Below are 48,350 nucleotides of genomic sequence, written 5' to 3' on the forward strand. Positions count from 1 at the left end.
GCTCGGCGTTTTGTGTTGGATATATAAAATGAGCTGCCGCACGTTAGTGCGACAGCCCCTTTTTTTCGTTCTGTCCTATAATTACAATGATCTTTAGTGGCAGCTGTGCTCACCGCAGCTGTGTTCGCCGCAGGCATGTCCTTCACCTTCATGGTCATGATGGCTGCAATGTACGTTCGGGTTATAGCCGAGGGTTCCGGTTAACAGTGCATTTACGGCTTCGTCTGCGTTTCCGCTTACGCCGCCGTACAGCTGGATGCCGGCCTGGGCGAGTGCGTTCTGGGCACCGCCGCCGATGCCTCCGCAGATCAGAGTGTCGACGTTATGTTCCAGCAGAAAACCGGCAAGAGCTCCATGTCCGCTTCCGTTAGTATCAACAACTTCGACAGCAGTTATGGTTCCGTTCTCTACCGTGTAGAGCTTAAACTGCTCTGTGTGTCCAAAATGCTGAAAAATTTCTCCGTTCTCATAAGTAACTGCAATTTTCATAATACCTTCTCCTTTGTTGTGTTGTAGATGGAAAACAGGAAAACTGTGTTCTGCCGTGGCCATGTGGCACATGCATTGCCCGCAGCGGGGATATTCCCGCCCTTCGCAGATTCGGTAATTTCCGCCGGAAATGATGAGCCGTTTCCCGTTTACGATGCACTGTGCAAGCTTATAACGGGCACTTTCATAAATTTCCGTGACCGTTGTGCGAGAAACATCCATCTGCGCGGAGCATTGTTCATGGGTTTTCTTTTCCAGGTCAACCAGACGGATCACTTCATATTCATCCAGTGTAAGTGTGATCGTGTCATCGGTCTGGCTGTTTTCCGGATAAAATGAATCGTACTGCGGTATAAAGCAGATCCTCCTGCATTTTTGGGGTCTCGGCATCTGAAATCCTCCTTGTTTTCGACATATGTCGATTATAACTCATAAATAACAAAAGTCAATACGAAAACCACTATTAACCTGGGAACTTCGGGATATAAAGATTGACAGATCTGCCTGATTAGGGTACCATCCAATAGGAACGATACACTGTGTTCCGCCGGTTGCGGAAAATGCGGAACATAGCGGACATACTATAGAAGAGGTGAGAATCACATGTTAAAGGTAGACAACCTCACGTTTGAGGTGAATGAAGAGGGCAGAAAACGCTGTCTGGTCAATCATGTCAGTTTTCAGGTTGCGGATGGTGAAATGTTAGTGATTACCGGGCCGAATGGCGGCGGTAAGTCTACGCTGGCCAAGGTGCTGGCAGGCATTGAAAAAGCGGATGAGGGTCGGATTTTCCTGGATGAAGAGGATATTTCCGGTTACGATATCGATCATCGTGCCAATGCAGGAATCGGCTATGCATTCCAGCAGCCGCCGCGCTTTAAGGGCATGACTGTAGCTAGAATGCTGTCTCTTGCGGCTGGAAAGGATCTGACGGAGGCAGAAAGCTGTAAGCTGCTTTCTGCAGTAGGACTTTGTTCTGCCGACTATCTGAACCGACAGATGGACGGCACACTTTCCGGAGGCGAGATGAAGCGTCTGGAGATTGCAACGGTACTGGCGAAACCGCACAAGGTCAGCATTTTTGATGAGCCGGAGGCCGGTATTGATCTTTGGAGCTTTTCTATGCTGATCAAACGGTTTGAGGAGATCCACAAAGAGAAAAAGGAAAGCCTGATCCTGATTTCCCATCAGGAGCGGATCATCCGTATGGCAGACAAGATCATGGTGATCGAAGATGGTGAAGTGAAACAATACGGCAGCCGTGAGGAAGTCCTGCCAACTCTGTTTACACAGGAGGGCTGCGGCAAGTGTGCGAATGGACTGGAAGGAGGTGTCTGCTGATGGCACAGATCAATGAGACCACCCAGGGGGTTCTGGATCAGATCAGCGAAGGATTTGCGCAGAAAGGTGCTTATAATCTTCGCCAGAATGGCGTATCGATCTGTCATGGAGACAGCGAGCACATCAAGATCCGTAAGAAAGAAGATAAGCCGGGGATCGATATCCTGATTGACGGTGATACAAAGGGTGAAAAAGTCTTCATCCCGGTTGTAGTCAGTGTTTCCGGCATGACGGATCTGGTTTATAATGATTTCTATATCGCGGATGGTGCGGATGTGACTATCGTGGCAGGCTGCGGTATCCACAACAGCGGCTGCAATGAGAGCCGTCATGATGGTATTCATACCTTCCATGTAGGAAAGAATGCCAATGTCCGTTATGAAGAAAAGCATTACGGAGAGGGCAACGGAACCGGAAGCCGTATCTTAAATCCGGTGACGAACATTGAGGTAGGCGAGAATTCTGTTTTTACCCTGGATACCGTTCAGATCAAAGGTGTGGATTCCACAGTGCGCAGAACCAATGTTTCCATGGAGGCAGGCTCCAGGCTTTATGTGGTGGAGCGTATCATGACAGACGGAACACAGCATGCGGAGTCAGATATGGAGGTCTGCATGAATGGAAGCGGCTCCTCAGCTCAGATCGTTTCCCGTTCTGTAGGCAAGGGGGAGTCTTCCCAGGTATTCCATCCGAAGGCAGTCGGAAACACCAAATGTCATGCTCATATCCAGTGTGATTCTATCATCATGGATCATGCAAAAGTTGGTTCAATTCCGGAGATTCAGGCCAATCATGTGGATGCTGCGATCGTTCACGAGGCAGCCATCGGACGAATCAATGATGAGCAGCTGTTGAAGCTCAGAACCCTTGGCATGACCGAGGCAGAAGCTGAGAATGTGATCATTGAAAACTTTTTAAGTTAATATTCTGTGATAGGAACAGGAATGAAGGATCTGCAGCAGCGGATTTTTCATTCCTGTTTTGCTTGCCTGAAAAATAACATATTCCTTTCGTAGAAAATCCCGGAATCTTATGTTATACTTAAAGGCAAATCGTGTAAGGAGGTGTCTCTTTTTATGATGCAGCGAATCTGTCCGGTCTGTGACCAGGTTATGAAGCATGCCCACTACTGCAGCGCATGTCACTCCTGGGTGAAGGACCCGTTGTATATGAATGTCACGTATTATCTGAATGAGCGCCACCCGAAAAACGAGGCGCACTGCAGTTACCATAATGCAGAAGAGGAGCATACGAATGCCGGAGCCGAAAGGCGGAAGGCAGTGCGATCATCTTCCGGCAGAGAGCGAAGCGTGAAAACAGAGCGGGCGGTCCGAACCACAGAAAAAGGCGCGTCAGGGCAGTCGAAGACGGTTATCGAAAAGAAAAATCCGGTTCGAAAACTGATTCTTTTGTATATTTTCCTGATGGTTGTGATATGGCTGTTCAGGCTGCTGAGCGGTATGGCTGGTTCATTCTCTGATATTACCGGAAGCATATTTGACAGTATCAGCGGGTCTGATTTCCGGGAACTGACGGATGAAGAAGCAAGAGCTTACGGCGGTCCCTGCACGGATGAACTGCATTTTGAAGTCACGATCGAAGCTCTGCAGAGTCCGATCCGGGAACTGTTTGATACCTGTCAGATTCCGCTGGCCGGAACAGATACCTATTCCCACAACACGGTATATTCCGATGAGACTACCTGGTTTTCTTCCACAGAAACCTATTATATGGAAGCAGAGGACACGTATGCCTATGTGGATTTTGACTACGACACAGCTACAGGTCAGCTCCATCAGATTTATCTGTCTGTCCCGGAACGAGATTCCATCACGGTTCTGACGAAGCAGTTTCTGCTGATGTTAAACGATGCGGATGCATGGGATATGGAACAGAAACATCGTTCTGATGCGGCAGACCTGGATGAGCTGTATGCCCGGATGATGGAACCCGGTGTGAACCAAACAGAGGGGGTCTGGTGCGGAGCCGGTATCAATGCTGAATTTCCGGATGCGGAAGATGAAAACTGCAGTGTGTGGATCTATCCTGACAGAAGCAGCGACAGCTACAGTTATGGAGAGCATACCGATAGTCTGTAAATGCCAAAATGTATGATGTGCCTGAGGTACAAAACAGCTATGAAATCATAAATATGAGAGGAACAGTACGTATGAAAATCAGAGATATTCTTGCAAAAAACGAACCAACACTTTCCTTTGAGGTATTCCCGCCAAAGACAGAGGATAAATACGAGTCTGTAGAAATGGCTGCTTCCGAGATCGCGAAGCTGAATCCGGCATTCATGAGCGTGACCTACGGCGCAGGCGGCGGTACCAGCCAGTATACGGTTGATATCGCAGCATCCTTAAAGGCAAAGGGGGTTACTCCGTTAGCGCATCTGACCTGCGTTTCATCCACCAGAGAAAAGGTACATTCGGTTCTGGAGCAGTTAAAGGCAGAGGGGATTGAGAATGTACTGGCTCTGCGCGGTGACATTCCAAAGGACGGAAAAGTTGAGAACGACTATCGCTATGCATCGGAACTCATTGCAGAGATCAAGGCATCCGGCGATTTCTGCATCGGTGCAGCCTGCTATCCGGAGGGGCATGTGGAGTCTGTCAATAAGACGGAGGATATCCAGCATCTGAAAGAAAAAGTAGAGGCCGGCTGTGACTTCGTGACTACCCAGATGTTCTTTGACAACAACATCCTATACAATTATCTGTACCGCGTGCGTGAAAAGGGCATTACGGTTCCGGTGATCGCAGGCATCATGCCGGTGACCAATGTAGCCCAGATCAAGCGCATCTGCTCTATGTCCGGAACCTATCTTCCGGCGCGCTTTAAAGCCATTGTTGACCGTTTTGGTGATAATCCTGCGGCTATGAAGCAGGCCGGCATTGCCTATGCAACGGAACAGATCATTGACCTGATCGCGAATCATGTGAACGGAATTCATGTATATTCCATGAATAAGCCGGATGTGGCAGCACAGATTAAGGGCAGCCTTTCCGAAATCATCCGGTAGCAGAAAAGGCCCGGCGTACAAAGCCGGAAGGCCGGGGCAGAAAAACGGAGAGAACAGGATTCATGAAAGAGATATTTCACTGGAACGACAGGGAACTGCTGCGCTATCTGGGCTGCAAAAATGGAACGGTCCCGGATCAGAATCTTACGGATCTGATCGCACAGTGCAAACAGGAGCTGGAGCAGGCGGCTTCTCCCAGAGTGATATGGCGGGAGTATCCGCTCTGCATTCAGGATCACAGCATTGATATGACATGTCTGCAGACGCAGAGCAAAAGCCTGGAACGCAATTTGAAGGATTGCGAACGGGTACTTTTGTTTGCGGCAACACTCGGAAGCCGGGTAGATGTGCTGCTTCACCGCTACAACATGATCCAGATGAGTAAGGCCGTGGTGATGCAGGCTGCCTCGGTGGCTATGCTGGAGACCTTCTGCGATGAACAGAATCAGAAGCTGAAAGAGGAATACGAAGAAAAGGGCTGGTATCTGCGCCCTCGCTTCAGTCCCGGATACGGAGATTTCTCCCTGGAGTGCCAGCGGCAGATAGCTCCGGCGCTGGAGTTGAATAAAAGGATCGGTGTAACACTGACAGACAGCCTTCTCATGGCACCGTCCAAGTCGGTGACGGCAGTGATCGGTGTGAGCCGTCTGCCCAGAAACTGTACGGTGCAGGGCTGTGAGGCCTGCGCGAAGCGGGACTGTGCATACCGCAGATAAGGAAAAGGAAGAACGAAAAGCAGACAGAAACTGTGATGGACGCAGAAAAGCTGCGAGGAAAAATGCGAAGGAGATATTGGTTAAACATGGATATATTACAGGAATTACAGAACCGGATCTTATTCTGTGATGGAGGAATGGGAAGTCTTTTGCAGGAGGCAGGATTAAAGCCGGGCGAACTTCCGGGAACCTGGAACATCACACATCCGGAGGAACTTGTGAAGATCCACAGAGCATATCTGGAAGCCGGTGCAGATATTGTGACCACAAACACCTTCGGGGTAGACCGGTTAAAGTACAATGATAGCACGGAATTTCAGTTAGAGCCGGTTATCCGTGCAGCAGTGGCAAACGCGAAGGAAGCAATCCGCCAGAGCGGAAAGCAGGCCTGGATCGGCCTGGATATGGGACCGACCGGAAAGCTGTTAAAGCCAATGGGGGATCTGGCCTTTGAGGACTGCTGTGCCATCTACCGGGAGGTGGTGGAGATCGGCGCGGATGCCGGCGCGGATTTCATCCTCATCGAGACCATGAGTGACAGCTATGAGACTAAGGCGGCTGTCCTGGCGGCCAAAGAGGGCTGCAGTCTTCCGGTCTTTGTTACGGTTACCTTTGATGAGCGGGGCAAGCTTTTAACCGGCGGCAGTCCGGCCTCCATTGTAGCAATGTTAGAGGGTCTGGGCGTAGATGTACTGGGTATGAACTGCGGACTCGGTCCGGTACAGATGAAAGAGATCTTGAAAGATATCCTGGAGGTTTCCTCCATTCCGGTCATGATCAATCCAAATGCAGGTCTGCCGAGAAGTGAGAACGGAAAAACGGTTTATGATATTGATGCGGCTTATTTTGCAAAGACCGAGGAAGAAATCGTGGATATGGGCGCCCGGATCGTGGGCGGCTGCTGCGGCACCACGCCGGAGCACATCCGCATGGTGGCAGAGCTCTGCAGGGATAAAAAGCCGGTGCCGGTGACTAGGAAAAACCGCACCGTGGTTTCCTCCTTTGCGCAGGCAGTTGAGATCGGAAGGGACCCGGTTATCATCGGTGAGCGCATCAACCCGACAGGTAAATCAAAGTTTAAGCAGGCTCTGCGGGATCACAATCTGGAATACATTTTAAGAGAGGGCGTGACCCAGCAGGATCACGGTGCCCATGTTCTGGATGTAAACGTAGGACTTCCGGAGATCGATGAGCCGGCCATGCTGGAGGAGGTAGTTCGGGAGCTGCAGAGCATCATCGACCTGCCGCTTCAGCTGGACACCACGGATCCGGTGGCTATGGAGCGGGCAATGCGTGTATACAACGGCAAGCCTCTCATCAACTCCGTAAACGGAAAGGAAGAGTCCATGCGCACGGTATTTCCGCTGGTACAGAAGTACGGAGGCGTTGTAGTGGCGCTGGCGCTGGATGAGGGCGGTATCCCGGAGACAGCTGAGGGCCGTATCCGGGTGGCGGAGAAGATTTATAAGACCGCGGCAGAGTACGGCATTGGGCCGGAAGACATCATCATCGATGCCCTGTGCCTGACGGTAAGCTCCGACAGCCGGGGCGCCATCACCACACTGGAAACTCTGCGGAGAGTAAGGGATGAGCTTCACGGAAAGACCATTCTTGGTGTGTCCAACATTTCCTTCGGACTGCCGCAGCGTGAAATCATTAATGCTGCGTTCTTTACCATGGCAATGCAGAACGGGTTAAGTGCAGCCATCATTAATCCGAATTCCGAAGCCATGATGCGTGCATACTACAGTTTCCGCGCACTGATGAATTTAGATCCGCAGTGCAGCGAGTATATTTCTGTTTACAGTGGTCAGGTGGCCAGCCTTGGACAGAGCGCAGTGACCGGAAATGGCGGTGCGTCTGCCGGCAGTGTATCGGGAGCAACGGACGGACAGGGAACGTCAGACCTGCATGCCAGTATTGTAAAAGGACTGAAGGATCAGGCTGTGCATGCGGCAAAGGAATTGCTGACGGTTCAGGACGCACTGGATGTGATCAACAGCCAGATCATCCCGGCACTGGATGTGGTCGGAAAGGGCTTTGAGAAGGGAACCATGTTCCTGCCGCAGCTTCTGATGAGCGCAGAGGCAGCAAAGGGCGCCTTTGAGGTAATCAAAGAGAAGATGGATGCCAGCGGACAGAAGCAGGAGAAGAAGGGGACCATCATCCTGGCAACGGTAAAGGGAGATATTCATGATATCGGAAAGAATATCGTCAAGGTTCTTCTGGAAAATTACAGCTATGATGTGCTGGATCTTGGCAAGGATGTTCCGCCTGAGACCATCGTGGAGACGGCAGTGGAGAAACACATTCAGCTGGTAGGACTGTCTGCGCTGATGACCACCACCGTGCCGAGCATGGAAGAAACCATTGTGCAGCTTCGCAAGGCAGCGCCGTGGGCCAGGGTCATGGTAGGCGGCGCCGTGCTGACCCAGGAATATGCCGATACCATGGGGGCAGACCAGTACTGCCGTGATGCCATGGCCTCTGTAAATTACGCGGAGCAGGTGTTCGGCCTTACAAAATAGTAAGAAATTTTTAAAGGAATAGAAATTGAATCTCCCCTCTGTCTGAATTACACTAAGATACATGGACTGAAGCAATCAGATAGAAGGGAGATTTTTTTTGATGTTATTTCATAAGAACAATACAGGAAAACGTCTGGCGGCGCTCACACTCTGCGGGCTTTTTGTTCTGCAGACTCCGGCGGTACCGGCCATGGCGGCAGAAACGCTGACGGTGCAGGAACAGGGCTTTTACCGCAGTGACGGAACGAAGCTTGAGGGAGCTGTGGCCAAGGGCGTAACCATTTCCAAATATCAGAATCAGGCGGGAGCCATTGACTGGGATGCCGTGAAGGCAGACGGAGTAACCTTTGCCATGATCCGGATTGGATATCTGAATGATCCGGATCCTTATTTCCGGGAGAATATGGAAGGAGCCATCAGTCACGGAATCCGTGTGGGTGTCTTTCTTTACTCCATGGCACTGGATGAGGAAACAGCCCGGCAGGAGGCACAGTTTGTGCTGGAGCAGATCCGTGGATACAAGATTTCCTACCCGGTGGCCTATGATGTGGAATCCAAATATCTGCTGGATAACGGAAAGACTCCGCAGGAGCTGGCAAACCAGACCAATGTCTTCTGCAAGGCCATTGCAGATGCCGGATACCGGCCGATGCTCTATGGCAACAACCAGTGGCTGACGAATTACGTGGATGTTTCCCAGGTGCCGTATGATATCTGGTATGCACGCTACGGAACAAACGGCGAGTTCCAGAACCGCAAGATCTGGCAGTTTACGGAGACCGGTTCTGTAGCCGGTATAACCGGAAATGTCTGCATTGAGGCTTCCTACTATGATTATCCGGAGCTGGCAGCAGGCAATACCGGAAACGCAACCTATACGGTTGGTTCTTATGTGAATGCAGGTCCGGGTGTAGGTGTTCCGGCTTCGTCAGCAACCCGGGAAACACCGGAAGCAGGAGCGTCGACCGATACCAGGCCAGGTCCGTCTGCACAGGAAGAACAGCAGCAAAAGAGCAGTGAATCTCCGGTTCAGACAGCCGGACAGGATGAAAGCCAGCTGACGAAATCTCCATCAGAGCAGTAAAAATGGTAAGATCCATAAAAGAAAAACGGCAGAACAGCGCAACAGCTCTCTGCCGTTTTTCTTGAAATACCGCTTGTATTTACGTAAGCCTTTCGGTAGAATAGAGCTAGGCTGAATCTGGGATTCTCTTTGGAAACGGAGAGATGAACATGAAGAATAAACAATCTGTAATTTTTAAATGGCTGATGCTGCTGTTTGGTCTGCTGGTAGCAGGAGCCTTTTACAGCTGCAGCAGTCGGGATACAGGGCAGAAAGCCGTTGCTGCACAGGAAAACAGGGCATTTCAGGCGGAGAGCGCGCCGGATATGGCCGGAGACCGGACAGAAACATCAGCGTGCGCGGCAATGGCCGGAGAAGGTGAATCGGAACAAAGCGCAGAGTCTGGGAATGATATGGAAACAGCTGCTTTGTCTGAGCCGGAAGTCTGCTATGTATATGTCTGCGGAGAGGTCTTTTCTCCGGGGGTATACATAGTCTCAGAGGGCGCGCGGATCTATGAGGCGGTCGATCTTGCAGGCGGTTTTACGCAGCAGGCCGCAGAATCATGGCTGAATCTGGCAGAGCCTGTCATAGATGGCATGAAGCTGGAGATCCCATCCAGAGCTCAGGTGAAGGACCCTTCCTGGCTGGCGCAGCATCCATATGGCAGCACTGCCGGGAGCGGGACAGTAAACGGAGCGGGAACCAGATCCGCTGCATCGCCGGAGGCGGCCCTGGTCAACATCAATACGGCATCTCTGGAAGAGCTGATGACGTTAAAGGGAATTGGATCATCCAGGGCAGAGGACATCATCCGGTACCGGGAGGAGGCCGGCGGTTTTACGAAAATTGAAGATATCATGAAAGTGCCGGGAATCAAGAACACGGCCTTTCAGAAAATAAAAGAAAACATTACAGTATAGGGAATAGGTGAGAACATGGCAAAGATTCTGGTGGTTGATGATGAAAAACTGATCGTGAAAGGCATCCGTTTCAGTCTGGAACAGGACGGAATGGAAGTAGACTGCGCGTTTGACGGCGAAGAGGCGATCAATCTTGCAAAGCAGACGGAGTACGACGTAGTCCTTCTGGATGTCATGCTTCCAAAGCATGACGGATTTGAGGTCTGTCAGGCAATCCGGGAGTTTTCAGAGATGCCAATCATCATGCTGACTGCCAAGGGCGGAGACATGGACAAAATCCTGGGGCTGGAATACGGCGCGGACGATTATGTGACTAAGCCGTTTAATATTCTGGAGGTAAAGGCACGCATCAAGGCCATCATGCGCAGAAACTCGAAGAAATCTGCCAGGGCTAAAGAGGCAGAAAACAAGATGGTAACGGCCGGAGACTTAAAGCTTGACCGGGAGGGCCGCCGGGTCTTTATCGGAGAGAAGGAGATCAACCTGACGGCAAAAGAGTTCGACCTTCTTGAACTGCTGGTATGCAATCCGAATAAGGTCTACTCCAGAGAGAGCCTGCTGACCTTTGTTTGGGGCAATAAGGCATCGGAGTCCGGTGATGTCCGGACCGTGGACGTCCACGTAAGACGCCTTCGTGAAAAGATCGAGCCGAGCCCGAGCGATCCAAAATATGTACACACAAAATGGGGGGTCGGCTATTACTTCCGGGCATAAGACAGAAACGCTGTGGTTTTAAGAAAGTAAACTGCGGTATGAGAGGTGGAGCATCATGGGACAGAGCAGATGGAAGAACCGGTGGAGAAGGCTGGACAATACAGCCAAGATATTCCCGGTGATCGCAAATGAAAATGTAAGTCAGGTATTTCGGATTTCCGCAACTTTGAAAGAACCGGTAAATCCGGAACTCCTTAGTAGGGCGCTGGAGGAAATCCTGCCGGAGATCCGCAATTTCCGGGTGAAGCTGCGCAGGGGACTTTTCTGGTATTATTTTGAGGAAAATGACCGGATCCCGCAGGTAAAGCGTGAGAATACGTATCCATGCCGTTTTATCGATCCGCATGGAAATCAGCGCTTTTTGTTCCGGGTCACGTATTATGAGAAACGGATCAATCTGGAGGTATTCCATGCGCTGACAGACGGTCTCGGCGCGGTGAATTTTTTAAAGTGCCTGATCAGGCAGTACCTGCGGCTGGCAGCCGGTGTATCGGAAGGAATGACGCAGGACGATGAAAAAGCCAGAAACCAGGAGGTCTTCCATGTTCAGGACAGTTATCTGGAGCATGGTGAGGATGGAAAGCCGCGCAGCTACAGCTCGAAACCGGCATACCAGCTGGAGGGACATTATCTTCCGCTGGGAAGTGGTCAGGTCCTGCATGGTTATGTGCCGGTGAGCCGGCTGAAGACTGTTTGCAAACAGCATGGAGTCAGTATTACCAAGTATCTGGCAGCAGCACTGATCTGGGCAATCTGGCAGGAGTATCTGGGCGGAAGAAGCAGCAGGCGGGCCGTAGTCCTGAATCTGCCGATCAATCTGCGCGCCTTCTTCGGCTCTGATACGATGGCGAATTTCTTTGCGGTTACCATGATCGGCTGGCTGTTTCGTAATCCGGACATTCCGTTTGAGGTGCTGCTTAAGAAGGTGAGCAGTCAGATGGACAGCAAGATTGACAAGGATAAGCTGGCAGAAAGCATTGCCTACAATGTTTCCAATGAGAAAAAATGGTATCTGCGGGCAATCCCGCTGTTCCTGAAAGTACCGGCGCTTTCTCTGGTGTTCCGCTTAAAGGACCGTGCCTATACCATGACACTATCCAATATTGGGCCGGTTCAGATGGAGCCGGAGTATGCGGACCTCATCGAGAGGTTCCACTTAATGATCGGTGTATCCAGGCGCCAGCCGGTGAAGTGTGCGGTTTGTGCGTACAAAGATGAGATGGTCATTACCTTTACTTCTGTCTTTGCGGACAGCCGTCTGCAAAAGCAGTTTTTCCGAAAATTAAAGGCGGACGGTGTGCCGGTGCGCTTCGAGGGAAATGAGCTTTCTGCTGCGGCAAAGCGGGATATCTATCCGCGTGTCCGTAAGGTACTGATCCGGCGCGGAGGCGCAGAGGAGAAGGCAACCCGCATGGCAAAGCAGGTAGGAAATACCGGTATGGGAGCCGCAAAGGGAATCCGCGATTATGTAAGCGGACGCAGAAGCTGGAGGGAAGAATTAAGACGGCGGCTGCATATCTGAAAAAATGAACAAACCGTTCATGCAAAGCATGAGCTGCAACAGACAGGACTTAAGACGGAGGATGATTACTTGAAGAACAGAGAAGTGAGTCTGCGGGGAAAACTGGTGCGGGATATGATGAAGAACATGATGGATTCTGCCATGGGTCACAAGATCCAGACCGGGGAATACCGGATGGACCCGAAGGAACCTGCATGGATCTGTCCGCCGGATTATGAATATGAGATCGTGGGGATGGAGCATTTTAAAATGGAATATCTGCGTCCGGCCGGAGTCTGTACAGGCCGTGTGATTCTCCAGCTTCACGGTGGCGGCTACATCGGCCCTATGAAAAATATTTACCGGGATTTTGCGATTCAGTACTGTCGCAGGAGCTTTGGTGGTGATGTGCTGACCGTCGATTATCGTGTAGCTCCGGAGCATCCGTATCCGGCAGCCCTGGAGGATGCAGTGGCAGCTTATCAGTGGCTGATCGGGGAAAAGCACTATGAAGCAGACAAGATCGTGATCGCAGGGGATTCCGCCGGCGGCGGCCTGGCTCTTGCCCTGGTCATGTATCTGCGGGATCATGGTATGGATCTGCCGGCAGGGGTACTGGTGATGTCTCCCTGGACGGATCTGACCAACAGCGGGAAATCTTATCAGACCAATTTTAACCGCGATCCGCAGTTTGGAGGTACTACAGACAATATGCTGTTTCACAGTACCTACATTGGAGATGCAGACCCGGAGAATCCGTATATTTCTCCTCTGTTTGGAAGCTTTGAACAGTTTCCGCCCATTTTATTTCAGGTAGGAAGCGAGGAAGTGCTGTTAGATGATACCTTAAGGGTGGCCGAGAAGGTCCGCAAAACTCACGGAAAGCTGCGGGTCACCGTATACGAGGGCATGTTCCATGTTTTTCAGATGGCGCTGCGTCTGATCCCGGAGAGCAGAGAGGCATGGGATGAGGTCAGCCATTTTCTGGAGATCATCTACTGCATTGAGCGAAAGAAAGAGGGAAAAACCGTAAAACGGGTAAAGTCCGGAAGGGAAAGAAGCAGGAGAGAGTCATGAAAATTACACTGGTGACGGTAGGAAAAATAAAAGAAAAGTTTTACACAGATGCCATTGCGGAATACGCGAAGCGTCTGAGCCGGTACTGCAAGCTGGAGATCATCCAGGTGGCAGATGAGAAAACACCGGATAAGGCCAGCGAAGCAGAAGAACTGCAGATCAAAGATAAGGAAGGAAAGCGGATCCTGGAGCAGATCAAGGACGGCGCGTTTGTGATTGCCCTGGCAATCAACGGAAATATGCTGGATTCAGTGGAACTGGCAGAACGGATTGACAAGCTTGGCATAGGCGGAGTCAGCCAGCTGGTCTTTGTGATCGGAGGCTCTCTGGGGCTTTCCGAGGACGTGCTGAGCCGTGCTGATTACAAACTGAGTTTTTCCAGAATGACATTTCCGCATCAGCTGATGCGAGTAATCCTGTTAGAACAGATTTATCGCAGCTACCGGATCATTCATAAAGAGCCGTATCACAAATAAAATAAATTCAGATAGGAGGGTGTTTTATTTTGAAGAACTGGAAAACGAAAATTGCACTGATTTTGACAGCTGGTCTTTTGTCTGCAGCAGGGGCGGTAACAGCTCTGGCAGCATCCAGGACCAGACTGGACACGGTATCCGATGTTTACTGGGGAGATGACGGTACCACTGCAAACTGGGATGCAGTAGATGACGCCTACCAGTATGAAATCCGGCTTTTCTGCAATGACAGCCAGATGGATACGGTGAAAACCAAAAAGGATTATTACGACATGGAAAAGAAAATGACAAAAGAGGGTGATTACACATTCAAGGTGCGCGCTCTTGCAAAGTCTGGTTCCAAGGAGTTCAGTGATGGCTACTGGTCGGAAGAGTCAGAGACAACCTATATTTCTGAGAGCTTTGCAGAGATGATCAAAAACGGCGGAAGTACTTCCGGGCTGAAAAACGGAGGTCCGGGAGCCGGAAACGGTTCTGCGGCAGAAACGGAGAAAGAAGCCTCTGTCGTGATCCAGGCGAAATGGATCCGGGAAGAAAGCACGGGCCGCTGGTGGTACCGGAATTCAGATGGCAGCTATCCGAAGGGCGGCTGGTGGCAGGATCCGGCAAGCGGAATCTGGTATTTCTTTGATGAGCAGGGCTACATGCAGACTGGCTGGATCGACTGGAACGAAAAGCGCTACTACTGCACGGAGAGTGGTGCCATGGCGATAGGTGAGTACACTATTGAAGGCATGCAGTACCGGTTTGATGCTTCCGGCGCGTTGCAGCAGTGACGAAATGCAATTTTCTCTAAAATGAATAAAAAACACCCCTTCCCTCATATATATTATGCAGGGGAGGGGTGTTTTTTGGATAAGCGGGAAGAACTGATCAAGATTTTTTCCAAAGATATCCGTGAGATCTTAAAGCAGGTCACGGTAGATTTCGAACAGGTACAGGAGATACGGCTGCGGGTCCATGCCCCGCTTCTGATGATCTGCAGCAACCGTGAGTATTATATCACACGGGAAGGAAATCTGAGCATGCGCGCGGAAGAAGCATATCTGGTGACAAGGGATGCGTTAAAGGAAACGCTGGATTACATGAGCAGCTATTCCCTCTATGCCTTCGAGGAAGAAATCAGGCAGGGGTTTATTACGATCCAGGGTGGACACCGCATCGGTATCGCCGGAAAGATCATCACAGACGGTCACGGGATTCGCAGCATGAAGTTCATTTCCTTCATCAATGTTCGTCTGTCCCACCAGGTGAAAGGGTGTGCAGGGACGGTGCTTCCATATCTGTATGACCGGGACATGATCTTTCATACGCTCATCGTATCGCCGCCGCGATGTGGAAAAACCACACTTTTGCGGGATATTATCCGGCAGGTGTCAAATGGCAGCAGGGAGCATGCGGGGCTGACCATCGGGGTGATCGATGAGCGTTCGGAGATTGGAGCCTGTTACCAGGGGATTCCGCAGAATGAGCTAGGGATCCGGACGGATATTCTGGACTGCTGCCCCAAGGCTCAGGGAATGATGATGCTGATCCGGACTATGTCACCTCAGGTGATCGCGGTGGACGAGATTGGAAGCCGGGAAGATCTGGAGGCGATCGAGTATGTGATGAACTGCGGCTGCAAGCTGGTAGCCACGGTGCATGGAAATTCAATGGAGGACATCAGACAGAAACCGGTGCTGAGAAAGATGGTGCTGGAAAAGTGGTTTGAGCGGTATGTAATTTTAAATAACAGGGGAAAAGTGGGCAATATCGGGGAAATCTACGATTCCAGGGGATGCAGGCTTTACCCGGTGGGAGGTGAGTGCTTTTGAACATGCAGGGATGGATGAAGCTGTCTGGTGCAGTCTGTATTCTGTGTGGAGCGGCCGGAACCGGCATCTGGTTTGCCGGGCGGTACCGTCAGCGGATTCTGGAGCTGGAGCAGTTAAAGCAGATGGTATTTCTTTTAAAAGGACAGATTCTGTATGCCGGCGCACCTCTTCCGGAAGCTTTCGGGACGGTGGGCAAACGGGTGGCCGGAACTCTGGGAAACCTGTTTCAGGAAACGGCAGCTCTGCTGGAGGCACAGCCCGGAGAGCCATTTCCGACAGTATGGAGGAATGTGGTTTCCGGGATGGAGGGGAAGACGGCACTTTCAAAGTCGGACAGGCAGATGCTGGAGTCTCTGGGCGAGCATCTTGGCTTTTTAGATCGGGAGACCCAGGAGAGGACATTGCTCCTGTATCTGGAACAGGTGGATACAGAGCTTCTGGTTTTGCGGGAACACAAACAGGAACGCTGCAGGCTGTATACCAGTCTCGGTGTCATGGGCGGTCTGTTTCTTGCGGTGATCCTGGTCTGATGGAGGGTACATATGGGCGTGAATCTGATTTTTCGCATTGCCGCGGTGGGAATCCTGGTATCTGTGATCTGTCAGGTACTGCGGCATAGCGGACGGGAGGAACAGGCATTTCTGACCAGTCTGGCGGGGCTGGTGCTTGTTCTGTTCTGGCTTGTGCCATATATTTATGAGCTGTTTGAAACTATGAAAAATCTGTTTGCATTGTAGGGGACGGTATGACAGTAGTAACAGTGGGAATCATTGGGATCATGACAGTGCTGATGGCAGTCCAGCTAAAAAGCCTGAAAGGAGAGTATGGCCTGTATCTGGTGCTGGCAGCAGCCTGTGTCATTTTTTTTTATGGGACGCTGCGGCTGAAAGGAATTCTGGATGGTCTGCAGAAAATCCAGGATATGATCCGTATCAATCCGGTTTATCTGAATACGCTGCTGAAAATGACAGGCATCACTTATATCGTGGAATTTGCTTCCGGAATTTGCAGGGATGCCGGGTACGCGGCATTGGGCACCCAGATTGAAATTTTTGGAAAGCTTTCTATTCTGGCAGTCAGTATTCCGGTTATTCTGGCACTGCTGGATACGCTGCAGGGATTTCTGGCATGAGGCGGGGGAGAAGATGGCTGGTCTCGTTTGCTGCCGGCTTTTTTTTATTCTGTATATTCTGCCGGTTCTGGCCCGAAGACAGAGTATGGGCCATGGATACAGCTGCGGTGGAGTCTGTACTTTCAGGGGACGGGCTTTCCGGCATTGGAGATATTGAGGATTATCTGAAACAGGAGCTGGGCAGCTCCGGCCATCGTATTTGTTTCGCGGATCTGATGCGGGCATTGGCGTCCGGAAATCTGAAGGAAGCGTCATCGCTGTGTCTGGAGGGACTTCGTCAGGCGGCTTTGGGAGAACTGCAGGGAAAAAACCGCATGGCGGGACGTCTTCTGGCGCTTGGTCTGTTTGGAGCTCTGTTTGCCGGATTTTCTGAAGTCTTTTCCGTGGGCCCTGTGGCGGAAACCGGATTTTTCCTGACCTATCTGATGATGTTCGCGATTTTGGCGGCTGTTTTCGGGGAAAGTGCGAGAGCCGCGGCACAGGTGCTGGAACGTCAGATCCAGTTTATGAAGGTACTGCTTCCTTCGTATTTTACCGCGGTGGTCTGGTCCGGCGCAGGATTTTCTTCCGCGGCGTGGTATGAAGCAGCCCTGTTTCTGATCGCAGGGGTACAGAAGCTTTATGCCGGGCTTCTGCTTTCACTCGTACGGATCTATTTTCTGGCAGTACTGGCAGGATCCATGGTGAAAGAGGATATGTTTTCACGGATGACGGAACTTTTAAGATCCGGGATCAGCTGGGGAAGCCGATCACTGATCGGGATCGTGCTGGGATTTCAGCTGATCCAGGGCATGGTGCTTCCATATGCAGATTCTGTGAAGAATGCCGGAATGCAGCGGCTTTTACAGGCAATTCCCGGAATCGGAGACGGGGCGGGAGCGGTGACAAAGCTGATGATGGGATCCGGCGTGCTCATTAAAAATACCATGGGCGCAGCGGCTGTTCTGCTGCTGTTTGTGCTTTCTATCCTGCCACTGGCAAGGATTCTGGTTCTGTATCTGCTTTACCGAGGGGTGGCAGCTGTGCTGCAGCCGGTAGCAGATAATCGTCTGACAGCCTGTCTGAGCGGTGCGGCCCAGGCTCAGGCAATGCTGCTGAGAGTGGCAGCGTCAGGATTTTTGCTGTTTGCAGTTACCATTGCACTGATCTGTCAGGGAACGAATGCGGCTTACCTGTCATCGTAGAGAAGAAGGCCTGGTATGCGGGAACGTGTGCCTGAACCAAAGTGTTGTGGAAAAGGGAGGTGGCTGTGTGACGGCGGTATACGAATGGATCCGAAACCTGGTGGCATTCTTCCTGTTTTTGTCGGTGATGGAAAATCTGCTTCCGGGGCAGAAATACGGAAAGTATATCCGGCTGTTTGCAGGTATGGTACTGATCCTTCTGGTGGCGGAGCCATTTACCTCCGGATTTGACCTGGAAGAAGTGCTGGCACGCAGTTACGAGAATCTGGTGCTCCGCTGGGAGGCCGGAGAACTGCAGGATGATCTGGGAGCGGAAGAGCAGGAATATCTGGGCCGGGTACTTTCCGAGTATGAGGAAGCGGTCAGCCAGGATATACAGGAACTGGCCAGGTCCTGCGGCCTGGATTTGTCAGAATGCAGCGTTCACATTGAGAACAATGAAAACAGTCCGCAATTTGGGACGGTGCAGAGCATTTTTGCGGTTTTGCCGCAACAGTCTGGAGAAACGGAAAAAGAGAAGCTGTCAAATAAGATTCAGGAATATTATGGTCTGGAGGAGCGGTATGTGGAAATTGAAATTGCCGGAGGGGAAGGACCGGTGGATTTTTCTTCTGACGGTGGGGGTGATCCTGTGTATTCTGGCATTCCCGGTGGGAAGTAAGAGCAGCAGAGGAACTCTGCCGCTATCCCGGATGGAAGCTGAAAACGTAACGGCTTCTGCGCCAGGCAGCCAGGATGCGGCGGCCTATGAGCAGAAGCTGGAAAAGCGGGTGCGGGAAATCCTGCGGGGTGTTTCCGGCGTGGGGGAAGTGGATGTGATGATCGTACTAAAATCCTCTGTGGAAAAGGTGATCCAGGTGGACAACAGCAGCTCGAAGTCAGTGACCACAGAAAAGGGGAGCGGAACAGACCGTTCTGTGGAAACGATGGATCAGGAGCACAATACGGTGCTGACAGGGAGCGGAAGCGGTCAGGAACCTGTGGTGGCAAAGGAGGTTTATCCGGAGATTGCCGGAATTATCATCAGCGCCTCAGGGGGAGGAAATGCATCGGTCCAGGCAGAGATTTCCGGGGCTATGGAGGCATTATTCGGACTTCCGGCGAATAAAATAAAAGTGTTAAAGCGGGTGGAGTGAAAGAAGGAGCGTCGGTATGAAGCTGAAACGGGAAGGAACACCAAAACAGGACATCAATATGAAAAAACTGTTTCGAAGGAACCAGATCATCATTACAACTCTGGCCATCATGATCGCGGCTGCCGGATATCTGAATTATGCCGGAAAAAGGGATCTGGCAGCCAGTACCGGAGAAGACATCTATCAGGCCGGAACCTTTGATATTTCGGAAGAGGATCTGCTAGCGGAAAACCAGAAAAAGGGACAGGAGGATACCGCCATGATCGAGGAAGCACAGCCACAGGCGGAAGGAACAAAGCTTCAGGCGGAAGCATCGCAGGATGGAAGTTTTCTGGCAGAGGCAGATGCGGGAACGGACCAGGCTGTGATTGACAGCTGGGACGGCGGTGAGGAAGCCGGCATGGAAAATCCGGGCGAAGCGGTACTGACCAGCGGGCTTACTGTATCAGATTACATAGCCGGCGTGCAGTTAAACCGGGAGCAGATCCGCGCAAGAAATAAGGAAACTTTAAATTCCATCATTAACAGCACGAACATTGATGAGGCTGCCAAGCAGGAGGCAATCCAGAACATGATCGCCATGACGGCGGTGGCAGAAAAGGAGAATGCTGCGGAGACGCTTTTGCAGGCCCGGGGCTTTGCAGATCCGGTGGTGAGCCTGACGGACGGCAAGGTAGACGTTGTGATCCATGCACCTTCCATCACGGACCAGCAGCGCGCACAGATCGAGGATATTGTAAAGCGGAAAACAGAAGTCGGGGCTGAAAACATCATTATCACACTCCTGAATCTTGAGGACTAAACGGAAAATGCCCCTTTGCAAATCATGGCAGATTTGTTATACTATAGAAAACATGGATTTCTGGTGAAAGCTATGGAATCTGTCTGATCTGAGGAGGGAATACTGTGGCAGAGTTAGAAGGAAGAAATACACATAAATTATATGAAAAAGAGATGATGGGCGAGGTGCGTATTGCGGATGAAGTGGTAGCTATCATTGCGGGCCTGGCAGCAACAGAGGTAGATGGTGTGGATTCCATGGCCGGCAACATTACCAATGAACTGGTAGGAAAGCTTGGTATGAAGAATCTGTCTAAGGGTGTAAAAGTGGACGTAACCGAGGAGCATGTGTCTGTAGATCTGTCTTTAAACATCAAGTATGGCTACAATATCCCTGATGTGAGCGAACGTGTTCAGGACCGTGTGAAGTCCGCTATTGAGAACATGACCGGCCTTACTGTGCTGGATGTCAATATCCGCATTGCAGGCGTCAACATCAACGAGCAGTAAAACAGAATACAAAGCAGGAAAGCCGGACGGGGAAAAGGGCCGGCTTTTTTGTATGATAGGAAATTGCGTTCTGTGAAGCTTCAATCTGCGGATGCCTTGCGAAAAACATGACAATAAAATATCGATGGTTACATTTTGGTGAGAATGGTGTTATAATCATGCATGATTTTCAAAAAGAACAATTTGGATTGCTGTCTGGGATTGGGAGAACAAAGGAGGAAATAGTGATGAATCTTGCATTTTGCATTCCATTTGCAGGACTGCTGCTTTGCATCGCGGTGCTTCCGCTCATCAAAGCAGAGTGGTGGGAGACACATCAGCCGCATGCGGTCATATTCTGGTCTCTGCTGTTTGTGCTGCCTTTTGCATTTGTGTACGGACCGGGACAGGCGTTTGAGAAGGTGCTTGAGTGTATCGTGGATGATTATCTGACCTTTATCATTCTGCTGTTTGGTTTGTTCTGCGTGTCTGGTAATATTACCCTGGAGGGGGATCTGGCCGGATCCCCGCGCATTAACGTGGGACTTCTTCTGATCGGCACCATGCTATCCAGCTGGATCGGTACGACGGGGGCCAGTATGCTGATGGTGCGCCCGGTCATCAAGATGAATGCCTGGAGAAAACGGAGAAGCCACATCATGGTGTTCTTCATTTTTCTGATCTCCAATATTGGCGGCTGCCTGACTCCGATCGGAGATCCGCCGCTGCTGATGGGATTTATGCGCGGCATTCCTTTTTTCTGGAGCCTGCATCTCTTGCCGGTTCTGCTGTTTAATGCAGTCATTCTGCTGACCATTTTTTATTTTCTGGACCGCAGGGCTTACCGCAGGGATATCGCGGATGGTTTAAAGCCAGATATCAGTAAACCGGGTACGGAGGTCCACATTCTGGGACTCCATAACCTGATCTTTCTGGTCATGATCGTGGCGGCTGTCATCTTAAGCGGAACTCTTCCTGGGATGGAAGCATTCCGGGATGCAGAGGGTGCAGTGCGCGGAATCCGGCTGTTTGGTGAAGTGACCTTAACCTATCCGGCTCTGATCGAGATTGTGATGATTCTTGTGGCGGCCTTTCTGTCTTTTAAAACGACAAATGTGGAAATCCGCCGGAAGAACCACTTTACCTGGGGGGCTATCCACGAGGTTGCAGTACTTTTTATCGGCATCTTTATTACCATGCAGCCGGCACTCATGATCTTAAAGGCAAATGGCGCAAGCCTTGGTTTAAGCAAACCTTTTGAGATGTTCTGGGCTACGGGATGTCTGTCCAGCTTCCTCGATAACACGCCGACCTATCTGGTATTTCTGACCACAGCCGGGGCCCTTGGCTTTACCGAAGGTATGACGACCATTTTGGGAACGGTTCCGATCGCTATGCTTGAGGCTATTTCCTGCGGTGCTGTATTTATGGGAGCAAATACCTATATCGGCAATGCTCCGAACTTTATGGTCAAATCTATTTCTGACGAGAATGGTATCCGGATGCCTTCGTTTTTTGGCTATCTGCTCTGGTCTGTTACATTTTTGATTCCGGTATTTTTGCTGGACACGCTGGTATTCTTTTTATAAGGAGGAGAACAGACTATGGAATATACACAGGAAAGTCTCCGCGAGCTTGCGGAGCGGATCTACGACCTGGATGCAGAAGTTTATACCCGTCTTGGTTCTTCCCTGGGTCGTGTGTTCAACCGGGACCGGGAACGCTGCGTGACGGAGATCGTCCAGCTGATGATGCAGCGTGACAGCGGTCATCAGCTTCGAAGTGAGCTGGCCCTGATCAGCAATATGGCCCGCACCATCCCGGATAAGGAAAGCCGCTCTATGATCATGCGGGAATACACGGGTATTCTGCATGAGGTGATGGCATTGCCTACCAGTTTTGGAGATGGAGATGTACTGGATCAGAGAATGGCCAGCTTAAATGCACTGAATCTGGAAAACCGTTTCACCGGCAAGGACCATCTGATCATCTGCATCAGCCGTACCTATGCCTGTGGCGGCAATGAGATCGGATTTACCCTGGCAGACCGCCTGCGGATCAATTACTATGATGCGGAAATTTTCTCTGCGGTGTTAAAACGCCTGGAGGCAGAAAAAGACCATGTAAAGGATCTGAGCAGTTATCCGGGAAAAACTCTGGACATGGCAAATCAGGAAACTGCTTTCGCGAAGCCGCAGAAGATGACGCTGAAAACCTGGGCTGCCGAATTCAGCCGGTATCACGGTTTAAGTAAACGGGATGCAATCTTTTTTAACCAGAGTGACCTGATCTGCGAGATGGCGCGACATGAAGATTTTATTGTGATGGGCCGCTGTGCCGATGTGATCCTGACCAACAATCATATTCCGCACATCAGTATTTTTATTACGGCACCATTTGAGCAGCGTCTGCGTCGTGCTATGAAAATCCACCCGGATTTCAGTGAGAAGAAGACAAAGCACCTGCTCAGGAAGCTGGACCGGGATCATCAGAATTATTACCATTTCTTTACCGGAAGAAAATGGGGCAATGCTTCTAACTATGATCTGTGTTTAAATAGTGCTGCTTATGGAATTGATGGTTCTGTGGATTTTATTCTGCGTATGCTGGACCGGGAGGGAAGGCTGAATTTCCCACAGTAATTCAGCAGTGGAACAGAATGATCCCACCGATAGCGACCAGTGCCCCGATTACTTTTTGCCATTCAAATGATGCTTTTTCCACGCCGAAGCATCCGAACAGCTCGATCAGATAAGCCACAATGATCTGGGTCACTACAATAAAGAGCGTGGCTTTTGCGGGCCCGAGTCTATCCATACTGCGTATGACGGTCCAGGTGATGAAGGCACCCAGAACCCCGCCGATGGCCATGTACCGGGGCCGTACAGAGAGCAGGGAGGAAATAGGGGTCCGCTCGGAAAACAGCCAGAGAACCACACAGGTGAAAAAGGCGCTGATCTGGACCCAGCCTGCAGAAAGCCAGATGCCGGTCTGCCGGGTCAGTCCGGTGTTTAAGACACCCTGAATGCTCATGAGGGCACCAGATATCAGGGCAATCAGAAATCCAAACATAAAAATATCTCCTTTCATAAGAAAATAAAACTTTGCCGCATAAGATGTTTTTTAGTGTGTCTTCTGCGGCAGTTTTTATACCAGGTGAAGGCGGCTGGACTTGTGAAACAGAAAAAAGTATGCTATGATAATGCGTAAGATTGAATAACTGTGCGGAAGACACTGAACAGTTACATCAGGAGGAAGAAAGACAGATGACCAGAAGAGAGATGCGTGAGCATTGTTTTAAGATCCTGTTTGGAGTGGAATTCTACCCGACAGAGGAAATAAAGACCCAGGTGGAGCAGTATTTTGACGCTCCGGAAGAGGATGACGTTGCAGAAAACGGAACAGAAGAGATTGTCCACAATGTGGAGATGAAAGAGGTTGACCGCACATTCCTGACTGACCGTGTGGAGGGAATTGTCGGAAAGATCCCGGAACTGGATGCCCGCATCGACGAAGTAGCTCAGGGCTGGAAGACCAGCCGCATGGGAAAGGTAGAGCTTACCATCCTGCGCCAGGCTGTTTATGAGATGCAGTATGACAGCGAGGTGCCTTCCAAGGTGGCCATCAATGAGGCGGTAAATCTTGCGAAGAAATTTGGCGGAAAGGATTCACCGGCATTTATCAACGGTGTTCTGGCGAAGTTAGTGACCGAGGAATAATATGGCAAGTGTGTATTCTGTTTCCCAGGTGAATTCCTATATTAAGAATATGTTTGCCCAGGACTTTGCCCTCAGCCGTATTACGGTGCGGGGCGAGGTATCAAACTGCAAGTACCATACATCAGGACATATATATTTTACGCTGAAGGACGGGACCGGAACTCTGGCGGCAGTCATGTTTGCCGGCCAGAGGAAAGGTCTCTCTTTTCAGTTACAGGAAGGACAGCAGGTGGTAGTGACCGGTTCGATCGATATCTACGAACGGGATGGAAAGTACCAGTTGTATGCCAGAAAGATCGAGCAGGAGGGCCGCGGCGATTTATACCAGCGTTTTATAAAGCTTCGGGATGAGCTGGAGGAGATGGGCATGTTTGCCCAGGAGTACAAACAGCCCATTCCACGGTACGCAAAGGCGGTGGGTGTTGTGACGGCTTCTACCGGCGCGGCCATCCGCGATATTATGAACATCACGAACCGGAGAAATCCCTATGTTCAGCTGATCCTGTATCCGGCTCTGGTACAGGGGAACGGGGCAGTTGCTTCTATTGCAGCCGGAATCCGTACCCTGGACAAAATGGGACTGGATGTGCTGATCGTGGGGAGGGGCGGCGGTTCCATTGAAGATCTGTGGGCGTTCAATGAGGAAATTGTGGCGCGTGCGATCTTTGACTGCATTACCCCGGTGATTTCTGCTGTAGGGCATGAGACTGATGTGACTATTGCCGATTATGTGGCAGATCTTCGGGCACCGACTCCGTCTGCGGCGGCAGAGCTTGCTGTATTTGATTACCGTCAGTTTGAGGCGGCGCGTCTTTCTTATCAGGCGTTATTTAACCAGGCAATGGAGCGAAAAATAGAGACAGCCCGTTCCCGTGCGGAGCAGTACCGGCTGCGGTTAAAGCTGCATGACCCACAGAGAAATCTGCGAGAACAGAGACAGCACCTTGCAGACATGGAAGAAAATTTAAAGCGTGCCATGGAGCAGAGGCTGACCGGAGCACGTCACAGGCTGGCACTTCTTGGCGGACAGCTGCATGGGGCCTCACCGCTGTCAAAAATCAGCAACGGTTATGGCTTTGTGACGGATGCAGAAGGAAAACGTCTGTCCAGTATTTCTCAGGCAGTACCGGGAGAAAAAATCAGCCTGCGTATTTCCGATGGAAGAATCCGGGCGCAGGTTATTGAAACGATACCGTATCAGAAAACGCTGGACTTCAGAAAGGAAAGCAGTGATTGAGACAGAAGCAATGCTATGTTTCAGAAACAGGGCAGGTGAGCAGAAGGAGCAGATATGGAAAAATCAATAGAGCAGACCTTTACGGAGCTGGAGGAACTCCTGGAAAAGCTGGAGTCTCCGGATACCACACTGGAGGAATCCTTTGCCTGTTACGAGGCAGGCATGAAGCTGGTAAAGGCCTGTAATGACAAGATCGATAAAGTAGAAAAGCAGATGATCATCCTGCAGGGAGGTGCAGAGGAAGATGGAGATGCGTGAAGAACTGAAGAAGCGGACCGGAGAGGTTGAGAGCATTGTAGACAGCTACCTTCCGGCTGAAGAAGGATATCAGAAGACAATTTTTGAGGCTATGAATTACAGTGTGCGGGCTGGCGGAAAACGCCTGCGCCCCATGCTCATGGAAGAAACTTATCATCTGTTTGGCGGTACGGAGAAAGCTGTGGAACCCTTCATGGCAGCCATGGAGATGATCCACACCTCATCGCTTATTCATGATGATCTCCCCTGCATGGACAATGACGAGCTTCGCCGCGGCCTTCCTACTACCTGGAAGAAATTCGGCTACGATATGGCAGTTCTGGCGGGCGATGCCCTCATGATCTATGCATTCGAGACAGCATCCCGGGCCTTTGCCATGACTAGGTACCCGGACCGGGCAGCAAGAGCCATTCAGGTGCTGGCAGAAAAGACCGGTATTTACGGCATGATCGGTGGTCAGGTCGTGGATGTGCAACTGACCGGAAAGCCGGTTCCGCAGGAAAAGCTGGATTTTATCTACCGGTTAAAGACAGGGGCGCTCTTAGAGGCTTCCATGATGATCGGAGCCATTTTGGGCGGCGCTTCGGCGGATGAAGTAAAGTGTGTGGAAGAAATCGCTTCCGCAGTCGGGCTGGCCTTCCAGATCCAGGATGATATTCTGGATGTGACCAGCACCAGTGAAGCACTGGGCAAACCGGTCTTAAGCGATGAAAAAAATCAGAAAACAACCTACGTGACACTGGTGGGACTGGAGCAGGCAAAGAAGAATGTAGAAGAGATATCTGCCCGTGCAGTCAGTCTGTTAAAGGAGCTTCCGGGGAATAATGCATTTCTGGAAAATCTGATCGCCATGCTGGTGGAACGTAAAAAATAGGAGAAAACCTTAGGAAATACGGGGGCTGCAAGAACATGATTCTGGAACACATAGAAGGTCCATGGGACGTGAAAAATTTAAGCCCGGAGGAATTAAAGACACTGGCTGCGGAGATCCGTCAGTTCCTGATCGAAAAGATCAGTGTGACCGGCGGGCATCTGGCTTCCAACCTGGGTGTTGTAGAGCTGACCATTGCCCTGTACCTGGCCTTTGATCTGCCGAGAGATAAGGTAATCTGGGATGTGGGACATCAGTCCTATACCCATAAGATATTAAGCGGACGCAGGGAAATGTTTGATGAACTGCGGCAATATGGCGGCATGAGCGGGTTTCCGAAACGCAAGGAAAGCCCTTACGATTCTTTTGACACAGGACACAGCTCCACTTCCATTTCAGCCGGGCTCGGCATTGCACAGGGCCGAGATCTTTTGGGAGAGGATTATGCAGTCATTTCTGTTATCGGGGACGGTGCGCTGACCGGCGGAATGGCCTACGAGGCATTAAATAACGCAGCCCATCTGAAAAAGAATTTTATCATTGTACTGAACGACAATAACATGTCTATTTCAGAAAATGTCGGCGGCATGTCCAAATATTTAAGCAGCCTGCGTTCCGGCGCAGGATATAATGAACTGAAACGCCGGGTATCAGAAACTCTGCTCAAAATTCCGGTAGTGGGCGCCGGACTGGTTGAGAAGATCAGCCGTACCAAGGACAGCATCAAGCAGCTGGTGATTCCGGGAATGCTTTTTGAAAATATGGGTGTGACATATCTGGGGCCGGTAGACGGACACGATATCAAAGCCATGGTCAAAACGTTAAAAGAAGCACGCCGGATGGATCATGCGGTGCTTGTCCATGTGCTGACCAAAAAGGGAAAGGGCTATGCTCCGGCAGAGAAGAACCCATCCCGGTTTCATGGGATTGATCCGTTTGATATTGCCACCGGCAAGTCATTAAAAGAAAAGATATATCCGACTTATACGGATGTGTTTTCCAAAGAAATCTGCAGGCTGGCAGAAACGGAAAATCGTCTGGTGGCTGTCACGGCGGCCATGCCGGACGGAACCGGATTAAATGCCTTTTCCAGATATTTTCCGGACCGGTTCTTTGACGTGGGAATTGCGGAGCAGCATGCGGTAACTTCTGCGGCAGGGATGGCTGCGGCCGGCTTAAAGCCGGTGGTAGCGGTTTATTCGTCCTTCCTGCAGCGGGGATTTGACCAGGTACTTCACGATGTCTGCATTCAGAATCTGCCGGTAATCTTCGCACTGGACCGGGCCGGACTGGTGGGAAGTGACGGAGAAACCCATCAGGGTATTTTTGATCTGTCGTATTTAAGCTGCATTCCGAACATGAGCATCATGGCTCCGAAAAATCTGTGGGAGTTGAGACAGGAACTGGAATTTGCAGTATGCCATTATGACGGACCGATCGCTATTCGATATCCGCGGGGACAGGCATACCGTGGATTAAAGGAATTTGATGCACCCATCGAATATGGAAAGGGAGAGCTTCTTTATGAGGGAAGCCGCATCGCCCTGCTGGCGGTGGGAAGCATGGTGAGTACCGCAGAACATGTGCGGGAAAAATTAAAATCTGCAGGCTTTCATTGTACCCTGGCAAACGGCAGGTTTATTAAGCCGGTAGACTATGAACTGGCAGACCGGCTGGCACAGGCTCATGAGCTTATGGTGATTCTGGAGGAAAATGTGCTTCAGGGGGGATACGGTTTACAGGTTAAAGCATATGTGCAGGAGCATTATCCGCATGTGCATGTGCTGACGATCGCGCTGCCGGACGCTTACGTGGAGCATGGCAATGTATCGGTGCTTCGACAGACACTTGGGATTGACAGTGATTCTGTGATCCGCACCATGCGGATGGCATGGGGGCCGCTGGATAAGAGCATGAATGCCATGGAAACAGCCGCAAACGAAGAACAGAAAGAGGAAAAAGCATGAAGGAAAGACTGGATATCCTGATCGTGAACAAGGGACTTGCCGCTTCCAGAGAGAAAGCAAAAGCCATCATCATGTCAGGAATCGTTTATGTAGACGGACAGAAGGAAGACAAGGCTGGTTCCATGTTCGAGGAGACAGCTAATATTGAAGTGCGCGGCGCAACCCTGAAATATGTCAGCCGCGGCGGCCTGAAATTAGAGAAGGCAATGACTCATTTTGGCGTCCAATTAAAAGATAAGATATGTATGGATGTAGGTTCTTCTACCGGCGGATTTACCGACTGCATGCTGCAGAACGGCGCGGTGAAGGTATACGCGGTCGATGTCGGGCATGGACAGCTGGACTGGAAGCTTCGCAATGACCCCCGCGTGGTCTGTATGGAAAAGACCAATATCCGCTATGTAACTCCGGAGGATATCACCGATCGGATCAATTTTTCTTCCATTGATGTGTCCTTCATTTCGCTGACCAAAGTACTGGGACCAGTAAAGGCGCTTCTGGCCGATGACGGACAGATCGTCTGTCTGATCAAACCGCAGTTTGAGGCAGGACGGGAGAAGGTCGGCAAGAAAGGTGTGGTGCGTGAGAAGAGCACTCACCTGGAAGTGATCGAGAAGGTGATCGAGTTTGCGGTGAGTATCGGATTTGAAATCCTGAATCTGGAGTATTCCCCGATCAAGGGACCGGAGGGCAATATCGAATATCTCCTCTATCTCCAGAATCATGTTGATGGAAAGATTTATCCGGAGTACCAGGTGAATGCGAAAGCAATCGTGGATGCAGCTCATGGGGAACTGGATAAATAACAGGAGACTTTATGAAACATTTTTATCTGATCGCCAATCCTTCCAAGCCGGGGGCCCTGGGTATGGCGGAAAAACTTGAGGCAGAATTTTTACGGCGAGGGGCAGCCTGCATGCATACGCGGGGATATACCAGACCGGATCAGATTCCGACAGATACAGAGTGTATCATCACGCTTGGAGGAGACGGAACCCTGATCCAGGCATCAAGAGATCTGATCAGCCTGGAGCTTCCCATGATGGGCATCAACATGGGGCATCTGGGATATCTGACCCAGGTATCGGGGGAGGAATTCATGGATCCGGTGCTGGATGCGCTTTTAAATGATTCCTTTACGCTGGAAAAACGCATGATGCTGGAAGGCAGCGTGGTAGGAGCGCAGAAAACGGTAAAGGGCATTGCCTTAAATGAGATTGTCCTGACCAGGCAGGATGTGCTTCAGATGCTGCATTTCCAGGTTTACTTAAACGATACATTTTTCAACGAGTATATGGCAGATGGTATCATCGCGGCCACGCCAACCGGATCCACCGCATATAATTTATCGGCAGGTGGGCCGATCGTGGCTCCTGGAGCTCAGCTGATGCTGCTGACACCCATCTGTTCTCATTCCATAAGCGCGCGAAGTATTGTACTTTCACCGGAGGACCGCATCAGTATCCGTCTGGTGAAGTGGTCCGGCGGCAAATCCTACTCGGCTGTATTTGACGGGGATCAGGTATTCCCGCTTCACTATGGAGAAAAGCTTGAAATCTGCAGGGCGCCGAAATATACCACCCTTATTCAGCTGAAAAACGTATCATTTCTTGAAAATATCAGGCAGAAAATGAACCGTATTTAAAACGGAGGTAACCGATGAAACTGGAACGTCACAGCAAAATTGTAGAACTGATAGGTAAATATGAGATTGAGACCCAGGAGGAACTGGCAGAGCATCTGAAGCAGGCTGGCTATAAGGTTACGCAGGCTACGATTTCCCGGGATATCCGGGAACTGAAGCTGACGAAGGTGCAGTCGGAAAATGGGCGCCAGCGTTACATGGTCATGCAGAACCAGACCGCCTTCAGTGATAAGTATATCCGTATTTTAAAGGACGGGTATGTATCTATGGATATGGCGCAGAATATCCTTGTGATCAAGACTGTGTCCGGCATGGCTATGGCTGTTGCCGCGGCACTGGACGAGATCCATTTTCATGAGATTGTAGGCTGTATTGCAGGAGATGATACCATCATGTGCGCAGTGCGCAGCGTGGATGATACGATTCTTCTGATGGATAAATTAAAAAAACTGATCTCTGCCAGATAGGCAAAAGGAGGTGCAGCAATGCTTTTGGAACTGCATGTGAAAAATCTGGCTCTGATCGAAACGGCGGATGTGGAGCTGGAGGACGGACTGAATATCCTTACCGGTGAGACCGGAGCCGGTAAGTCTATCATGATCGGCTCGGTCAATCTGGCATTGGGGCAGAAAGCTTCCAAAGAGATGATCCGAAACGGAGCTGAGTATGCTTATGTAGAGCTGGTCTTCTCTGTGGATCCGGAAAAGGAGGATGCGCTGCGGGCTCTGGATGTGATGCCGGATGAAAACGGAACGCTGATCATCAGCCGCAAGATTATGCCATCCCGCAGTCTGAGCCGTATCAATGATGAGGCGGTTACCGCGGCCAGATTAAAACAGGTTACTTCTCTTTTGATCGATATTCATGGACAGCATGAGCATCAGTCATTGCTTCATGCTTCAAAACATCTGGAAATTCTGGATACCTATGCCAAATCCCGGGTACAGCAGTTGAAAATTCAGACAGCATCTCTTTATGCGGAGTATATCAGTCTGGAAAAGCAGTTAAGCCAGCTTGATACAGACAATGAGAGCCGAAGAAGAGAGGCAGACTTCCTGCGCTTTGAGATTGAGGAAATTGAAAACGCGCAGCTGAAAGCCGGAGAAGAAGAATGTCTGGCGGCCTGCTGCAGAAAATATGGAAATGCAAGGCGGATCATGGAAAATCTGTCTGCGGCCTATCGGGCAGTAGATACTGAAGCGGTGGGCAATGCTCTGCATCAGGTATGTGAGGTGGCAGAGTTTGATCCGGAATTAAAGGCTATCCAGGATCAGCTGTACGATGCGGAAGCAGTATTATCGGATGCTCATCATGCCATTGGAGAATATCTCGAACAGCTTGACTTTGATGAACAGGCATACCGGGAAGCACAGGACCGGCTGGATCTGATCCGCGGACTGGAGGCCAAATACGGCGCAGGTGTGGAACAGATCGAAAAAGCCCTGGAAGAAAAGAAAAATCGTCTGGAACAGCTGGAGCATTTTGATGAGTACCGCATGCAGCTGGAACAGCAGTATCAAAAGGCAGAAAAAGCACTGGAGGCTGTAAGTGCAGAGCTTTCTGCGGTCCGTCAGGAAGAAGCAAAAAAGCTGGCGGAGAAGATCCGGGCAGGTCTGATCGATTTGAATTTTCTGGATGTCCGGTTTTCTATGGAATTCCGGCGGCTGTCTCATTACACGGCCTCCGGTTTTGATGAGGCAGAGTTTGTCATTTCCACGAACCCGGGTGAGCCGGAGCGTTCCCTGGGCCAGGTGGCATCAGGTGGTGAGCTTTCCCGTATTATGCTGGCAATAAAAACCGTGCTGGCTGACAGTGATGACATTCCAACCCTGATCTTCGATGAGATCGACACCGGCATCAGCGGTCGCACAGCTCAGAGGGTGGCAGAAAAGCTGGCAGTGATCGCCCGGAATCATCAGGTCATCTGTATCACGCACCTGCCGCAGATTGCTTCCATGGCAGACTGTCATTTTGAAATTAAAAAATCCACAGACGGAGCCAGTACAAAAACCAGGATCACCCGTTTAAAAGAAGATGAGGTGGTTGCAGAGCTTGCAAGACTTTTGGGAGGCGCACAGATTACGGATGCAGTGCTTCAGAATGCAAGGGAGATGAAAGAACTGGCCTGGCAGACAAAAACTCACAACTAAAAACTGACAGTGTGATTTTGATATTCCGCACACATACTAGAAAGGAGCTTGAAAAAGGCTCCTTTTTCATTGCTTGTATTTGACCGGAGAATGTGCCGCGCGGCGCGTCAGATGGTACTTTCAGAACAGGAGGAAAGCGGGATGAAAAAAACATGCAGGTCAGGAAAATATTTTTACCGGATCCTTGCGGCAATATTCTGGATGAGCCTGATCTTTACGGCAGGTTATGGCTGGTATTATGCAAAACACCAGATTCCGGAGCATTTCAGCGTTGCGGAGGGCGAGGAAACATCATTTTCTCTGGATCTGCCGCTTTACACCACGCTGCTGAGCGAAAGCGAGGAAGTGGTATTGAAAGGGGATTCCGGCATTCCACAGGATGAGATACGCATCCGGCCAGATCAGACATTTTCTCTGTATGCCAGAAAGGATGGCAGCTTTCGCCTGGGACTGAAGCTGTTCGGTACCATTCCATTTAAAGAAATTAGCGTGGATGTGGAGGATGTCTGCTATGCAGTTCCATGCGGTATGCCGGTGGGAATCTATTTAAAATCCAGGGGAGTTATGGTTATCGGGACCGGAAAGGTGACGGATGAAAATGGAGGTGAGGCGGAGCCCGCATATGGAATTTTGCAGTCCGGAGATTACATTGAGGCGATCAACGGCCAGCCTCTTTCTGATAAAGAATCGCTGATTACCAGCCTGAACAGCATGGGAGAGAGTGAAGCACTTTTGCGGGTGAGGCGGGCCGGAAAAGAACTGGATCTTTCTGTAGATACAGTAAAAACAGAGGACGGAAGCCGGAAGCTTGGCGCCTGGGTACGGGATGATACGCAGGGGATCGGTACCATGACTTACGTAAAGCCGGATGGCACCTTCGGAGCATTGGGACATGGGATCAGTGACAGTGACACCGGACGCGTAGTGGAGATCGAGGATGGTGCTCTGTATGAAACAGAGATTTTTGGAATTGAGAAGGGAAGTGCCGGAAATCCGGGAGTAATGGCAGGGGTGATCTACTATGGTCCGGGTTCCCGCCTGGGCAGTGTGAAATCCAATACAGGATGCGGTGTTTTCGGTACGGTGGAGCAGGCTTTCTGGGATACTGTAAAGCATCCTGCCGCAGAGGTGGGGCACCGGCAGGATGTAAAGCGGGGCACAGCCTGGATCCGAAGTTATGTTTCCGGGAAAGCCTGTGATTATGAAATTGAAATCCAGCGGGTAGATTACAGTCCGTCACGGGAGAATAAAAGCCTGGTGTTTCAGGTAACAGATGAGCGCCTTTTAAGACTGACCGGAGGGATTGTACAGGGTATGAGCGGCAGTCCCATTCTGCAGAATGGAAAGCTTGTCGGTGCGGTGACTCATGTGTTTGTACAGGATTCGACCCGCGGCTACGGGATTTTTGTGGAAGATATGATAAAAAAATAATTTTTTTCAAAATGACGTTATATTCGCCATCTTCCATTCGTTATGAATAAGTGAAAGCCTGAAATGCAGAGGCAAAGCACTGGCTGGCTGCGCTGAGGCCCGCATAGTTTGTCGAATCGTGCGCAGTACGTCGAACAGTGCGGGAGATGCAGATTGATGCCCTGCAAAGACGGCGAGTATAATACAAATTATGTAACAGTCCGGCAGACACAAAAAAAGAATGTCGGATCTGGAAACAGGAGGAATGGATCATGGCTGAATTAAAAATTGTGATTGCAGAAGATAACCCGCTGATGATGGAACTGCTGAGCAGCATACTGGAAGAGGAAGATGGATTTGTTGTGGTAGGAAAGGCAGACAATGGGGAAGATGCTTATCAGATGATCATGGAGAAGGGTCCGGATCTTGTGCTTCTGGATGTGATTATGCCGAAATTGGACGGGATTTCCGTACTGGAGAAGGTTCGTGCCGCTCGCAGCGGCAAGAACATGCCGGCGGTAATTATCGTAAGTGCGGCCGGCAATGAGACAGTGGCATCGGCAGCCTTCCGGAATGGCGCAAGCTACTATATTTTAAAGCCGTTTGACCGGGAAATCCTGCTTGATAAGATTCATCTGGTGGCAGAAGAGAGAATCCGTACAAAAACGGTGTCTGTTGTGCGGGAAAAACCGGCAGAGACATATTTTGCCAAGGGAGATTACATACGCCAGAACCTGGAGGATGATGTTACGCAGCTTCTTCATGAGATCGGAATCCCGGCGCATATCAAGGGCTATCAGTATCTGCGGGATGCCATCACCATTTCGGTGGAAGAAAAGGAAATGCTGGTGTCGGTTACCAAGGTACTGTATCCTACCATTGCCAAGAAGCATGGCACCACCTCAAGCCGTGTGGAACGAGCCATCCGCCATGCGATCGAGGTGGCGTGGAGCCGCGGACAGCTGGAGATGATTCATGAGATTTTTGGATATACAGTAAACAGCGGCAAGGGAAAACCGACAAACTCGGAATTTATTGCGCTGATTACGGATAAGATCCGTCTGGATTATAAACGGGCACTCTGATATTCACAATCGTCTGCTTCAAAATCGAAGTTTCATAAAGATTTTACTTCCTAAAATGTCAGAAATCATGTATACTGATAATTAAGACAGTCAGCTTGGGGCAGACTGGTGCAGAGGAGGGGTTCGTATGAAGAACATTTTATTTGTCGCATCAGAAGCAGTTCCGTTTATCAAGACCGGAGGTCTTGCTGATGTGGTAGGTTCTTTGCCAAAGTGCTTTGACAAGGAGTATTTTGATGTCAGGGTTATGATACCGAAATATCTGTGCATCCCGGAAAAATGGCGCAATGAGATGACCTATATCGATCATTTCTACATGGATTATCTGGGACAAAGCCGTTATGTGGGAATCATGGAATATATCTACGATGGGATTACCTTTTATTTTATCGATAATGAATCCTATTTCAGTGGACCAAAACCATACGGAGACTGGCTGTATGATCTGGAAAAATTCTCTTTTTTCTGTAACGCAGCTTTATCTGCGCTTCCGGTCATCGGTTTTAAACCGGATGTGGTACATTGCCATGACTGGCAGACAGGACTGATACCGGTTTATTTAAAAGACCGGTTCCGCGGCGGCGAGTTCTTCGCGAACATGAAGTCTGTTATGACCATACACAACCTGAAATTCCAGGGTGTCTGGGACGTGAAGACGATCCAGCGTTTTTCCATGCTGCCGGATTATTACTTTACGCCGGATAAGCTGGAAGCTTACAAAGATGGAAATATGTTAAAGGGAGGCATTGTTTTTGCAGATGCCATCACTACTGTCAGCCAGACATACGCAGAGGAAATCAAAATGCCGTTCTACGGGGAGGGACTTGATGGCCTGATGCGCGCACGTGCCGGAGATCTGCGAGGTATAGTCAATGGTATTGACTATGACGAGTTTAATCCGGAGACAGATAAGCTCATTGCGCAGCCGTACAATGCAAGGAATTTCCGTAAGGAAAAGGGAAAAAATAAAAAACAACTCCAGGCACAGCTTGGCCTTCCGGTAGATGAAAAGAAATTCATGGTGGGAATCGTTTCCCGTCTGACCGACCAGAAGGGACTGGATCTGGTGCAGTGTGTTATGGACGAACTCTGCAGCGATGATATGCAGCTGGTAGTACTGGGAACCGGAGATGAGAAATATGAGAACATGTTCCGGCACTATGACTGGAAGTATCATGACCGGGTTTCCGCCCAGATCTATTATTCCAACGAGATGTCTCACAAGATCTATGCAGGCTGTGATGCATTCCTGATGCCTTCCCTTTTTGAGCCATGCGGCTTAAGCCAGCTGATGGCTCTGCGTTATGGCAGCGTGCCGATTGTGCGTGAGACCGGCGGACTGAAGGATACGGTTGAGCCTTATAACGAGTACGAGAGCCGCGGAACCGGCTTCTCTTTCTCCAATTATAATGCACATGAGATGCTGGATACCATTCGTTATGCCAAACATGTATACTATGACAGGAAACGTGAATGGAACAAGATCATTGACCGGGCTATGGCAGCAGATTTCTCCTGGCAGCAGTCTGCCGGCAAGTACCAGGAGCTTTACGACTGGCTGATCGGATATTAATTCCTAGAAAGCAGGATATTACAACATGGGATTTTGGGACAAGCTTCTGAGTAACGAAGTACTGGTCAGCGCCGTTGTGGGCTGGACAGTTGCTCAGGTTTTAAAAACACTCATCGATTTCGGTCTGAACAAGAGCTTTACACCGGAACGTCTTGTGGGCTCCGGCGGCATGCCAAGTTCTCACTCTGCTACGGTTTGCGGGCTTACCGTGGCATCGGGACTCTGTTACGGGGTAGATTCGTTTCAGTTTGCCATCAGCTTTATACTGGCAGCTGTAGTCATGTATGATGCCATCGGTGTCCGTCAGGAAACCGGAAAGCAGGCAAAACTCTTAAATCTGATTATGGAGCAGGACTGGTTTAACTTAAACAACCAGGAAATCCAGCAGAGGTTAAAAGAGTTTGTGGGACACACACCGCTTCAGGTGGCAGCAGGCGCTGCATTGGGAATCATACTTGCACTGATCGTACACCAGTGTTACTGATCATTCAGGCTGCGGACCTTGTCTTTGGACATTGACCAGAACGGGTCTGTGTGAGCAGTGCGATTCGGCAGTGTGATTCAAAAAACAGGTTGACATGGATAACCGGGTATGCTATCATATTCTGGTATGAGTTAACGCCGGGACCCAGTCTTTTGGATACTCCAACCAAAGACCTGGTTTGCGGTGAGTATAAAAATTTAAGGAGGAAATCAACATGATTTCAAAGGAAAAGAAAGCAGCTATTATCGCTGAGTACGGCAGAAAAGCAGGAGATACCGGTTCACCGGAGGTTCAGATCGCAATCCTTACTGCAAGAATCGCAGAGCTGACTGAGCATTTAAAGAGCAATCAGAAGGATCATCATTCCAGACGTGGTCTGTTAAAGATGGTAGGTCAGAGACGTGGTCTTCTTGACTACTTAAAGAAAACTGACCTGGAAGGCTATCGTGCTCTGATTGAAAAGTTAGGCATCAGAAAGTAATTAGGACGTTAGGGTGGAGAGGTCATCTCCACCCTTTTGTTTTTTCCGTACTTTGCAAAAACCTGATATTTTCTGGAAGGCGTATCCCGAAGCCGCTGCTGTATACACAAAATGTGCGGGCGGATAAGACTGAGAATCATTTTCGGTCTCGCGTGATCTTTTGTGTACAGAGCAGTAGTTTCGGAGCCTTCTGTGAATATATAGAAAATAGATAGAGAAAAGGAGACAAACCATGTACAAAAGTTTTAGTATGGAACTTGCCGGAAGAACTCTGACTGTTGATGTAAACAGAGTGGCAAAGCAGGCAAACGGCGCAGCATTCATGCACTATGGCGACACCACCGTATTATCTACCGCTACCGCATCTGACAAACCGAGAGACGGTATCGATTTCTTCCCGTTAAGCGTGGAATATGAAGAAAAGTTATATTCCGTAGGAAAGATTCCGGGAGGCTTCAACAAGAGAGAGGGCAAGGCATCTGAGAATGCGATCCTTACTTCCCGTGTGATCGACCGTCCGATGCGTCCGCTGTTCCCGAAGGATTATCGTAACGACGTGACCTTAAATAACATGGTCATGAGTGTTGACCCGGAGTGCCGTCCGGAGTTAGTTGCGATGCTTGGCGCGGCAATCGCAACCTGCATTTCCGATATTCCGTTTGACGGTCCGTGTGCTATGACACAGGTTGGTATGATTGACGGCGAATTTATCATCAATCCGTCCCAGGCACAGTGGAAGCAGGGCGATTTAAACTTAACTGTAGCATCTACCCGTGAGAAAGTCATCATGATCGAGGCCGGAGCAAATGAGATTCCTGAAGCTAAGATGATCGAGGCGATCTATAAAGCTCACGAAGTGAACCAGGAGATTATCCGGTTTATCGATACCATTGTGGCAGAGTGCGGCAAGGAAAAACACGGCTATGAGAGCTGTGCGATTCCGGAGGAACTGTTTGCGGCCATCAGGGAGATCGTAACTCCGGAGCAGATGGAAGAGGCAGTATTCACGGATGATAAGCAGACCCGTGAGGAGAATATCCGTCAGATTACCGAGAAACTGGAAGAGGCTTTTGCAGATAATGAGGAGTGGCTGGCAGTTCTTGGTGAGGCTGTATACCAGTACCAGAAGAAGACCGTCCGCAAGATGATCTTAAAAGACCACAAGAGACCGGATGGCCGCGAGATTACCCAGATCCGTCCGCTGGCAGCAGAGATTGACCTGATCCCGCGCGTACATGGCTCTGCAATGTTCACCCGTGGACAGACTCAGATCTGCAATGTCTGCACTCTGGCTCCGCTGTCTGAGCAGCAGAAGTTAGATGGCCTGGATGAAAACGAGGTATCCAAGCGTTACATGCATCATTATAACTTCCCGTCCTACTCTGTAGGCGAGACCAAACCGTCCAGAGGACCGGGACGCCGCGAGATCGGTCACGGAGCACTGGCTGAGCGTGCGCTGATTCCGGTGCTGCCGTCGGAGGAAGAGTTCCCATACGCAATCCGTACGGTATCTGAGACCTTTGAGTCTAACGGTTCCACCTCCATGGCATCTACCTGTGCGTCCTGTATGTCCTTAATGGCTGCAGGCGTTCCGATCAAAAAGATGGTTGCAGGTATTTCCTGTGGTCTGGTTACCGGTGATTCTGACGACGATTTCGTTCTGTTAACCGATATCCAGGGCCTGGAGGACTTCTTTGGCGATATGGACTTTAAGGTAACCGGTACGACCGATGGCATCACCGCAATCCAGATGGATATCAAGATCCATGGCCTGACCAGACCGATCGTAGAGGGCGCTATCGCAAGATGCCGTGAGGCAAGACTCTTCATCATGGATACCTGCATGAAGCCGGCTATCTCTGAGCCGAGAAAAGAAGTTGGCCAGTACGCTCCGAAGATCGATCAGATCAGCATCGACCCGCAGAAGATTGGTGATGTGGTTGGCAAGCAGGGCTGCGTGATCAACAAGATCATCGAGGAGACCGGTGTGAAGATCGACATTTCTGAGGAAGGAAATGTAGGAATCTGCGGTACTGACAAAGAGATGATCGAGAAAGCAAAGAGCATCATCAAGAATATCGTAACCGACATTGAGCCGGGTCAGATCATTACAGGTAAGGTTGTCCGCATTATGCCGTTCGGTGCTTTTGTAGAGCTGAAACCGAAAAAGGATGGTATGATCCACATCTCCAGACTCTCCGACAAGCGTGTGGAGAAGGTTGAGGATGTTGTCAATATCGGAGATATGGTAACCGTAAAGGTTCTCGATGTAGATAAAATGGGCAAGATCAGCCTGAGCATGAAGCCGGGTGACCTTGCAAAAAAGGAAAGTGAAAACTAATTTATGAACTGTAAAAGATATTTTACAGGTGCTCTGGCTGCCTTTATGGTAGCCAGTAGTGCTTTTATGGCTTATGCTGAGGGACCGGTGGCCAATGGAGCTGACCCGGCAGGACTTACATCAGCACCGGGAACAGGAAATGAGACGGCAGGTGTAGCAGCGGCAGAAACCACCGCGCCGGCATCGGCAGCAGAAACACAGGGCAGTACATCCCAGATTGTAACAGTCGGAGAAAATACTTCTGCCGGAACCGTGAATGCCGGGGAAGGCGAAGTCTTGGCAGGAAATACCATAACCGCAGGAGGACTGGCCGGACCAGCAGCAGTCGGTGCTTCAGGAACCATCACAGTGGGAAGCGGCATGACCTCAGGCGCGTTTTCCGGTCCCGGAGGTGTTTCGGCTTCATCTGGCATAACAATTCCGGCTGTCGTCGGAGCGGGAGATATCTCTTTCGCCGGTCAGCTGACGGATCCGATCGTAAAAGTTACAGACAAATACAGCTATGACCAGATGAGCCGTGATATCAGCAGCCTGAAATCGCGCTACGGCAGCCATTTGCAGGTGAAGACCATCGGGACCAGCCTGGATGGAAGAAGTCTTTATGAGATGATTATTGGCAGTCCGAACGCATCCAGGCAGATCCTGATCCATGCAGGTATTCACGCACGGGAATATATGACACCTCTCCTCGTCATGAAACAGGCAGAACATCTTCTGGCTTTTTATGACAGCGGAAGCTATCAGGGACGAAAGCTTTCGGATATCCTTGCGGGAGTAGCCATTCATATTGTGCCGATGGTCAATCCGGATGGGATTACCATCAGCCAGTTTGGAGTGTCTGCCCTTCGTTCCGCAGATCTGCGCCAGATTGTCAACCAGTGTTATGCGCAGGACCAGGCAGACGGACGTACTACCCAGAGCTTTGAGCGCTATCAGGCTTTGTGGAAGGCCAATGGACGCGGTGTGGACCTAAACCAGAATTTCCCGGCTCTGTGGGACTCCATTACCACCGGACCTTCCCATGCTTCCTATGCAAATTACAAGGGAACCAGCGTACTTTCTGAGCCGGAGAGCAAGGCCCTTGCCAATCTGGCTAATTCCGCAAACTGGACGATGACCATCAGCTATCACAGTATGGGCAATCTGGTGTACTGGGATTTCGCCGGAAATAAGGTTGTGGAACAGTCCAAAGCGCTTGCTGAGCTGGTAACCGGCATTACCGGATACCGTATCAATAGAAGCAGCGGCAAAGGCGGATTCAAAGATTATGTCCAGATCAAAGACAGCCCGATCCCGAGCCTGACCATTGAGGTGGGAAGTGTGGCCTGCCCGATGCCGGTCAGTGAATTCGGTAATGTCTGGAACAGCAACCAGTCCATTCTGGCAGCACTTGCGGCTTATGCAGCAGATCATTAACAAAAATTGAACAAAATTCGTTGAGAATGCCCGTCACGGTACTTGTGACGGGCATTTTTACATGCTATTTACCCAAAAATTACCTAAATTTTAAAATCGGTTGAAAATGGAAGAAGCGGTATGGTATGATTAAACTGTTTGCGGACTGAAGAGAATAGAGAGAAAAGAGTACGCGAGACGAGGAGGAGAGTATGTCAATCAGCGACATTTCAAACGGGTTTGGTTTCCTGGGCGGTCTTGGTATGTTCCTTTACGGCATGAATATCATGGCGGACGGTATGCAGAAGACAGCAGGAAGCAAGATGAGCAGTTTTCTTGGGATGCTTACCAACAACCGGTTCCTGGCGGTTGCATTGGGCGCATTGATCACAGCGATCATCCAGTCCAGTGGAGCCACAACGGTCATGGTAGTCGGTTTTGTAAGTGCAGGTGTATTGAACTTGTCCCAGGCGGTCGGCGTGATCATGGGTGCTAACATTGGTACCACCATCACCGCATGGATCGTATCCATGAGCCAGCTGGGTGATGCCTTTGAGGTTATGAAACCAGGCTTTTATGCACCGGCTATCATCGGTATTGGCGCACTGCTGCTAGTTTTTGCCAAGAGTCAGAAAAAGAAGACCATTGGTGAGATCATGATCGGTCTGGGCCTTTTGTTTATTGGTCTTGATTTTATGTCAGGGTCGATCAATCCCTACACGGATGCACCGATTTTTGCGAAAGCCTTTGAAATATTAGGAGGCAATCCGCTTCTGGGCATGATCATCGGTGCGCTGGTTACCGCGCTTCTGCAGAGTTCTTCTGCTTCTGTTGGTATCCTGCAGACTTTGGCCATGAACGGCATTGTAACCACAAATGCGGCTATCTATATTACACTGGGCCAGAATATTGGTTCCTGTGTGACTGCCATGCTTTCCAGTATGGGCGGATCCCGCACGGCCAAGCGTGCGGCTGTCATGCATCTGACCTTTAACGTCATTGGTGCGATTGTGTTCGGATCGATCGGATTTATCTTTTTCAGCCTGCGTCCGGCCTTTGCGGCCTCCAATATTAACGCAGTGCAGATTTCCATCTTCCACACGATTTTCAACCTGTCTATGACCACATTACTGTTCCCGTTCGCGGATGTGCTGGTTAAGATTTCCGGCATGGTTGTGAAGGAGAAGGCGGAGGAGGAGCCGGTAGCAGAGGATGCGGAAACTGCTGCCACCCTCAAACATCTGGACGAGCGTATCTTTGAGTCTCCTGCATTTGCGGTGGAGACAGCAGCCCTTGAGGTTGTCCATATGGGCCAGATCACCTATGAGAATGTGGTCCGTGCCATTGATTCGGTCCTGACTGTAAACTCCGATGAGGTGGAAACGGTATTCAAGACCGAGCAGACCATCAATAATATGGAGAAGATGCTGACCGAGTACCTTATTAAGGTAGATAACCTTTCCCTGACTGAGAAACAAAAGAAAGTTGTAAACAACCTGTTCTACAGTGTCAGCGATATCGAGCGTATTGGTGACCATGCGGAAAACCTGGCGGAGCAGGCACAGTACATGGTTGAGCACGGACTTCAGTTTTCCACTACCGGTATGGATGACTTAAAGTCCATCAGCGACAGTGTGTTAAAATCCTTCCAGTATGCCATCGATGCCAGACAGAACGGCAATATGGAGGCTGTGCGCAAGGTCAGCCAGTATGAGGACGATGTCGACAGCCAGGAAGAGGAGCTTCGTGAGAAGCACATTGAGCGTCTTTCGGCGGGAGAGTGCAAGGCTTCCGCAGGCGTGGTATTCCTGGATATCATCAGCAACCTGGAACGAGTATCCGATCATGCCTACAATCTGGCAGGCTATGTCAAGGACGAGATGTAGTAATTGACATAATTGTGAACAGAATGACATGTTCTGCATGGATTCTGTATACAAAGCACAAAAAGAAGCCCTTTGGAGCATACCTCCGGAGGGCTCCTTTGACAAAAACAAGACGATAATCAACGGGTTTTTGTCATTATGGTAAAAAAAGGCTTGCTATTTTGCAGGTTATTAGGTACAATAAGAGCAAGGTTGATGACTTTTTAACAATCATCATATTTTTAACAATCTAGGAGGAATGAATCATGGCAGTTAAAGTAGCAATCAATGGTTTTGGTCGTATCGGCCGTCTGGCATTCAGACAGATGTTTGGCGCAGAGGGTTATGAAGTAGTAGCAATCAACGACTTAACCGATCCGAAGATGTTAGCTCACTTATTAAAATACGATACCGCACAGGGCGGATACGCAGGTCACATCGGTGAGGGCAAGCACACTGTAGAGGCTGGCGAGGATTCCATCACTGTAGACGGCAAGAAGATCACCATCTACAAAGAGGCTAAGGCTGCTGACCTTCCGTGGGGCGAGATTGGCGTAGACGTAGTATTAGAGTGTACTGGTTTCTACACCTCCAAAGAAAAAGCACAGGCTCACATTGATGCAGGCGCAAAGAAGGTAGTTATCTCCGCTCCGGCAGGCAACGACTTAAAGACTATCGTCTACAGTGTAAACGAGAATACTCTGACTGCAGATGATACCATCATTTCTGCAGCATCCTGCACCACCAACTGCTTAGCACCTATGGCAAAGGCTCTGAATGACTACGCTCCGATCCAGTCCGGTATCATGAGCACCATTCACGCTTACACCGGCGACCAGATGATCCTGGACGGCCCGCACAGAAAAGGTGATTTAAGAAGAGCAAGAGCAGGCGCTGCAAACATCGTTCCGAACTCCACCGGTGCTGCAAAAGCAATCGGTCTTGTTATTCCGGAGTTAAACGGCAAACTCATTGGTTCCGCACAGCGTGTTCCGGTACCGACCGGTTCTACCACCATCTTAACCGCAGTTGTTAAGAAAGCCGGTGTTACCAAAGAGGACATCAATGCAGCTATGAAGGCAGCAGCTAGCGAGTCCTTCGGTTACAACGAGGATCCGATCGTTTCTTCCGATGTTATCGGCATGAGATATGGTTCTCTGTTTGATGCAACCCAGACCATGGTGGCTCAGATCGCAGATGATCTGTACGAGGTTCAGGTTGTTTCATGGTATGACAACGAGAACTCCTACACCAGCCAGATGGTTCGCACCATTAAGTACTTCGCAGAGCTGGCATAAGTGTAAAACTTACAAAAGACTCCATAAGGGTCCGGTCACGTGTGGACCGGGCCCTTTTCTGTACAATTATTATGTAAATGTGGAAAGGGGATAACCTCTATGTTAAACAAAAAAAGTGTTGATGATCTGAAAAATTTAAAAGGAAAAAGAGTTCTCGTTCGCTGTGATTTCAATGTACCGTTAAAAAACGGCGTCATCACCGATGAGACCCGTATCGTGGCTGCATTGCCGACCATTCAGAAGCTGATCAGTGAAGGTGCAAAAGTCATTCTCTGTTCCCATCTGGGCAAAGTGAAGAATGGCCCGAACGAGGGTGAGTCCCTGGCTCCGGTTGCAGTACGCCTGTCCGAGAAGCTGGGTAAGGATGTAGTATTTGTAGCAGATTACAATGTAACCGGTGAGGCAGCTACAAAGGCAGTTGAGGCTATGAAAGACGGTGATGTTGTTCTGCTTCAGAATACCCGTTTCCGCGGCGCAGAGGAGACCAAGAACGGAGAGCAGTTTAGTAAAGAGCTGGCTGACCTGGCAGATGACTATGTATGCGATGCATTCGGTTCTTCCCACAGAGCTCATGCTTCCGTTGAGGGCGTAACCAAATTCATCACTGCAAAGGGAGGCACCAACGCAGTTGGTTACCTGATGCAGAAAGAAATCGATTTCCTGGGCAACGCAGTAGAAAATCCGGTAAGACCGTTTGTAGCGATCCTGGGCGGAGCAAAGGTAGCAGACAAGTTAAACGTAATCTCCAATCTGCTTGAAAAATGTGACACCCTCATTATCGGCGGCGGCATGGCATTCACCTTCTTAAAAGCAGAGGGCAAAGAGATTGGTAAGTCCCTGGTAGACGATACCAAGTTAGATTACTGCAAGGAGATGCTTGAGAAGGCTGAGAAGCTTGGCAAGAAGTTACTGCTTCCGGTAGACGCAGCAGTAGCAGCATCCTTCCCGGACCCGATCGACGCACCGATCGAGGTTCAGAATGTAGCGGCAGACCAGATCCCGGCAGATCAGATGGGCCTGGATATCGGTACTGAGACCGCAAAACTGTATGCAGAGGCTGTTAAGAGTGCCAAAACGGTTGTATGGAACGGACCGATGGGCGTATTCGAGAACCCGACTTTGGCAGCAGGTACCATTGCGGTAGCAAAAGCACTGGCAGAGACCGACGCAACCACCATCATCGGCGGTGGTGATTCCGCAGCAGCAGTGAACCAGCTCGGCTTTGCTGATAAGATGAGTCACATTTCCACCGGCGGCGGCGCATCCCTGGAGTTCTTAGAGGGAAAATCTCTTCCGGGCGTAGCAGCAGCAGATGATAAGTAAGCACTTAAGTGAGAACAAGCCGCAGGCGCAGCTTCGAGCTTAGTAAGGGGAAGTTTCCATAAGTAAACATTGAGGAGGAACTCAAAATGTCCAGAAAAAAAATTATCGCAGGCAACTGGAAGATGAACATGACACCTTCTGAGGCAGTTGCCCTGATCAATACGTTAAAACCACTTGTACAGAACGATGAGGTTGATGTTCTGCTCTGCGTTCCGGCTATCGACATCATCCCGGCTATGGAAGCAGCAAAGGGAACCAACATCCAGATCGGTGCCGAGAATATGTACTTCGAGGAAAAAGGCGCCTACACCGGCGAAATTTCTCCGAATATGCTGGTGGATGCAGGTGTAAAATATGTGATCATCGGTCACTCTGAGAGAAGAGAGTATTTCGCAGAGACCAACGAAACTGTAAATAAGAAAGTTCTTAAAGCATTTGAGCACGGTATTACCCCGATCATCTGCTGTGGTGAGAGTCTGACTCAGAGAGAGCAGGGCATTACCATCGACTGGATCCGTCAGCAGATCAAGATTGCCTTCTTAAACGTAACCGCAGATCAGGCAAAGACCGCAGTCATCGCATATGAGCCGATTTGGGCGATCGGAACCGGAAAAGTAGCTACGACCGAGCAGGCACAGGAAGTATGTGCAGCCATCCGCGCATGCATTGGCGAGATCTACGATGAGGCAACCGCAGCAGCTATCCGTATCCAGTATGGCGGTTCCGTATCTGCTGCAAGTGCACCGGAGCTGTTTGCACAGGCAGATATCGATGGCGGCCTGGTTGGTGGTGCGTCCCTGAAACCGGATTTCGGCGCAATTGTGAATTATAACAAATAGAATGCCGTAAAGGGATTGTTAAGGAATTCCATCTGGTATTTCAAAAACTATACACGCTAATCTTTTTAGTGTAAAATAAATGGGAACGGATTTTTTCCGCTCCCATTTTTTGACCTTCGGGGGAAGTATCATGAGTGAAACAGTAAAACAGAAAAGCAACAGAGAAAAACAGAAAAAAACAGAAAAAGAACATTTAGATATGAAAAAAGTCATTCTGCATAATGTGTCGGTAACGCTTCTGATCATGGGAATCTCTACTGTTATGGCACAGGCCTTTTTCCATTTCAGCAGGAACTCTACCAGTGTGGCAATTATCTATGTGCTGGCGGTCATGCTGGTGGCACGTTATACCACCGGTTACATTACCGGCATCATTACCTCATTGTTTGGCGTGTTTTTTGTAAACTATGTATTTACTTATCCATATATGAATTTTAATTTTTCCCTGGATGGATATCCGGTAACTTTTATTGGCATGATGCTGGTATCTTCGATTACCAGTACTACAACAACTCGTTTTAAGAAGCAGAGCAAGCTTCTGAATCAGCGGGAGAAAATGCTGGTGGAGGCTGAGAAGGAGACTATGCGGGCAAATCTGCTGCGGGCGGTATCTCATGATCTGAGAACTCCGTTAACCAGCATTATCGGTTTGGCAGACACAGCGCTGAGTGACAGCCCGAAACTGACGGAAGAAAAGCGCAGGGAGCTTTTAGCGGGAATCCGGGAGGATGCCAACTGGCTGTTAAATATGGTAGAAAACCTGTTATCTGTGACCAGGATCCGGGTGGAAGATACCCATGTGAATACTTCGCCGGAGCCTCTTGAGGAGGTGGTGGCAGAGGCTGTGCAGCGTTTCCGCAAGCGTCTTCCGCAGGGAAAGGTGGATGTGAGAGTTCCGGATGAATTTCTGATGGTACCGATGGATGCGACCCTGATTGAACAGGTGATCATCAATCTTCTGGAAAATGCAGTATATCATTCCGGAACGGATGAACCAATTGAGTTTTATGTAGAAAAGAGAAATGATTGTGTGGCCTTTCATATCCGGGACTACGGAAAAGGAATCGATCCGGAACGCCTGAAAACGATTTTTGACGGTGCGGGAATTGAACCAAACGCGAGTGGCGATTCCCATAAGGGAATGGGAATTGGCCTGACCATCTGCAAGACGATTATCAATGCCCATAACGGAACCATTGAGGCAGCAAACCGTTTAAAAGGTGCTGAATTTATTTTTACATTACCATTAGAAGAGGATGAAGAATATGACAAATAAACAGGTGATTCTGATCATTGAGGATGAGAAAAATATTGGAAATTACATTGAAACGATCGTGATATCAAATGGTTACAAGGCTCTGCGTGCCATGAATGGGATGTCCGGACTTTCTCTGTGTACTTCTCATCATCCGGATCTGATCCTTCTGGATCTGGGTCTGCCGGATATTGACGGAGGTGAGGTCCTTGAGCGTGTGAGAGGCTTTTCGGCAGTTCCGGTTATTGTGATTTCAGCCAGAACCCAGGAGGGAGAAAAAGTCCAGGCACTTGACAAGGGAGCAGATGATTACATAACAAAGCCGTTCGGATCTGAAGAACTTCTGGCCCGTATCCGTACTGCTCTGCGGCACAGTGCTCAGGTTGCAAGTACCGGGCCGCGCGAGACAGTTTATTCCCGGGATGGCTTGGTCATCGATTTTGACAAACGGGTGGTAATGTTAAATGGAGAAGATATCCATCTGACCCAGATTGAGTATAAGCTAGTATCCCTGCTTGCAAAGAATGCAGGAAAAGTACTGACCTATGATTTTATCCTGAAGGAAATCTGGGGACCGTATGCTGATACCGATAACCAGATTCTTCGCGTAAATATGGCCAATATCCGCCGAAAACTGGAAAGCAACCCGGCAGAGCCGCATTATATTTTCACAGAGATCGGAGTAGGATACCGGATGAAGGAATAAAAATATTGAGACGGAACCACTAAAAGGTCCGAAGTTCCGGAAACCGCGTACAGA

48 protein-coding genes are annotated in these 48,350 nt (G+C 49.9%); 46 read left to right on the top strand and 2 right to left on the bottom strand.

Annotated features, from left to right (window positions below; genetic code table 11):
* Positions 1-93 precede the first annotated feature (93 nt).
* Complete coding sequence (locus DW819_RS11960) at positions 94-879, bottom strand: DUF134 domain-containing protein (protein ID WP_118733487.1); 786 nt, start codon at positions 877-879, stop codon at positions 94-96.
* Between the two features lie 213 nt (positions 880-1,092).
* Here DW819_RS11960 and DW819_RS11965 point away from each other — a divergent pair, with 213 nt between their 5' ends.
* The 24 genes from DW819_RS11965 (at position 1,093) to DW819_RS12080 (ending at position 23,036) form a co-directional block, all read left to right on the top strand.
* Entirely contained in the window at positions 1,093-1,830 is a 738-nt protein-coding gene (locus tag DW819_RS11965) for an ABC transporter ATP-binding protein (protein ID WP_118733488.1), read from the top strand.
* Positions 1,830-2,753 (top strand): SufD family Fe-S cluster assembly protein, encoded by a 924-nt coding sequence (locus DW819_RS11970; protein ID WP_118530845.1) that lies wholly within the window; start codon positions 1,830-1,832, stop codon positions 2,751-2,753. The genes DW819_RS11965 and DW819_RS11970 overlap by 1 nt, the downstream gene beginning before the upstream one ends.
* A 153-nt stretch (positions 2,754-2,906) precedes the next feature.
* Complete coding sequence (locus DW819_RS11975) at positions 2,907-3,929, top strand: hypothetical protein (RefSeq protein ID WP_118733489.1); 1,023 nt, start codon at positions 2,907-2,909, stop codon at positions 3,927-3,929.
* Positions 3,930-4,000: 71 nt separating this feature from the next.
* Positions 4,001-4,858: a methylenetetrahydrofolate reductase [NAD(P)H] gene (metF, locus tag DW819_RS11980; RefSeq protein ID WP_118733525.1), complete on the top strand. Its 858-nt coding sequence runs from the start codon at positions 4,001-4,003 to the stop codon at positions 4,856-4,858.
* Between the two features lie 62 nt (positions 4,859-4,920).
* The gene (locus tag DW819_RS11985; RefSeq protein WP_118733490.1) at positions 4,921-5,574 is read left to right on the top strand and encodes a vitamin B12 dependent-methionine synthase activation domain-containing protein; all 654 of its coding nucleotides are present in this window, start codon (positions 4,921-4,923) and stop codon (positions 5,572-5,574) included.
* Between the two features lie 86 nt (positions 5,575-5,660).
* Complete coding sequence (locus tag DW819_RS11990) at positions 5,661-8,102, top strand: homocysteine S-methyltransferase family protein (RefSeq protein WP_118733491.1); 2,442 nt, start codon at positions 5,661-5,663, stop codon at positions 8,100-8,102.
* Positions 8,103-8,202: 100 nt separating this feature from the next.
* Positions 8,203-9,186 (top strand): glycoside hydrolase family 25 protein, encoded by a 984-nt coding sequence (locus DW819_RS11995; protein ID WP_118733492.1) that lies wholly within the window; start codon positions 8,203-8,205, stop codon positions 9,184-9,186.
* Positions 9,187-9,335: 149 nt separating this feature from the next.
* Positions 9,336-10,088, top strand: a complete 753-nt coding sequence (locus DW819_RS12000) for a helix-hairpin-helix domain-containing protein (RefSeq protein ID WP_182432641.1) — start codon at positions 9,336-9,338, stop codon at positions 10,086-10,088.
* Positions 10,089-10,103: 15 nt separating this feature from the next.
* Positions 10,104-10,802, top strand: a complete 699-nt coding sequence (locus DW819_RS12005; RefSeq protein WP_118733494.1) for a response regulator transcription factor — start codon at positions 10,104-10,106, stop codon at positions 10,800-10,802.
* Positions 10,803-10,857: 55 nt separating this feature from the next.
* Positions 10,858-12,324 carry a hypothetical protein gene (locus DW819_RS12010; RefSeq protein WP_182432642.1) on the top strand — a complete coding sequence of 489 codons (1,467 nt, stop codon included), beginning with the start codon at positions 10,858-10,860 and terminating at the stop codon, positions 12,322-12,324.
* A 69-nt stretch (positions 12,325-12,393) separates the two neighbouring features.
* A complete protein-coding gene (locus DW819_RS12015; RefSeq protein WP_118733495.1) occupies positions 12,394-13,380 on the top strand; it encodes an alpha/beta hydrolase in 987 nt (328 codons plus the stop codon).
* A complete protein-coding gene (gene rlmH / locus DW819_RS12020) occupies positions 13,377-13,856 on the top strand; it encodes a 23S rRNA (pseudouridine(1915)-N(3))-methyltransferase RlmH (protein WP_118733496.1) in 480 nt (159 codons plus the stop codon). Before DW819_RS12015 ends, rlmH begins: the two co-directional genes overlap by 4 nt.
* 29 nt (positions 13,857-13,885) lie before the next feature.
* Complete coding sequence (locus DW819_RS12025) at positions 13,886-14,632, top strand: hypothetical protein (protein ID WP_118733497.1); 747 nt, start codon at positions 13,886-13,888, stop codon at positions 14,630-14,632.
* Between the two features lie 75 nt (positions 14,633-14,707).
* Complete coding sequence (spoIIIAA, locus tag DW819_RS12030; protein ID WP_182432643.1) at positions 14,708-15,673, top strand: stage III sporulation protein AA; 966 nt, start codon at positions 14,708-14,710, stop codon at positions 15,671-15,673.
* Between the two features lie 2 nt (positions 15,674-15,675).
* Complete coding sequence (locus tag DW819_RS12035) at positions 15,676-16,203, top strand: stage III sporulation protein AB (RefSeq protein ID WP_118733526.1); 528 nt, start codon at positions 15,676-15,678, stop codon at positions 16,201-16,203.
* Between the two features lie 12 nt (positions 16,204-16,215).
* Positions 16,216-16,410, top strand: coding sequence for a stage III sporulation protein AC (spoIIIAC, locus tag DW819_RS12040; RefSeq protein ID WP_118530868.1), 195 nt, complete (start codon positions 16,216-16,218; stop codon positions 16,408-16,410).
* Positions 16,411-16,418: 8 nt separating this feature from the next.
* Complete coding sequence (locus DW819_RS12045; protein ID WP_118733499.1) at positions 16,419-16,805, top strand: stage III sporulation AC/AD family protein; 387 nt, start codon at positions 16,419-16,421, stop codon at positions 16,803-16,805.
* A 92-nt stretch (positions 16,806-16,897) separates the two neighbouring features.
* Positions 16,898-17,989 (top strand): stage III sporulation protein AE, encoded by a 1,092-nt coding sequence (locus DW819_RS12050; protein WP_182432644.1) that lies wholly within the window; start codon positions 16,898-16,900, stop codon positions 17,987-17,989.
* A gap of 67 nt (positions 17,990-18,056) precedes the next feature.
* Positions 18,057-18,650 carry a stage III sporulation protein AF gene (locus DW819_RS12055; protein ID WP_177304362.1) on the top strand — a complete coding sequence of 198 codons (594 nt, stop codon included), beginning with the start codon at positions 18,057-18,059 and terminating at the stop codon, positions 18,648-18,650.
* The gene (locus DW819_RS12060) at positions 18,553-19,125 is read left to right on the top strand and encodes a stage III sporulation protein AG (RefSeq protein ID WP_243025833.1); all 573 of its coding nucleotides are present in this window, start codon (positions 18,553-18,555) and stop codon (positions 19,123-19,125) included. The genes DW819_RS12055 and DW819_RS12060 overlap by 98 nt, the downstream gene beginning before the upstream one ends.
* Before the next feature lie 16 nt (positions 19,126-19,141).
* A complete protein-coding gene (locus DW819_RS12065; RefSeq protein ID WP_243025835.1) occupies positions 19,142-19,927 on the top strand; it encodes a SpoIIIAH-like family protein in 786 nt (261 codons plus the stop codon).
* A gap of 152 nt (positions 19,928-20,079) precedes the next feature.
* Positions 20,080-20,415: an Asp23/Gls24 family envelope stress response protein gene (locus tag DW819_RS12070; RefSeq protein WP_118531089.1), complete on the top strand. Its 336-nt coding sequence runs from the start codon at positions 20,080-20,082 to the stop codon at positions 20,413-20,415.
* Positions 20,416-20,642: 227 nt separating this feature from the next.
* On the top strand, positions 20,643-21,983 hold the full coding sequence (locus DW819_RS12075) for a sodium:proton antiporter (RefSeq protein ID WP_243025837.1): 1,341 nt from the start codon (positions 20,643-20,645) through the stop codon (positions 21,981-21,983).
* A gap of 15 nt (positions 21,984-21,998) precedes the next feature.
* On the top strand, positions 21,999-23,036 hold the full coding sequence (locus DW819_RS12080) for a cytidylate kinase-like family protein (RefSeq protein WP_118733504.1): 1,038 nt from the start codon (positions 21,999-22,001) through the stop codon (positions 23,034-23,036).
* A 1-nt stretch (position 23,037) separates the two neighbouring features.
* On the opposite strand, the gene DW819_RS12085 is transcribed toward DW819_RS12080, so the two are convergent.
* Positions 23,038-23,466 (bottom strand): DMT family transporter, encoded by a 429-nt coding sequence (locus DW819_RS12085; protein WP_118733505.1) that lies wholly within the window; start codon positions 23,464-23,466, stop codon positions 23,038-23,040.
* Positions 23,467-23,660: 194 nt separating this feature from the next.
* Between DW819_RS12085 and nusB the strand changes: the two genes are divergently transcribed.
* From nusB to DW819_RS12195, 22 genes are all read left to right on the top strand, one after another.
* Positions 23,661-24,113, top strand: coding sequence for a transcription antitermination factor NusB (nusB, locus tag DW819_RS12090; RefSeq protein WP_118733506.1), 453 nt, complete (start codon positions 23,661-23,663; stop codon positions 24,111-24,113).
* Between the two features lies 1 nt (position 24,114).
* Entirely contained in the window at positions 24,115-25,350 is a 1,236-nt protein-coding gene (gene xseA, locus DW819_RS12095) for an exodeoxyribonuclease VII large subunit (RefSeq protein ID WP_118733507.1), read from the top strand.
* A gap of 54 nt (positions 25,351-25,404) precedes the next feature.
* Positions 25,405-25,608, top strand: coding sequence for an exodeoxyribonuclease VII small subunit (gene xseB, locus DW819_RS12100; protein WP_118733508.1), 204 nt, complete (start codon positions 25,405-25,407; stop codon positions 25,606-25,608).
* Positions 25,595-26,482 carry a polyprenyl synthetase family protein gene (locus DW819_RS12105; protein ID WP_118733509.1) on the top strand — a complete coding sequence of 296 codons (888 nt, stop codon included), beginning with the start codon at positions 25,595-25,597 and terminating at the stop codon, positions 26,480-26,482. The genes xseB and DW819_RS12105 overlap by 14 nt, the downstream gene beginning before the upstream one ends.
* A gap of 35 nt (positions 26,483-26,517) precedes the next feature.
* Positions 26,518-28,446, top strand: a complete 1,929-nt coding sequence (gene dxs, locus DW819_RS12110) for a 1-deoxy-D-xylulose-5-phosphate synthase (protein ID WP_118733510.1) — start codon at positions 26,518-26,520, stop codon at positions 28,444-28,446.
* Positions 28,443-29,252, top strand: coding sequence for a TlyA family RNA methyltransferase (locus tag DW819_RS12115; RefSeq protein ID WP_118733511.1), 810 nt, complete (start codon positions 28,443-28,445; stop codon positions 29,250-29,252). The genes dxs and DW819_RS12115 overlap by 4 nt, the downstream gene beginning before the upstream one ends.
* An 11-nt stretch (positions 29,253-29,263) precedes the next feature.
* Complete coding sequence (locus DW819_RS12120) at positions 29,264-30,091, top strand: NAD(+)/NADH kinase (RefSeq protein WP_118733512.1); 828 nt, start codon at positions 29,264-29,266, stop codon at positions 30,089-30,091.
* Positions 30,092-30,105: 14 nt separating this feature from the next.
* Positions 30,106-30,558: an arginine repressor gene (gene argR, locus DW819_RS12125; protein WP_118733513.1), complete on the top strand. Its 453-nt coding sequence runs from the start codon at positions 30,106-30,108 to the stop codon at positions 30,556-30,558.
* Positions 30,559-30,576: 18 nt separating this feature from the next.
* Positions 30,577-32,241 (top strand): DNA repair protein RecN, encoded by a 1,665-nt coding sequence (gene recN / locus DW819_RS12130; RefSeq protein ID WP_118733514.1) that lies wholly within the window; start codon positions 30,577-30,579, stop codon positions 32,239-32,241.
* Positions 32,242-32,382: 141 nt separating this feature from the next.
* The gene (spoIVB, locus tag DW819_RS12135) at positions 32,383-33,672 is read left to right on the top strand and encodes a SpoIVB peptidase (protein WP_118733515.1); all 1,290 of its coding nucleotides are present in this window, start codon (positions 32,383-32,385) and stop codon (positions 33,670-33,672) included.
* A gap of 251 nt (positions 33,673-33,923) precedes the next feature.
* Complete coding sequence (gene spo0A, locus DW819_RS12140) at positions 33,924-34,736, top strand: sporulation transcription factor Spo0A (protein WP_118733516.1); 813 nt, start codon at positions 33,924-33,926, stop codon at positions 34,734-34,736.
* A 127-nt stretch (positions 34,737-34,863) separates the two neighbouring features.
* On the top strand, positions 34,864-36,309 hold the full coding sequence (gene glgA / locus DW819_RS12145) for a glycogen synthase GlgA (RefSeq protein WP_118733517.1): 1,446 nt from the start codon (positions 34,864-34,866) through the stop codon (positions 36,307-36,309).
* Between the two features lie 25 nt (positions 36,310-36,334).
* Positions 36,335-36,793, top strand: a complete 459-nt coding sequence (locus DW819_RS12150; RefSeq protein WP_118733518.1) for a divergent PAP2 family protein — start codon at positions 36,335-36,337, stop codon at positions 36,791-36,793.
* 214 nt (positions 36,794-37,007) lie between these two features.
* Positions 37,008-37,274 (top strand): 30S ribosomal protein S15, encoded by a 267-nt coding sequence (gene rpsO / locus DW819_RS12155; RefSeq protein ID WP_118530908.1) that lies wholly within the window; start codon positions 37,008-37,010, stop codon positions 37,272-37,274.
* 232 nt (positions 37,275-37,506) lie between these two features.
* Entirely contained in the window at positions 37,507-39,615 is a 2,109-nt protein-coding gene (locus tag DW819_RS12160) for a polyribonucleotide nucleotidyltransferase (RefSeq protein ID WP_118733519.1), read from the top strand.
* Positions 39,616-39,618: 3 nt separating this feature from the next.
* The gene (locus DW819_RS12165) at positions 39,619-41,031 is read left to right on the top strand and encodes a M14 family zinc carboxypeptidase (protein WP_243025839.1); all 1,413 of its coding nucleotides are present in this window, start codon (positions 39,619-39,621) and stop codon (positions 41,029-41,031) included.
* 191 nt (positions 41,032-41,222) lie between these two features.
* On the top strand, positions 41,223-42,896 hold the full coding sequence (locus tag DW819_RS12170; RefSeq protein WP_118733520.1) for a Na/Pi cotransporter family protein: 1,674 nt from the start codon (positions 41,223-41,225) through the stop codon (positions 42,894-42,896).
* Positions 42,897-43,141: 245 nt separating this feature from the next.
* Positions 43,142-44,173 (top strand): type I glyceraldehyde-3-phosphate dehydrogenase, encoded by a 1,032-nt coding sequence (gene gap / locus DW819_RS12175; protein WP_118733521.1) that lies wholly within the window; start codon positions 43,142-43,144, stop codon positions 44,171-44,173.
* A gap of 99 nt (positions 44,174-44,272) precedes the next feature.
* Positions 44,273-45,496, top strand: a complete 1,224-nt coding sequence (locus DW819_RS12180) for a phosphoglycerate kinase (protein WP_118733522.1) — start codon at positions 44,273-44,275, stop codon at positions 45,494-45,496.
* Positions 45,497-45,582: 86 nt separating this feature from the next.
* Positions 45,583-46,335 carry a triose-phosphate isomerase gene (gene tpiA, locus DW819_RS12185; RefSeq protein WP_118733523.1) on the top strand — a complete coding sequence of 251 codons (753 nt, stop codon included), beginning with the start codon at positions 45,583-45,585 and terminating at the stop codon, positions 46,333-46,335.
* A gap of 130 nt (positions 46,336-46,465) precedes the next feature.
* Positions 46,466-47,611 carry a DUF4118 domain-containing protein gene (locus DW819_RS12190; RefSeq protein WP_279220958.1) on the top strand — a complete coding sequence of 382 codons (1,146 nt, stop codon included), beginning with the start codon at positions 46,466-46,468 and terminating at the stop codon, positions 47,609-47,611.
* Positions 47,601-48,296, top strand: coding sequence for a response regulator transcription factor (locus tag DW819_RS12195; protein WP_118733524.1), 696 nt, complete (start codon positions 47,601-47,603; stop codon positions 48,294-48,296). Before DW819_RS12190 ends, DW819_RS12195 begins: the two co-directional genes overlap by 11 nt.
* The last annotated feature ends 54 nt before the right edge of the window (positions 48,297-48,350 follow it).

The organism is Clostridium sp. AM33-3 (assembly GCF_003480315.1).
Lineage (GTDB): Bacteria > Bacillota > Clostridia > Lachnospirales > Lachnospiraceae > Brotaphodocola.

Coding starts and splice junctions, on each gene's coding strand:
- DW819_RS11960 (WP_118733487.1), bottom strand. CDS start 879: ATGCCGAGACCCCAAAAATGCAGGAGGATCTGCTTTATACCGCAGTAC.
- DW819_RS11965 (WP_118733488.1), top strand. CDS start 1,093: ATGTTAAAGGTAGACAACCTCACGTTTGAGGTGAATGAAGAGGGCAGA.
- DW819_RS11970 (WP_118530845.1), top strand. CDS start 1,830: ATGGCACAGATCAATGAGACCACCCAGGGGGTTCTGGATCAGATCAGC.
- DW819_RS11975 (WP_118733489.1), top strand. CDS start 2,907: ATGATGCAGCGAATCTGTCCGGTCTGTGACCAGGTTATGAAGCATGCC.
- metF (WP_118733525.1), top strand. CDS start 4,001: ATGAAAATCAGAGATATTCTTGCAAAAAACGAACCAACACTTTCCTTT.
- DW819_RS11985 (WP_118733490.1), top strand. CDS start 4,921: ATGAAAGAGATATTTCACTGGAACGACAGGGAACTGCTGCGCTATCTG.
- DW819_RS11990 (WP_118733491.1), top strand. CDS start 5,661: ATGGATATATTACAGGAATTACAGAACCGGATCTTATTCTGTGATGGA.
- DW819_RS11995 (WP_118733492.1), top strand. CDS start 8,203: ATGTTATTTCATAAGAACAATACAGGAAAACGTCTGGCGGCGCTCACA.
- DW819_RS12000 (WP_182432641.1), top strand. CDS start 9,336: ATGAAGAATAAACAATCTGTAATTTTTAAATGGCTGATGCTGCTGTTT.
- DW819_RS12005 (WP_118733494.1), top strand. CDS start 10,104: ATGGCAAAGATTCTGGTGGTTGATGATGAAAAACTGATCGTGAAAGGC.
- DW819_RS12010 (WP_182432642.1), top strand. CDS start 10,858: ATGGGACAGAGCAGATGGAAGAACCGGTGGAGAAGGCTGGACAATACA.
- rlmH (WP_118733496.1), top strand. CDS start 13,377: ATGAAAATTACACTGGTGACGGTAGGAAAAATAAAAGAAAAGTTTTAC.
- DW819_RS12035 (WP_118733526.1), top strand. CDS start 15,676: ATGCAGGGATGGATGAAGCTGTCTGGTGCAGTCTGTATTCTGTGTGGA.
- spoIIIAC (WP_118530868.1), top strand. CDS start 16,216: ATGGGCGTGAATCTGATTTTTCGCATTGCCGCGGTGGGAATCCTGGTA.
- DW819_RS12045 (WP_118733499.1), top strand. CDS start 16,419: ATGACAGTAGTAACAGTGGGAATCATTGGGATCATGACAGTGCTGATG.
- DW819_RS12050 (WP_182432644.1), top strand. CDS start 16,898: ATGGATACAGCTGCGGTGGAGTCTGTACTTTCAGGGGACGGGCTTTCC.
- DW819_RS12060 (WP_243025833.1), top strand. CDS start 18,553: ATGTGGAAATTGAAATTGCCGGAGGGGAAGGACCGGTGGATTTTTCTT.
- DW819_RS12065 (WP_243025835.1), top strand. CDS start 19,142: ATGAAGCTGAAACGGGAAGGAACACCAAAACAGGACATCAATATGAAA.
- DW819_RS12070 (WP_118531089.1), top strand. CDS start 20,080: ATGATGGGCGAGGTGCGTATTGCGGATGAAGTGGTAGCTATCATTGCG.
- DW819_RS12075 (WP_243025837.1), top strand. CDS start 20,643: ATGAATCTTGCATTTTGCATTCCATTTGCAGGACTGCTGCTTTGCATC.
- DW819_RS12080 (WP_118733504.1), top strand. CDS start 21,999: ATGGAATATACACAGGAAAGTCTCCGCGAGCTTGCGGAGCGGATCTAC.
- DW819_RS12085 (WP_118733505.1), bottom strand. CDS start 23,466: ATGTTTGGATTTCTGATTGCCCTGATATCTGGTGCCCTCATGAGCATT.
- nusB (WP_118733506.1), top strand. CDS start 23,661: ATGACCAGAAGAGAGATGCGTGAGCATTGTTTTAAGATCCTGTTTGGA.
- xseA (WP_118733507.1), top strand. CDS start 24,115: ATGGCAAGTGTGTATTCTGTTTCCCAGGTGAATTCCTATATTAAGAAT.
- xseB (WP_118733508.1), top strand. CDS start 25,405: ATGGAAAAATCAATAGAGCAGACCTTTACGGAGCTGGAGGAACTCCTG.
- DW819_RS12105 (WP_118733509.1), top strand. CDS start 25,595: ATGGAGATGCGTGAAGAACTGAAGAAGCGGACCGGAGAGGTTGAGAGC.
- dxs (WP_118733510.1), top strand. CDS start 26,518: ATGATTCTGGAACACATAGAAGGTCCATGGGACGTGAAAAATTTAAGC.
- DW819_RS12115 (WP_118733511.1), top strand. CDS start 28,443: ATGAAGGAAAGACTGGATATCCTGATCGTGAACAAGGGACTTGCCGCT.
- DW819_RS12120 (WP_118733512.1), top strand. CDS start 29,264: ATGAAACATTTTTATCTGATCGCCAATCCTTCCAAGCCGGGGGCCCTG.
- argR (WP_118733513.1), top strand. CDS start 30,106: ATGAAACTGGAACGTCACAGCAAAATTGTAGAACTGATAGGTAAATAT.
- recN (WP_118733514.1), top strand. CDS start 30,577: ATGCTTTTGGAACTGCATGTGAAAAATCTGGCTCTGATCGAAACGGCG.
- spoIVB (WP_118733515.1), top strand. CDS start 32,383: ATGAAAAAAACATGCAGGTCAGGAAAATATTTTTACCGGATCCTTGCG.
- spo0A (WP_118733516.1), top strand. CDS start 33,924: ATGGCTGAATTAAAAATTGTGATTGCAGAAGATAACCCGCTGATGATG.
- glgA (WP_118733517.1), top strand. CDS start 34,864: ATGAAGAACATTTTATTTGTCGCATCAGAAGCAGTTCCGTTTATCAAG.
- DW819_RS12150 (WP_118733518.1), top strand. CDS start 36,335: ATGGGATTTTGGGACAAGCTTCTGAGTAACGAAGTACTGGTCAGCGCC.
- rpsO (WP_118530908.1), top strand. CDS start 37,008: ATGATTTCAAAGGAAAAGAAAGCAGCTATTATCGCTGAGTACGGCAGA.
- DW819_RS12160 (WP_118733519.1), top strand. CDS start 37,507: ATGTACAAAAGTTTTAGTATGGAACTTGCCGGAAGAACTCTGACTGTT.
- DW819_RS12165 (WP_243025839.1), top strand. CDS start 39,619: ATGAACTGTAAAAGATATTTTACAGGTGCTCTGGCTGCCTTTATGGTA.
- DW819_RS12170 (WP_118733520.1), top strand. CDS start 41,223: ATGTCAATCAGCGACATTTCAAACGGGTTTGGTTTCCTGGGCGGTCTT.
- gap (WP_118733521.1), top strand. CDS start 43,142: ATGGCAGTTAAAGTAGCAATCAATGGTTTTGGTCGTATCGGCCGTCTG.
- DW819_RS12180 (WP_118733522.1), top strand. CDS start 44,273: ATGTTAAACAAAAAAAGTGTTGATGATCTGAAAAATTTAAAAGGAAAA.
- tpiA (WP_118733523.1), top strand. CDS start 45,583: ATGTCCAGAAAAAAAATTATCGCAGGCAACTGGAAGATGAACATGACA.
- DW819_RS12190 (WP_279220958.1), top strand. CDS start 46,466: ATGAGTGAAACAGTAAAACAGAAAAGCAACAGAGAAAAACAGAAAAAA.
- DW819_RS12195 (WP_118733524.1), top strand. CDS start 47,601: ATGACAAATAAACAGGTGATTCTGATCATTGAGGATGAGAAAAATATT.